Here is a 57671-nt window from a genome sequence, read left to right as displayed (position 1 = left end):
TGCGGTACGGCGGGCCGGAGGGTTCGGTCAACGACATCGGGTAGCGCCTGGCGTCTTCTTCGACCAGCGCGACGGCGGGGTGCTTCTTCAGCGCCGCGATGGCGGCGTTCGGCAGCTCGACGGCGACGCCCTCGCCGCCGATCAGCTCGAGCTTGACGGTGCCGCCGGCGCCGGCGATGGCGGCGCGGGCCGCCTGGGCCGCCTGCACGCCCGGCTTGAAGGACACGATCACGCGGGTGGTCTCGGCGGCCTGGGCGACCCCCGCGCCGATCAAGCCCAGGGTCAGACCCAGGCCCGCACACCAGCGGGCCAGCGGAAATCTCGTCAGGTTCATTGTCGACTCCGGCCAATGGGTAAAGGACAGGGCGTCGATGATCCTGGCCGCACGGCGGGCCGGCAATAGGCAGCTTAGGGAGGGGGCGCGCTTCAGGCCGCGCGGCGCAACGTTTCGTCACCCATTGGTGGGCGAGCGCGCTCCAGCATGCGCCGGGCCAGTTCGCCCACGCGCTGCAGCGCCTGCTGCTCGGCCGGTCCCCAGGCACGGCCCAGGCCCAGGCGCAGGCAGTGTTCGTAGCGCTGGCTGGTGCTGAACATCGGGCCGGGGGCGATGCAGATGTTCTCGCGCAGGGCGGCCTCGAACAGGTCGATCGCGCGCAGGCCGGCGGGCAGCTCCAGCCAGAGGATGAAGCCGCCCTCGGGCGAGGTGACGCGGGTGCCGCTCGGGAAGCTCGCGCCGATCAGGCGCCGTGCCTGCTGGATGCGGCTGCCGATGGTGGCGCGCAGCTGGCGCAGCGCTGGCTCCAGGCCGGGCTGGCCCAGGGCCTCGGTCATCGCGTGCTCGATCAGCTCGGTGTGGCCGCCGCTCAGGGCCGTCTTCAGCCGCCGCACGCTGGCCGACCAGCGCCCGGCCTCGACCCAGCCCAGGCGCAGCCCCGGCGCGATCGTCTTCGAGAACGAGCTGCACAGCATCACCTGGCCGGTGGTGTCGAAGGATTTCAGCGCGCGCCGGCCCTCGGCGCGCTCGTGCAACTCGTTGTAGAGCACGTCTTCGATCACCGGCAGGTTGCGCTCGCGGGCCAGGCGCACCAGCGCGCGGCGGGCCACCAGCGGCATCGTCGCGCCCAGCGGGTTCGACAGCGTCGGCACCGTCAGCAGGGCCTTGACCGGCTGCGTGTCCAGCGCCAGCTCCAGCGCCGGCAGCGACAGGCCGGTGCGCGGGTGGGTCGGGATTTCCAGCGCCCGCAGGTGCAGGCTTTCGAGGATCTGCAGCAGGCCGAAGTAGGTCGGCGATTCGAGCGCCACCACGTCGCCCGGCTGCGTCACCGCGCGCAGGCACAGGCTGATCGATTCGAGGCAGCCGTTGGTGACGAGGATGTTGGCCGGATCCAGGCTGCAGCCCAGGCTCAGCGCGCGCCGGGCGATGGCCTCGCGCAGCGGCGCCACGCCGGGCGTGAAGGGGTAGCGCGCCAGCGAGGCCTGGTGGCGCTGGGTGGCGCGGGCGACGGCGCGGCGCAGGCGGTCGGTGGGAAACAGGTCGCCGCCCGGGCAGGCCGCGCCGAAGGAGATGATGGCCGGGTCGGTTGCCGCACCCATCACCCGCTCGACCAGGGTGCTCACGCCGACCGCCTGCGATTCGGCCGGCGGCCGGGTGATCTCGGGCACCGCCAGGGCCAGCGCCGGGCGGCGGCGCGGCGCGGGCGCGGCCGCCGCGACGAAGTAGCCCGAGCGCGGCCGGGCCTCCGCCAGGCGCCGGTCTTCCAGGTCGCGGTAGGCCTGCAGCACGGTGGACAGCGACACGCCCTGCTGCTGCGCCATGTGGCGCACCGAGGGCAGGCGGTCGCCGCGGTGCAGCGCGCCCGAGGCGATCAGCCCGGCCAGGCGGTCGCTGAGCTGGCGGTACAGCGGGGCTTCGGGGGTGGCGGAGGGCGACGGCTCCATCGCTTCATTGTGCGGTGCGTCAACGCGGCCGAACCGGTACAGATGGGCGCAGTGGCGACCGGTACAGATGCGTTTCCGGCCTGCGCGTTCGACCGTCCGGGCCGGCACTGTGCCTTGGCGTGAGCAGGCTCGCCACCTACCGTGGCAGCCATGAACCACCTGCTGCCGACCCCCTTGGAGCGGCCCCTGCACCTGGCCTTGGGCCGTGTGCTGCCGCTGTGCCCGCTGGCTCCGGGCGCCGACCATCTGCGCTACGACCCGCGCCGCCTGCGCTGGTGGCCCGGCGCGCCGGTCGGCGGCATCACGCTGCAGGTGCTGCGCGGCGCGGTCTGGCTGACCTGGCCGGGCTGCGAAGACGATCTGTTCCTGCACGCCGGCCAGGCGCTGCAGCTGCCGCCGCCGCACTGGGGCAGCGCTTTCGGCGTGGTCGACGGCGTGCTGGTGGAGACCGAGCCCCGCCTGTCGCCGGCCCCGGCCGTGGTGAGGCTGGTGGCGATTCAGACGCTGGCGCCGAACACCACCGCCCGCGCGCGGCCCTGGCGCTTGGCTTCGTAGAGTGCGGCGTCAGCCTGGCGCAGTGCGGAGTCGACGTCGTGGTCGTCGGCGATCACGATCGCGGCGCCGAGGCTGATCGCGCAGCGCAGCTCGCGGCCCTCGAACTGCAGCGGCGTGGCGCTCACGCAGGCCGGCAGGCGCGCGGCCACGGCGCCGGCGTCACCGGCCCCGGGGCCGAGCAGGATCGCGAACTCGTCGCCGCCGATGCGGGCCATCAGGTCGTCGCTGCGCAGCTGCTGGCGGCCGATGCGGGCCAGGTGGCACAGCATCGCGTCGCCGGCGGCGTGGCCGTGCGTGTCGTTGATCTGCTTGAAGTGGTCGATGTCGAACAGCAGCACCGTCAGCGGCGCGTTCAGCGTGCGCGCCTCGTCGAGCGCCGCGCTGGCGCGCTCGATGAAGCTGCGGCGGTTCAGCAGCCCGGTCAGCGGGTCGGTCTGCGCCAGCTCGCGCAGCCCATGCTCGAGCCGCTTGCGGTCGGTGATGTCGAAGATCGCGCCGGCCTGGCCGGCCACCTGGCCCTGCGCGTCGCGGAACACTGCCTTGTGGAAGATCACGTCGCGCAGGCTGCCGTCGGCCCACTTGACCTGGGCCTCGTAGACCTGCCTGCCGCCGCTGGCCAGCAGCTTGCGGTCGGCCTGGTCGTAGACGGCCGCGAGCTGCGGCGGCGCGACGTCGTAGACCGTCTTGCCGACGATCTGTTCGCGCGGCAGGCCGAGGTAGTCGACGAAGGCGCGGTTGCAGCCGGTGTAGATGCCCTCGGCATTCTTCGCGAAGATCGGCGCGGGAATGTTGTCCAGGCTGGCCTGCATGGCGTGCAGCGCGGCCCGCATGGCCCCGGTCTCGTCGGTTGGCGCGCCGGTGCGCTGGCCCTGCGCGGCGGCGCGGCGCAGCGCGCGTTCGAGCGTGGCCGCGTCGTCGTGCGCGATCGCATCGAAGGCGCCGCGCTGCCACCAGGTTTCGGCCTCGGCCTCGGCGCCGCCGGCGGGCAGCAGCGCGATCCACACCGCCCCGTCGAGCCGGCGCGCGGCGGCCTCGGCCAGCACCGCCTCGGTGGCGTCGACCAGCACCAGCACGCCCGGATCGGCCAGCCGGCGGCGCAGCTCGGTGCAGGCCGGGCCATCACCCGCCGCGATCGGGCCGATCGGCAGCCGCTCGCCGCGCGCGGTGAGCCCGGCAGGCAAGGGAGGTGGCGAATCGGCGAGCAGAAGCAGCAAGTCCGTGGGCCCGGGTGTGGGTGAAGCGGCGATTGTGCCGGCCGCCTGCGCCGGCGCTGCCCTGACAAGCCCTAGACTGCCGGCGCGATGAACACGAATACGAAAGCAGGCGCACCCCGGGTCGCCATCGTCGGCGGTGGCCCGGCAGGCCTGATGGCGGCCGAGGTCCTGGCCGCCGGCGGCGCGCAGGTCGACCTGTTCGACGCCATGCCCTCGGTGGGCCGCAAGTTCCTGCTGGCCGGCAAGGGCGGGTTGAACCTGACGCACTCCGAGGAACTGCCTGCCTTCGTCGGCCGCTACGGCGAGCGGGCCAGCGAGGTCGGTCGCTGGCTCGAGGCCTTCGGCCCGCAGGCGCTGCGCGACTGGGCGACAGGGCTAGGCATCGGCACCTTCGTCGGCAGCTCGGGCCGGGTCTTTCCCGATGAAATGAAGGCCGCGCCGCTGCTGCGCGCCTGGCTGCACCGGCTGCGCGCGGCCGGCGTGCGGCTGCACATGCGGCACCGCTGGCAGGCCGGCGCGCCGCAGCCCGACACCCAAGGCGAGTACGTGCTTCGCTTCGTGGCCCCGGCCGGCGAGGTGACGGTGCGTGCCGACGCGGTGCTGCTGGCGCTGGGCGGCGGCAGCTGGCCTCGGCTCGGCTCGGACGGCGCCTGGCTGCCGGCGCTGCAGGCGGCGGGCATCGAGACGGCACCGCTGCGGCCGTCGAACTGCGGCTTCGACATCGGCTGGAGCGAGCACCTGGCGGCCCGGCACGCCGGTGCGCCGCTGAAGGGTGTGGCGCTGGATTTCACCGACCGGCTCGGCCGCCACTTCCACCGCAAGGGCGAGTGCGTGCTCACCGCCACCGGGCTCGAAGGCAGCCTGGTCTACGCCGCCTCGGCGCTGTTGCGCGACGAGATCGAGGCCACCGGCTCGGCCCGCCTCATGCTGGACCTGCTGCCCGACAAGCCGGCCGCCGCGCTGGCCGAGGCGCTGGCCCGCGGCCGCGGCGCCCGCTCGTTCATGAACCACCTGCGCGAGCACACGGGGCTGCATGGCGCCAAGGCCGGCCTGCTGCGCGAGGGGCTTGATGCCGCCGCGTGGAACGCGCTCACGCAAGACCCCGCCGCGCTGGCCGCCCGCATCAAGGCGCTGCCGCTGACACTGCATGCCACCCGGCCGCTGGCCGAGGCGATCAGCAGCGCCGGCGGCGTGCGGCTCGAAGCGCTGGACGAGCACCTGATGCTGCGCAGCCACCCGGGCGTGGCCTTGGCCGGCGAGATGCTCGATTGGGAGGCGCCGACCGGGGGCTACCTGCTCACCGCGTGCTTTGCCAGCGGCGTGGTCGCGGCGCGCGGCCTGCTCGCCTGGTGGGCTGTCCGCGTCGCGTCGTGACGGCGCTGCGCGCGTGCGAGACTGGCCGCATGGACACGACCGACGACGATTTCGCGCAGATGTTCGAGCTGGCCCCGGTGTCGCTGTGGCTGGAGGATTTCAGCGGCCTGGCCGCGCTGTTCGCCCGCTGGCGTGCCGAGGGAGTGAGCGACCTGCGCGCCTTTCTGTGCGCCGACCGCGCGCGCATCGCGCAGTGCACGCGCGAGCTGAAGGTGCTGAAGGTCAACCGCCGCACGCTGGAGCTGTTCGGTGCGGCCGACCAACCCACGCTGGTGGCCAGCCTCGACAAGGTCTTCCGCGACGACATGCTCGACCATCATGTCGAGGAACTGGTGCAGCTGTGGAACGGGGCGCGCAGCTACGCGAGCCAGACCGTCAACTACACGCTCGACGGCCGCCGGCTCGACGTGAGCCTGCAGGTGCGCGTGCTGCCCGGCCACGAGGCCGCCTGGGACCGCGTGCTGCTCTCGCTCGAGGACGTCAGCGCGCGTGAGCAGGCGCGCGCCCGGCTCGAGCGCAGCGAGCGCTACGCGCAAGGCCTGTTCGAGCACTCGCCGGTGTCGCTGTGGGTCGAGGATTTCAGCGCCGTCAAGCGCCTGCTCGACGAGGTGCGCGAGCAGGGCATCGAGGATTTCCGCGTCTTCACCGACGTGCACCCCGAGTTCGTCGACCGCTGCATGGCCGAGATCCGCGTCATCGACGTGAACCGCCAGACGCTGACGATGTTCCGCGCGCCGGACAAGCCGACGCTGCTGCAGCGCCTGCCCGAGATCTTTCGCGACGAGATGCGCCGCCCGTTCACCGAGCAGCTCATCGAGCTGTGGGCCGGCAAGCTCTACCAGCAGCGCGAGACGGTCAACTACGCGCTCGACGGCGAGACGCTGCACGTGCACCTGCAGTTCGCGGTGCTGCCGGGCTGCGAGCGCGATTGGTCGCTGGTGCAGGTCTCGCTGACCGACATCACCGCCCGCAAGCGCGCCGAGGGCTACCTCGAGTTCCTCGGCAAGCACGATGCGCTGACCAAGCTGCGCAACCGCTCGTTCTTCGACGATGAGCTGAACCGGCTCGAACGCAAGCAGGTGCAGCCGGTGGCGCTGCTGGTGATCGACCTCAACGGGCTCAAGCAGATCAACGACGAGCGCGGCCACCGCGCGGGCGACGCGCTGCTGCGCCGCATGGGCGAGGTGCTGAACAAGGGCACGCCGGCGCCGGCGACGGCGGCGCGCATCGGCGGCGACGAGTTCGCGGTGCTGATCCCCTCGGGCGACGAGCATGCCGCCGAGAGCTGGCTGGCCACGCTGCACGAGCTGGTCGAGCTGAACAACCAGTTCCACAGCGGCGACCCGCTGCAGTTCTCGATCGGCATGGCCATCTCGCAGCCGGGCGAGCGGCTGGAAGCGGCGCTGCACCGCGCCGACGCGCAGATGTACCTGCAGAAGAAGGCCTTCCACGCGAGCGCCGAACGAAACCGCCGAAAGGAGTCAGCCGGGCCATGATCGTCGTCCACCATTTGAACAACTCCCGCTCGCAGCGCGTGCTGTGGCTGCTCGAGGAGCTCGGGCTGCCCTACGAGATCAAGCACTACCAGCGCGATCCCCGCACCATGCTCGCGCCGCCGGCGCTCAAGGCCGTGCACCCGCTGGGCAAGTCGCCGGTCATCACCGATGGCGAGCTGACCGTCGCCGAGTCGGGCGCGATCGTCGAGTACCTGCTGGACCGTTACGGCGAAGGCCGGCTGCGCCCGCCGGCCGGCACGCCCGAGCGGCTGCGCTTCACCTACTGGCTGCACTTCGCCGAGGGCACGGCGATGAACCCCCTGCTGATGAAGCTGGTCTTCAACCGCATCCTGAACGCGCCGATGCCCTTCTTTGCCAAGCCGATCGCCCGGGGCATCGCGACCAAGGTGCTGAGCGCCTACGTCGAGCCCAACATCAAGAGCCAGCTCGAGTACATGGAGGCCGAACTGGGCAAGAGCGAGTGGTTCGCCGGCAGCGAGTTCGGCGCCGCCGACATCCAGATGAGCTTCCCGCTCGAAGCCGCCGCGCAGCGCGCCGGCCTGGACGACCGCTACCCGAAGCTGCTGGCCTGGCTCGAGCGCATCCATGCCCGGCCGGCCTACCACCGCGCCCTGCAGCGCGGCGGGCCCTACGCCTACGCGCGCGGATGAATCACAACTTCATGCGCAGCGTGAGGTAGTACTGGCGGCCGTTCTGGTAGATCGAGCGCGGCTGGTCCTGGTTCAGCGCGTAGTACTTCAGCTTCGGGTTGTTCAGGTTGCGGCCGTCCAGCGAGAGCGTGAGGTTCTCGCTGATCTTGTAGCCGAACGAGGCCGCCACGGTGCCGAAGTCGTCCTGGTTGAAGGCGGTCGAGCGATCCAGCCCGCTGTAGAAGTGCGAGCGGAAGCTGTAGGCCAGGCGGGCATTGAACAGGTCGTTCTCGAAGTAGCCCGACAGGTTGTAGGTGTCGCGTGACGCGCCGACGATCGGGCCGCCGTCCTTGTCTTCGGCATCGGTGTAGGTGTAGTTGGCCGCGATGCCGAAGTTGCTGAACAGCGGCTGCTCCCAGGCCAGCTCGATGCCCTTGACCTTGCCGCTGCTGTTGACCGGCACGGTCAGCACATACGGGGCCATGTAGCCGTTCGGGTGGTCGGTGTCGAAGGTCAGGTAGTCGTGCTCCGACTGGCCCAGGCCGACATAGTTCTGCAGGTTCATGTAGAACACGCCGGCCGACAGCAGCGAGCGCGGTGCGAAGTACCACTCCAGGCTGGCATCGACGTTGGTCGAGCGGATCGGCTTCAGGTCGGGGTTGGAGCCGCTGCCGCTGCCGGTGTCGCCTTCCTGCGCGGGGGGCGTCAGGTTCAGCGCGCCGGCCAGCGCCGAGTAGTCGGGCCGGGTCATCGTCTTCGAGACCGAGAAGCGGCCGACCATGTCCTTGGCGAGGTCGAAGCGCAGGTTCAGGCTGGGCAGGATGTCGTTGTAGGTGTGGTCGGTGGTCGCCGGCACGTAGTCGCCGAAGGCCGAGCCGACGATCGCGTTGGCCGGCGGCGTGGCCGGGAAGCCGATGTTGAGGAACTTCAGCACGTGCTCCTTGGTCTGCACCAGGCGCAGGCCCGCATCACCGCGCCATCCCTTGCCTTCGAGGTTGGCCTGCACGTAGACGGCATTGCTCTTCTCGTTCAGGCCGAAATCCCACTCCTTGTAGGCGCGGGTGACCGGGTCGCGCGTGGCGAAGTAGTCGAAGTCCTTGAGCTGGGCCGGCGTGTAGTACCAGACGTCGCGCGGGAAGGTGCCGCCCAGGCCGGCGCCGAAGTTGCCGGGGTAGTTCTTGTAGCCCTGCGGGAAGTTCGCCGGATCGAACGGCGATTGGGTGCCGGCCGGGCAGAAGTAGGGCTGCGACCAGTCGAAGCCGACCGCGTTGCCGCTGGCATCGCGACAGGTCGGGCCCCGGGCGATGACACCGTCCGAGTTGCGCTTGTGCTCGCCGAAGCGGGCGCCGAAGCGCAGGCTGGTCAGCACGCCCTGCTCGAGCGACCACTCGCCGTCCAGCTGGGCCCAGTTGTCGACGTCCTTGATGTTCACGTTCTGCGTGCCCCAGAGCCAGTCCAGCCGCGAGCCGGCGGGGCTGTTGGCGGGCGTGCCGATGGAGAAGTCGGGCGCGCTGTCGATGCCGTTCAGGTGCCACGAGCCGCCGCCGCCGACGTCCCACGAGGCCTGGTACTGGTTCGGCGTGCGGCCGTAGCCGGTCGAGGTGCCGATCTTGGTGGACAGCGTGAGGTCGTCCGTCGCGCGGAACTTGGCATCCCAGTTGAAGAACGAGGTCTCGGCCGACTCGTCGGGGCGCGAGATCTGGTCGTAGGTGCCGTAGGTGCCGCCGGTGTCGCTGAAGTTGGCCGACACGAGGGTGTTGTTGCGCACCACGTAGCCGGCGTCCGGCGATTGCCCAGCGCCCTCGGCGAGGAAGAAGGGCGCGTGCAGGAGGTAGTTGCGGTTGTAGTTGGCCGCCTTCATCTTCGAGTAGAAGCCCGACAGGTCCATCGTCAGGCTGTCCAGCGGCTTGAACTGCACGTCGACCATCCCGCCCTGGCGTTCACGCGTCTGTTCGAACAGCGCGGCGCCGGTGGAGCGGGGGTACCACACGCCGGCCAGGTCCGGGTGGGCGAGGGCGACCGCGCTGCCGGCCGCGATCTGGTTGTAGCCCAGGATCTCGACCCCGTCGCGGCGCAGACTGCGCTTTTCGGAGAAGGCCTGCGCCAACACGCCGAAGGTGTTGGCGTCGTTCTTCCAGTTCAGCAGGGCGCTGAACTGCGGGTCGGTCTTCTCGGGCAGGTCGGCGAAGACGGCGCCGATGCTGGCCTCCAGCGTCAGGGGCTTCTTGAACTCGAGCGGCTTGCGGGTGATGATGTCGACGTTGCCGACCACGCCGCCTTCGACGTCGCTGGCCTGTGCCGACTTGTGCACGACCACGCTGCCGACGATCTCCGACGGCAGCATCGTGAAGCTGACGCTGCGGCCGGCGTTGTCGCTCTGGTTCAGCACGAACCAGTCGCCCGAGGCCACCGGGTGGCCGTTGATCAGGGTCTGCGTCAGGCTGGGGTTGGTGCCGCGCATGCTGACGCGGTCGTTCTCGTCGAAGCCGCCTTCGGTGGCGCCGGCCGAACTGATCGTCACGCCCGGCACCCGCTGCAACGAGTCGGCCACGTTCTTGTCCGGCATCTTGCCGACATCCTCGGCGGTGATGACGTCGACGTGGCCGTCGGCGTCGCGCTTGGTCTGCAGCGATTTCTGCTGCGAGGCACGGATGCCGACGACCTCGATGCGCTCGACCTTGTCCTCAGCGGCCGGGGCGGAGGCCGCTGCGGGGGCCGGCGGGGGCGTCTGCGCCAGCGATGCGGAATGGAGCAGGAACGAGACCGCCGCCGCGGCGATCGGGGTGAGTTGCGCTTTCATGGTTCCCTCGGGCTGTGGGCTGGATTGAATCGTGACAGTACCAATGTACTACCAATTAATGCCACTTAGCTACCACTTTCGATCAGGGAAACACCTAGGCTTGGTGCTTGGTCTGGCGGCCATGGTTGTGCATTGCCCTCGCGTTGGGCAAACCGCGCCAGGTTCTGGCGCGTCTGGTATCTGGTTTGGTACGCTATTGGTATCTAGTCCTTCTTGAAGCCACAATCGGGCCACATGAGCACCCCCGTCCCGACCCTGGTCGAGCGCTTGCTGGCCGCGCTGGACACCAGCGCCAGCCAGCCGCTGTACCAGCAGCTTCAGCGCGCGCTGCGTGATGCCATCGACAGCGGCTTTCTGGCCGCCGACGATGCGCTGCCCTCCGAGCGGCAACTCGCCGCCGACCTGGGTGTGTCGCGCATCACGGTGCGCAAGGCGATCGACGGGCTGGCCGAGGAGGGGCTGCTGGTCAGCCGCCAGGGTTCGGGCAATTTCGTCAGCGCGCGCATCGACAAGAACTTCGCCAAGCTGACCTCGTTCTCAGAAGACATGCGCTCGCGCGGCCGCACGCCGCGCAGCGAGTGGCTCAAGCGCACGGTGGGCACGGTGACGCCGGAAGAGGCGCTGAAGCTCGCGCTGAGCCCCGGCTCGACCGTCTACCGCTTCCACCGGCTTCGCTTCGCCGACAACGCGCCGATGGCGATCGAGTACGCCACCGTGGTCGCCAGCGCCTTGCCCACGATCGATGCGGTGAAGGATTCGCTCTACGACGCGCTCGAAGCCACCGGCCACCGGCCCGTGCGGGCCTTGCAGCGCTTGCGCGCGCTGCTGCTCAACGACGAGCAGGCCGCGCTGCTGCAGGCCCAGCCGGGCGATGCGGGGCTGCTCGTCGAACGCCTGGGCTACCTGCGCGACGGCCGTGCCGTCGAGCTGGCCCAGTCCTTCTACCGCGGCGACACCTACGACTTCATCGCCGAGCTGAGCGCCGGCGGATGAGACTTCATCAGGTCGTGTAAGCCTGTGTTGCGTTAGGTTTCAGCGGCCGCGCCGGCCGCACGGCCCGCCGCGGGCGGCGCCACCCCGTGGGGTGGCCTGCCGGCGCCCCGCGCCGCGTTAGGAAGCGTAAGCCCGCCGAACCGGCTCTCGGCCCCAAACCCGTTTGATTTCAAGCACTTGGCGCATTGCGCCCGGTGGGCGCCGGGGCGGATGTGTCATACGGGGAGGGGTGTTAGCCTGCGGGCCGTTCCTCACCTCGGGCAAGGGCAAGGCAGGCAGATGCAGTTCGGTCGTTTCGTGGGCGCTGCGCTCGTCGCGTGGCTCGCCCTGTCGTGCACGGTGGCGCGGGCCGGCACGCTGGTCATCGAGAGCTGGCGGGTCGACGACAAGGCGCTGTGGGAGACCGTGCTGATCCCGGCCTTCCAGAAGAAGCACCCCGGCATCGAGGTGAAGTTCGCGCCGACCGCGCCGACCGAGTACGACTCCAGCCTGACCGCGCGACTGGCCGGCGGCACGGCCGGCGACCTGATCGCCTGCCGGCCGTTCGATGTCTCGCTGTCGCTGTACCGCAAGGGCCACCTCGACAAGCTCGACGGCAAGCCGGGCATGCAGTACTTCGCACCCGAATCGCTGGTGGCCTGGCAGACCGACGACGGCAAGGACAGCTTCTGCATGCCGGTCGCCTCGGTGATCCACGGCTTTCTCTACAACAAGAAGGTCTTCAAGACGCTGAACCTGCAGCCGCCGAAGACCGAAGCCGAGTTCTTCGCGCTGCTCGATGCGGTCAAGAAGGATGGCCGCTACGCCCCGCTGGCACTCGGCACCGCCGAGCAGTGGGAGTCGAACCAGATCGTCTTCACCAACATCGGGCCGAACTACTGGCACGGCGAGGAGGGCCGCAAGGCGCTGATCGCCGGCAAGGCGAAGTTCACCGACCCGGCCTTCGTCGCTGCGTTCGACTACCTGGCTCGCCTGGGGCCCTACCTGCCCAAGGGCGCCAGCGCGCAGACCTACGGCGACAGCCAGAACCAGTTCTCGCTCGGCCGCGCCGCGGTCTACCCGGGCGGCTCCTGGGACATCGCCTACTTCAACCAGACGCCGGGCCTGGAGTTGGGCGCCTTCGCGCCGCCGCCCGTGCGTGCCGGCGACACCTGCTACATCAGCGACCACATGGACATCGGCCTGGGCGTGAACCGCAAGTCGAAGAACAAGGACGACGCGTACAAGTTCCTCGCCTGGGTCGGCTCGCAGGAGTTCGCCGACACCTACACCAACCGGGTGACGGGCTTCTTCTCGCTGTCGAACCACCTGATCGCGGTGAGGGACCCGCTGGCCAAGCAGATGATCGAGTGGCGTACGCGCTGCCGCTCGACGATCCGCCTGAACGCGCAGGTGCTCAACCGCGGCACGCCGAGCATGGAGAACGAGCTCTGGAACGTCAACGCCCAGGTGCTCAACGGCAAGCTCGCCCCCAAGGACGCGGCGGCCCGCATCCAGGCCGGGTTCGCGAAGTGGTACAGGCCGCAGCCGTGACGAGCAACGCGCCCTCGGTGCGCTGGTGGCAGCTCGCGGTCTTCCTCGGCCCCGCGCTGCTGGTCTACGCGGCGTTCAGCGCGCTGCCGCTGGCCGACACGCTGCGGTTGTCGTTCTACACGGCCGACGATGCCGGCGTGCGCGCATTCGCCGGGCTGGCGAACTTCCGCACCATCCTGCTCGACCCCGAATGGTCGGCCGGCTTCTGGAACGCGATGGCCAACAACGCCGAGTTCTTTGCCGTGCACATGCTGGTGCAGAACCCGATCGGCCTGCTGCTCGCGGCGCTGCTGAGCACCAAGGGCCTGCGCGGCGCGCGCAGCTACCGCACGCTGATCTTCCTGCCCACGCTGCTGTCGGTGGCCATCATCGGCTTCGTCTGGCAGCTCATCCTCTCGCCGCTGTGGGGCGTGGGCGAGAAGCTGCTGACCTTCGTCGGGCTGCAGGAGCACTTTGCGCCGTGGCTGGGGCAGGAGGAGACGGCGCTGGTGACGCTGGCGCTGGTCTCGGTGTGGCAATACGTCGGCATCCCGATGATGCTGATCTACGCGGCGCTGCTCGCGGTGCCGGAGGAGATCGTCGAGGCGGCGCACGTCGAGGGCGCCGGGGCCTGGCGCATCTTCTGGAGCGTCAAGCTGCCGCTGATCTACCCGACGCTGGGGCTGGTGACCATCCTGACCTTCGTCGGCAATTTCAACGCCTTCGACCTGATCTACTCGGTCAAGGGCGCGCTGGCCGGGCCGAACTATTCGACCGACCTCCTCGGCACCTACTTCTACCGCACCTTCTTCGGCTACCAGGCGCAGATCGGCAGCCCGCACATGGGCGCGGCGGTGGCCACGCTGATGTTCCTCGTCATCCTGGCCGGCGTGGGCCTGTACTTCGTGGCCGTGCAGCGGCGGCTGAGGCGTTATGCGCTCTGACGCGATGGCGCTGCCCCGCCAGGCCGCCTGGCTCGACCCGCGCCTGGGCCGGCTCGCGCTGCACGCGGTGCTGCTGGCCTACACCGCGCTCGCGCTGTTCCCGATCGCGCTGATCCTGGTCAACTCGGTGAAGACGCGCGCGGCGATCTTCGACGACCCGATGGCGCTGCCGACGATGGACAGCCTGTCGTGGATCGGGTTCGAGAAGGTCATGGCCTCGACCCACTTCCTCGGCTACTTCGCCAACAGCCTGACGGTCACGCTGGCGTCGCTGGTGCTGATCGTCGGCTTCGGCGCGATGGCTGCGTGGGCCTTGTCGGAGTACGAATTTCCCGGCCGGCGCGTGCTGGCGGTGTTCATCGCCTTCGGCATCATGATCCCGATCCGGCTCGGCACGGTGTCGATCCTCGAGCTGATCGTCGCGCTCGACCTGGTCAACACGCTGACGGCGCTGGTGCTGGTCTACACCGCGCAGGGGCTGCCGCTGGCGGTGATGATCCTGTCGGAGTTCGTGCGCCAGGTGCCCACCGAGCTGAAGGATGCCGCGCGCTGCGACGGCGTCGGCGAGTTCCGCATCTTCTTCCAGGTCGTGCTGCCGCTGCTGCGGCCGGCGATCGCCACGGTGGCGGTGTTCACGATGATCCCGGCGTGGAACGACCTGTGGTTCCCGCTGATCCTCGCGCCGGCCGAGCAGACCCGCACGGTCACGCTCGGGGTGCAGCAGTTCATCGGCCAGTACGTGACCGACTGGAACTCGGTGCTCGCCGCGTTGTCGCTGGCCGTGGTGCCGATGCTCGTGCTGTATGCGCTGTTCTCGCGCCAGCTGATCCGCGGCCTGACCTCGGGGGCCGTCAAGTGATGTTCTGTTCGCTGTGGAAGTATTGAGATGGCCAGTGTCCGTCTGAGCAAGCTGCGCAAGTCCTACGACGGCCGGGCCGACGTGCTGGCCGGCATCGACCTGGAGATCGCCGACGGCGAGTTCGTCGTGCTGGTCGGCCCTTCGGGCTGCGGCAAGTCGACGCTGCTGCGGCTGCTGTGCGGGCTGGAGCAGGCCAGCGACGGCACGATCGAGATCGGCGGCGAGGTCGTGAACCACCTTCCGCCGGCCGCGCGCGGCATCGCGATGGTGTTCCAGAGCTATGCGCTGTACCCGCACATGACGGTGTACCGCAACATGGCCTTCGGGCTGAAGATCGCCGGCGCGCGCAAGGCCGAGATCGAGCAGCGTGTGCTCAAGGCGGCGCGCACGCTGAAGATCGAGCACCTGCTCGAGCGCTACCCGCGCGAGCTCTCGGGCGGCCAGCGCCAGCGCGTGGCGATCGGCCGCGCGATCGTGCGCGAGCCGCGCCTGTTCCTGTTCGACGAGCCGCTGTCCAACCTCGATGCCTCGCTGCGCGTGCAGACCCGGCTCGAGATCGCCAAGCTGCACCACCAGCTCGACGCGACCATCGTCTACGTCACGCACGACCAGGTCGAGGCGATGACGCTGGGCGACAAGATCGTCGTGATGCACGAGGGCCGCGTGCAACAAGCCGGCTCGCCGCTCGAGCTGTACCAGCAGCCGTGCAACCGCTTCGTCGCGAGCTTCATCGGCTCGCCGACGATGAACCTGTTCGCGGGCACGGTCGAGCAGGCAGGCGCGGACGGCGTGGGCGTCCACCTCGACTGCGGCGGCCGCGTGCGCGCGCTGGTCGACGGCAGCGGCGCGGCGGTGGGCGCGCGGGTGCAGGTCGGCCTGCGCGCCGAGCATGCCCAGCAGGGGCTCGAAGCCTCCGAGCACTTCTGCGGCCGCGTCGGCGTGGTCGAGCACCTGGGCGAAGCCAACTACATCTACCTGAGCTTGAGCGACGGCAGCGAGGCGGTCGTTCGTGGCGACGGCAACCGGATCGTGCGCATTGGCGAGGATTTCGCGTTCTCGGCCGACGCGAGCGCACTGCATGTGTTCGATGCCGAGGGCCGCGCGCTGCGGCGGCTGCGCCCGGGCAACATGGTGGCGGCGCAGCGCGCCGGCCAGCCGGCGAGGGCGGCGGCGTGACGGCGCGGCGCGTGGCGGGCGGCTGCCTGCGCGCACTCGTCTTCGTGGCCCTGTCCGCCGCGCTGTGGGCGGCGCTCGTGTCGGCCGTCGGCGCCGCGCCGGCGGCCGATGGCCTCGCGTTGCGCTGGGAGATCGAGCGCAACGTGGCCGACCCGGCGCATGCCGACGGGCGCTCGCGTGCGACGCTGACGCTCACCAACCGGGGCGCCGAGGCCTGGCCCGCCGCGGGCTGGGCGCTGTACTTCAACTGCCAGGCCGGCATCGAGCCCGAAGGCCATGATCCGCGTGTCGCCTTCGAGGCGCTGGCCGGCACGCTGTACCGCATGCGGCCGCGGGCCGGCTTCGGCACGCTGGCGCCCGGGCAGTCGATCGCGCTGCAGGTGCTGCATGCCGAGGTGGTCGCGAAGATGGACAAGGCGCCGAAGGGCCCGTACGTCGTCTTTGACAGCGCCCCGGCCGAAGGCCAGGCCATCAATGCCTTCGAGCGCGTGGTGCCGACCCGGCCCGAGCAGTTGAGCGATGCCGCCATCGCACTGACGCCGGAAGCGATCTACCGCCGCAACGAGGCGACCGCCACGCTCGCCGCCGAGACGCTGCCCCCGGTCTTGCCGAGCCCGCGCGCGTTCGAGCGCCGCGCGGGCCGGGTGCACTGGGCCGTGATGCCGGTGATCGACGCGCCGGGCGCGTTGCAGCGCGAGGCGCAGCAGGCCACCGCGCTGCTGGCGCCGCGCCTGCCGCTGGCCGCGCAGGCCACCGTGCGGGGCCGCCTGCGCCTGCGCATCGGCGCGGTGCCGGGGCCGGCGTCGCCCGAGGCCTACACGCTGGTCGTCGACCCGGCGGGCCATGGCAGCGTCACACTGAGGGGCCGCACGCCTGCCGCCATCGCCCGCGGCCTGCAATCGCTGCGCGAGCTGATGCCGCTGCCCGACGCCGCGGCGAGCGAGGGGGTGACGCTGCCCGCACTGCGCATCGCCGATGCGCCGCGCTTCGCCTACCGCGGGCTGCTGCTCGATGTGGCGCGCAACTTCCAGCCCAAGGCCACGGTGCTGCGCCTGCTGGACCTGATGGCGCGCTACAAGCTCAACACCCTCCACCTGCACCTCGCGGACGACGAGGGCTGGCGCCTGGCGATCGACGGCCTGCCCGAGCTGACGGAGGTCGGCGCGGTGCGTGGCCACACGCTGGACGGCGCCGACCGGCTGCCGCCGGCCTACGGCTCGGGCCCCTCGGTGGACGACCCGCACGGCAGCGGCTTCTACAGCCATGCCGACTACGTCGAGATCCTGCGGCACGCCGCCGCGCTGCACATCGAGGTGATTCCGGAAATCGAGATGCCGGGCCACTCGCGCGCGGCGGTCAAGGCGATGCAGGCGCGCAGCGCGCGCCTGGCGGCGGCCGGGCGCGCTGATGCGGCCGGCTTCCTGCTCAGCGACCCGGAGGACGCTTCCGTCTACCGCTCGCCGCAGTTCTACACCGACCACGTGATGAACCCGGGGCTGGCATCGACCTACGCGTTCATCGAGCAGGTCGTCGCGCAGGTCGCTTCGCTGCACCGCGACGCCGGCGTGCCCTTGCGCACGCTGCACGTCGGCGCCGACGAACTGCCCGCCGGCGCGTGGGAGCGCTCGCCCGCCTGCGCGCGGCTGATGCAGTCGCTCGGCCTGCGCAGCCGCGCCGAGCTATGGGACCACTTCTACCGCCGCGTGATCGCGATCGTGCGCGCCCACGGCGCGCAGCCGGCCGGCTGGGAGGAGCTCGGCGCGCGCCGCCCACCGGGCCGCGACGCCGCGCCGCTCGAGCCGAACCCGGCGTTCATCGCCGAGCGCCCGCCGCTGTTCGTCTGGAACAACCTCGACGACGCGGCCGACCTGGCCTACCGGCTGGCCAATGCCGGCTACCCCATCGTGCTGGCCCCGGCGACCGCGCTGTACTTCGACATGGCGCACAGCGCGCGGCCCGACGAGCCGGGCGTGAACTGGGCGGCCACCATCGACCTCGACACGGTGTTCGACTACCTGCCGCTGGACGCGACCCGGGTCGCGCCCACCGACCCGGCGCGCCGCCCCGGCCTGCAGCCGCTGAGCGCACGCGGCCGCGGCCAGGTGCTCGGCCTCGAGGCGACGCTGTTCAGCGAGACGGTGCGCGAGCCGCAGCGCATCGACTACCTGCTGATGCCGCGCCTGCTCGCACTGGCCGAGTGCGCCTGGGCGGGCGAGCCGGCCTGGGCCCGCGCCAGCGGCCACGCTGTCGCCACGCGCCTGCATGCCCAGGCCTGGTCGGTCTTCGCGAACCAGGTCGGCCAGCGCGTGCTGCCGCGCCTGGCGGCCGAGTGGCCGGACCTGAACTACCGCATCGCGCCGCCGGGCCTGCTGAAGCAGGGCGGCCGCGTGTGGGTCAACCACCAGCTGCCGGGCTTCAGCGCCCGCTACACCACCGACGGCAGCGAGCCGGGGCCCGGCAGCCCGCTCGTCGCCGGCCCGATCGGCGAGCACGGCTGGATCCGCGTCGCCGCGTTCGATCGCAACGGCCGGCGTGGCCTGTCGTCGCTGGTCGACAACCGCTGATGAGAGAAGAAAAGAACCCGTACGGGGAGTGTCTGTTCCATTCAATCCAAGTTGACGGAAGGTCCGCGCACATGAAAAGCACGAGGAGTCAAGAGGGAAGCCAGGGCAGCCGGTGTCGCCGGCCGCGCAGCCGTGTCACGCCGATCGCGGTGGCCTGCGCCACGCTGTGGTGTCCGGCGGGGCTGCTGCTGGCGCAGGAAGCGCAGACACCGCAGACGGTCACCGTGACCGGCATTCGCGGCAGCATCGAGAGCTCGATCGCGGTCAAGCGCAACTCGGACGAGATCGTCGAGGCGGTGACGGCCGAGGACATCGGCAAGCTGCCCGAGACCAGCATCGCCGAGTCGCTGGCCCGCCTGCCGGGCCTGACCGCGCAGCGCGTCAACGGCCGCGACCAGGTCATCTCGATCCGCGGCCTGGCGCCGAAATTCGGCGTCACGCTGCTCAACGGCCGCGAGATCGTCAGCACCGGCGACAACCGCTCGGTCGAGTTCGACCAGTTTCCCGCCGAGCTGATCTACAGCGCCGCGGTCTACAAGACGCCCGATGCGGCGCTGGGGGCGCAGGGCCTGTCGGGCACGGTCAACATGAAGACGGTCAGCCCGCTGTCGCTGGCCGGCCGGCAGCTAACGCTCGGCGTGCGCGGCGAGCGCAACGACAACGGCACGGTCGTGCCCGGCACCAGCGCCGGCGGCAACCGGCTGAGCGTGTCCTACATCGACCAGTTCGCCGACCGCACGGTGGGCCTGGCGCTCGGCTACGCCCACCTGGACAGCCCGAACCAGGAGCGCTACTTCAAGTCGTGGTGGTGGGGCAACTCGGCGATCTGGGGCGGCGGCTTCCGCGGCCTGGAGAACGAGGATCCGTCCAAGGCGCCGTCCACGCTGCAGGGCTTCGAGGCCGGCGTGCGCAGCATCGACAACACCCGCGACGGCCTGATGGCCGTGCTCGAGTACAAGCCGAACAAGGACCTGCACAGCCAGCTCGACCTGTATTACTCGAAGTTCAGCCAGAAGTCCGAAGGCCGCGAGTTCCAGGCCAACCTGATGCCCGACTGGAGCGGCAGCGGCACCTCGGATTCGCCCGTGTCGGGCGGCCCGATCTACAGCAACGTCGGCACCACGACCTTCGGCAACGACCGCGTCGTCACCAGCGGCACGCTCGGCAACGTCGACCCGCTGGTGCTGATGCGGCACACCCAGCGCGACGACAAGATCTTCGCGATCGGCTGGAACAACGAGCTGGCGCTGGGCGACTGGAAGGCCACCGGCGACCTGAGCTACTCGAAGGCCCGGCGCGACGAGGTGGTCGCCGAGGCCTATGCGTCAGCACCGGCGATCACCGGCTTCAGCAGCTTCCACGCCGAGACCGGCGCGGGCTTCTCGCAGTTCACGCCGGTGCTGGATTACGGCGCGGGCGGCGCGCTGCAGCTGCGCAGCTTCTCGGAGTGGGGCAGCCTGAACGGCGTCGGCCAATCCGGCTCGCTCAGCCCGATCAAGGTCGATGACGAGATGAAGGCGCTGCGCCTGTCGGCCAAGCGCTCGCTGGAGTGGGGCCCGCTGAGCCAGTTCGAAGGCGGCGTCAACTACACCGACCGCAGCAAGGACACCCGCCGCACCCAGACGATCTACGCGTTGAAGGACGGCACGCCGTGCGCGAAGGACGGCGACACCTGCGCGCCGATCACCGACGCCTTCGCGGTGTCGGCGGCCGACCTGGGCTTCGTCGGCATCCCCAGCCTGGCCGGCTTCGACATGATGAAGGCCATCGGCAGCGGGGTGTACGACTCGGCTGCGGTCAACGAGGCCTCGGCACCGGGCCGCATCTGGGGCGTCAACGAGAAGGTCACGACCGCCTTCGGCAAGTTCGGGCTGGACTTCGACGTCGGCATCCCCGTGCGCGGCAACCTTGGCCTGCAGGTCGTGCGCACCGAGCAGAACGCCACCGGCGTGGTCTGGGACGCACAGGCCGGCGCCGCATCGCCGACTTCGTACAGCAAGAGCTACACCGACGTGCTGCCGAGCCTGAACCTGGTGGGCGAGGTCACGCCGACCACGCTCGTCCGCTTCGGCCTGGCCAAGACGCTGGCGCGGCCCAACCTCGAGGACATGCGGGCCGGCTTCACCGCGCAGCCGGCGACCTCCGGCGAGAAGCTCGGCCAGTGGTCGGGCAGCGGCGGCAATCCCTTCCTCGAGCCCTGGCGCGCCACCGCGGTCGACCTGTCGGTCGAGAAGTACTTCGGCAAGCGCAGCTACGTGGCGGCCGCGGCCTTCCACAAGCAGCTCGAGTCGTCGATCTACGTCGACGACATGAAGTTCGACTTCACCGGCTTCCCGAACACGACCGGCGTCGAGCCGGTGTGCATGCCGGGCGAGACCAACTGCAACATCGGCATCCTCTCGGCGCCGATCAACGGCAAGGGCGGCTACATCGAGGGCTACGAGCTTTCGGCGGCGCTGGACTTCGGCATGCTCTATAAGCCGCTCGACGGCTTCGGCGCGGTGTTCAGCCTGTCGCACAACCAGAGCAACCTGCCCGGCCATTCGAACGACGGCAAGGCGGACCTGAAGCGCACGATCGAGGGCCTGTCCGGCGATGTCGGCAGCCTGGTCGTCTACTACGAGAAGGACGGCTGGTCGGCCCGCGTCGGCCAGCGCTACCGCTCGAAGTACGTGGCCGAGGTGCGCGGCGTTTGGATCGACAACTCGCTGTCATCGATCAGCGCCGAGCGCATCACCGACCTGCAGCTCGGCTACGCGTTCGAGACGGGCGCGCTCAAGGGCCTGTCGCTGCAGTTCCAGGTCAACAACCTGACCAACACGCCGTACCGTACGACGCTGCAGGACGACTCCAGCACCTCGACACCGCCGCGCATGATGCCCGAGCAATACTACGAGTATGGCCGGCGCTACCTGCTCGGCGTGACGTACAAGCTGTGAGCATGAGACGAATCGCCCTTCACCGAACCACCCGCGCGGCGCTGCTGGCACTGGCCACGGTGGCCACCGTGCTGGTGGCCGGCCACGCGGCCCGCGCCTGGGCGGCCGAGGGCCCGCCGCCCGATTGGGCGGGCCTGGGCCGCTACGCGGCGGCCAACGCCGCGCTGGCGGCTCCGGCGGCCGGTGAACGGCGGATCGTCTTCATGGGCGACTCGATCACCGAGGGCTGGACCCGCGGTGCCCCGGATGGCCCGTTCGCCGACCCGGCGAACGTCAACCGCGGCATCAGCGGCCAGACCACGCCGCAGATGCTGGTGCGCTTTCGCTCGGACGTGATCGCGCTGCGGCCGGCGGCGGTGGTGATCCTGGCCGGCACCAACGACATCGCCGGCAACACCGGCCCGGCCACGCTCGATGTCATCGAGGGCCACATCGCCTCGATGGCCGAGCTGGCACGGGCGCACGGCATCCGCGTGGTGCTGTGTGCGCTGGTGCCGGCCTCGGCCTACTACTGGAACCCGGCCGTGCAGCCGGCGCCCCAGATCGTCGCGCTGAACGCCCGGCTGCGCGCGCTGGCCGAGCGCGAAGGCCACGCCTTCGTCGACCTGCACACGCCGATGGCCGATACCCAGGGGGGATTGCGCCGCGAGCTGGGCGAGGACGGCGTGCACCCGAACGCCACGGGCTATGCGCTGATGAAGCCGCTGGTCGAGCAGGGCATCCGGCGCGCGCTGCAGGCCCGTTGAAGCCTGTGCCGATTCCGGCACGAAACCGGCCGGGGTATCGGGGGAATCGGGGTCTTCCAGGGCCGGCGCGGGGTGCTGCGGGCCGCACAATCCGCCAAGGGCGAAAACGGTTTCTCCTTGCGGGTGGTTTCTCTGTTCAGGTTGTTTCGCAGGCGCTGCATGGCCTGGTTGCTTGCGGCGGCCGGCGCGGCGCTGGGCGCCCATGCCGCCCATGCCCAGCCGTCGACCCCGCCGCGCGCGCCCACGCTGCAGGTTCTGCACTGGTGGACGTCCGACAGCGAGCGCCGCGCCGCCGAGGTGCTGGCGATGCGCCTGGCCGACGAAGGCATCGTCTGGCAGGACGCGGCGATCCCCGGCGGCGCCGGCCTGGGCGCCGGCAAGGTGCTGCGCGGCCGCGTGCTGGCCGGCGATGCACCGGAGGTCACGCAGATCATCGGCGTGTCGATCCGCGAGTGGGCCGCGCTCGGGCTGCTGCTCGAGCTCGACACGGTGGCCGAGCCCGGCCGCTGGGCCAGCGTGCTGTTCCCGACGGTGGACGAGCTGATCCGCTACCGCGGCCACGTGGTGGCGGCGCCGCTGGGCGTCCACCGCATCAACACGCTGTTCTACCACCCGCGCCTGCTGGCGCAGCACCGGCTGGCGCCGCCGGTGAGCTGGGCCGACTGGGTGCAGGTGGCGCAGGCGCTCAAGGCGGCCGGTGTGCAGCCGCTGGCGCAAAGCAGCGAGCCCTGGCAGGTGGCCGCGCTGGCCGAGGCGCTGGTGCTCGGCGTCGGCGGGCCGGCCTTGCACCGCGAGCTGTTCGTGCGCCAGAGCCCGCAGGCCGCAGCCGACCCACGGCTGGCCGAAGCGCTGCTGCGGCTGCGCACCATGAAGGCCTGGATGGGCCCGGCGCCGGTGGCCGAACGGCCGTGGACCGAGGCGTTGCAGCAGCTCGTGCGCGGCGAGGCGGCGATGCTGGTGATGGGCGACTGGGCCAAGGGCGAGTTGCTGGCCCGCGGCGCGCCGGGGCCGGACATCGGCTGCACCGCGGTGCCCGGCACCGGGCGCTACCACCTGTACAGCGTCGACACGCTGACGATGTTCACCGCCGGCTACGCGCATGCCGCGGCGCAGGAGAAGCTCGCGCGGCTGGTCGTCACGCCGGCACTGCAGGCCGAGTACAACGCGGCCAAGGGCTCGGTGCCGGTGCGGCGCGACGCCGACCCGGCGCAGATGGACCGCTGCGCGCGCGCCTCGTGGACGCTGTTCGGGCAGGACGCGGCGATGCGCGCGCCCAGCCTGGTGCACCGCATGGCCGCCGGCGAGGCGAGCAAGGACGCGATCATCGCGGAGCTGCACCGCTTCTTCGTCGACGACACGATCAGCCCGGCCGAGGTGCAGCGCCGGCTGGCCACGATGTTTCGCGCGCTGCAGCCGGGCCGGGGCGACCCGGCGAGGGATTGAAGGACCGAACCGATGGGACGAAAGATCCTGATCGTCGATGACGACCAGAAGACCCGGGTCTTGCTGAAGACCTATCTCGAGAAGAACCAGTACGAGGTCGTGCTGGCGCACAACGGCGAGAGCTTCCTGTCGGAGTTCCAGCGCCACCTCGACGAGCTCTCGCTCGTGATCCTCGACGTGATGCTGCCCGACACCGACGGCTTCGCGCTGTGCAAGGCGGTGCGCGCCCGCTCGAACGTGGCGATCATCATGCTGACCGCCAGCTCCGACGAGACTGACCGCGTGGTCGGCCTGGAGCTCGGTGCCGACGACTACATCGCCAAGCCCTACAGCCCGCGCGAGCTGCTGGCGCGCATCAAGGCCATCCTGCGCCGCAGCGGCGGCGATGCGGCCGGCGCGGCGCGCTACTGGCGGTTCGACGGCTTCACGATGGACCTGGTCGAGCGCACCGTGGTCGACCGCGAGGGCCAGCCGGTGCCGCTGACCGGGCTGGATTTCCAGCTGCTGAAGTACTTCGTCGAGCACCCGGGCGCGATCCTCGACCGCGACATCCTGTGCGAGCAGACGCGCGGGCGCGAATCGGCGCCGCTGGAGCGCTCGCTCGACGTGCAGATCAGCCGGCTGCGCATGCGGCTGAACGACGACGGCAAGCAGCCGCGCCTGATCAAGACCGTGCGCGGTGCGGGTTATGTCTTCTCGGCCGACGTCAGCAGCGCCAACGGCTGAGGCGGGGTGGCGGCGCGGGCTGCAGCGCCTGCTCCCGCAGTCGCTGAACAGGTGGCAGCGCCTGCTCCCGCAGTCGCTGATGGGCCGGCTGTCGCTGGTCATGGTGGCCGGCGTGCTGGTCACGCAGCTCGCCGGCAACATGATCTGGGTCTCGCAGTGGCGCGCAAAGGCGGCCACCGACGTGCGCGCCGCCTCGCAGCACATCGGACGCAGCGCCGCCAGCGCGATCCGCTTCTTCCGCAGCGTGCCGCCCAACTACCGCGCGCTGCTGATCCAGCAGTCGCGCGATCTGGGCGGCATGCGCTTCTTCGTTCAGCTCGGCAAGGCGCCGGTCGCGATCCGGGCGATCGAGCCCGGCTCGCTGTCGCGTGCGGCGCTCGAGGCGGTGGGCCAGACGCTCAAGGCCGAGCTGCCGCCGTTGCCCGGGCTGCAGCTCGCCTTCGCCTGGCCGGACCAGCTCGCGGTCACGCCCGAAGGCGTGACGCTGGCCGAGCTGCCGGCCGACTGGGTGGAGCACACGCTGCTGATCCAGCCCGACCCGGCGCCGGTGCTGGTGATCCAGGCCGAGCTCGAGCCGGGCCACTGGCTCTACCTCGCCACGCTGATGCCCAACCCCTACTTCCTGGCCAGCAACGACCCGCTGTCGACCGACCGGCTGGTGCTGCAGGGGCTGTCGCTGGCCGCGGTGCTGCTGATGTCGATCCTGTTCGCGCTGCGCTGGATCACGCGGCCGCTGAAGCTGCTGTCCGAAGCCGCCGAGGCCTTCGGCCAGGACGAGCGTGCGCCCGAGCTGCCCGAGACCGGCAGCAAGGAGTTCGTCAAGACCGCGCGCGCCTTCGGCGCAATGCGCCAGCGCATCCGGAAGTACCTCGACGACCGCGAGCGGCTGTTCATCTCCATCTCGCACGACCTGCGCACGCCGATCACGCGGCTGAAGCTGCGCGCCGAGCTGCTCGACGACGAGGCGCTGCGCAGCGAGTTCGACGAGGACCTGGACGAGCTCGACATGATGGTCAAGGGGGCGCTGCAGTGCGTGAAGGACAGCGACATCCACGAGAACCCGACCGAGCTCAAGCTCGACGGCCTGCTGCAGCGCCTGGTGCGCGGCGCGCGCCTCGCGGGGCACCCGGTGGCCTGCCGGGAATCGGGCCTGGCGGTCTGGGCCAAGCCGCTCGCGCTGCGCCGTGCGCTCGGCAACCTGGTCGACAACGCGCTGCACTACGGCGAGCGGGTCGAGATCGGCGCCCATGCCGACGGCCCCGGCTGGGTGCGCATCGACGTGCGCGACCACGGCCCCGGCGTGCCCGAGGACGCCCTGGCCACGCTGTTCGAGCCGCGCGTGCGCCTGCTGCACGGGCGCGAGCGCAACGAGGGCGGCCTGGGCCTGGGCCTGGGCATCGCGCGCAGCATCGTCGAAGCCCACGGCGGGCAGCTCACGCTGGCCAACCACCCCGAGGGCGGCCTGGTGGCCAGCGTGCGGCTGCCGACGCCGCAGGTGGCGGCGGGCCTGCCCGAGGCGGCTTTGTAATCTTGCGTGAGCTTCGATTCGGAATCGTCTTCGGGCCGCGCGCATCGCAGGGCGGGTGATAAGGTGAGGGTACCCATACCCCTATGCCATCTTCCCCACCGCGATACCTGGCCATCGATGTGATGCGCGGCGCCACGCTGGCGCTGATGATCATCGTCAACATGTCGATCAGCGAGGCCAAGTCCTATGGCCCGCTGCTGCACGCCACCTGGCACGGCCTCACGCTGACCGACCTGGTCTTTCCCAGCTTCCTGTTCGTGATGGGCGCGGCGATGAGCCTGACGCTGCCGCGCTACGAGGCACAGGGCCGCGGGCCGATGCTGCGCAAGCTGGCCCGCCGCACGCTGCTGATCTTCGCGCTCGGCGTGCTGCTGTACTGGTTCCCCTTCGTGCAGCCGGGCCCGGGCGGCGGCTGGGTGGCCAAGCCGCTGGCCGAGTTGCGCGTGCTCGGCGTGCTGCAGCGCATCGCACTGTGCTATGCGCTCGCCGCGCTGCTGCTTCACGTCGTGGGCGAGGTGGGCACCGCGCTGGTGGCGCTGCTGCTGCTGCTGCTGAACTGGTGGGTGCTGGCGAACCTGGGCGACTACACGCTCGCCGGCAACGCCGCGCTGGCGCTGGACCGCTGGGCCCTGGGCGACGCCCACCTGTACCACGGCGAGGGCATCGCCTTCGACCCCGAGGGCCTGCTCGGCACGCTGCCGGCCACGGTCAACGTGCTGGCGGGTTATGCCGCGGCCGCCTTCCTGCAGCGCCGGGGCCGCGACCTGCAGGCGGTGCGCCTGCTGCTGTGGGCCGGCGCGGTCTGCGTCGTGCTCGGCCTGGCCTGGGACACCGTGCTGCCGATCAACAAGAAGCTGTGGACCAGCTCTTACGTGCTGGTCGGGGTCGGTGTCGACTTCGCGGTGCTGGCACTGCTGGTCGCCGTGATCGACCTCGCCGGGAAGCGGGCCTGGACCGGCTTCTTCGCCGTCTTCGGCAAGAACACGCTGTTCCTCTACCTGCTGGCCGAGCTCGCGATGAGCGTGCTGTGGACCGTGCCGGTGCAGGGCCGGCCGGCCTTCGAGTGGATCCACGCCACCTGGTTCGAGCCCTGGGCCGGCGCCAAGCCCGGCTCGCTGTTGTTCGCGCTCGTCTTCATGCTGGGGTGCTGGTGGGTCGGCCGGGCGATGGACCGGCGTGGCCTGTACGTGAAGCTGTGAGCCGCCCATCGTCGCAGGCCCTGGCCGAGCGCCTGTCGGCGGCGCTGGACAGCCACGCCCACCAGCCGCTGTACCAGCAGCTGCAGCGTGCGCTGCGCGAGGCCATCGAGAGCCGCTGCCTCGGCGCCGAGGACGCGCTGCCTTCCGAGCGGCAGCTTGCCGCCGAGCTCGGCGTGTCGCGCATCACGGTGCGCAAGGCGATCGACGGCCTGACCGCCGAGGGGCTGCTCGTCAGCCGCCAGGGTTCGGGCACCTTCGTCGGCGGCCGCATCGACAAGAACTTCGCCAAGCTGAGCTCCTTCTCCGAGGACATGCGCTCGCGCGGCCGCACGCCGAGGAGCGAGTGGCTCGGCCGTGCCGCCGGCCAGGTCACGCCGGAAGAGGCGCTCAAGCTGGCGCTGAGCCCGGGCACCACGGTGTTCCGCTTCCGGCGCCTGCGCTACGCCGACGGCGCGCCGATGGCGCTCGAGCACGCGACCGTGCTGGCCAGCGTGCTGGGCTCGCTCGACGCGGTCGACGAGTCGCTCTACGACGCGCTCGAGCGCAGCGGGCACCGCCCGGTGCGGGCGCTGCAGCGGCTGCGTGCGCTGCTGCTCGACGACGAGCAGGCGGCCCTGCTGCAGGCGCGCCCGGGTGATGCGGGGCTGCTGGTCGAGCGGCTGGGCTACCTGCCCGACGGTCGCGCGGTGGAGCTGTCGCGCTCGTACTTCCGCGGCGACACCTACGACTTCATCGCCGAGCTGGCGGCGTCCTGACGCGCCGGCGCCGCGGCGCCACGGGCGGCCAGCGTCCGCGCGACCACCGCGCCGAGTTGCTCGACCATCTGCTCCTTGTGCACGATGCCGCCCACGTTGCCCACACCGACGACATGGCGCAGCTCCTCGGGCACCCGGCCCGAGCCGATGACCACCGGCAGCCCGGGCTGCGCCTCGGCCACGGCGCGCGCCACGTCCAGGCCCGACATGGCCGGCATGTTGTAGTCGGTCACGACGAGGTCGAACTCGCCGCCGCGTTCGCGCACGGCGGCGACGGCCTCGCGCGGATCGTGGAAGCCGCTGACGCGGTAGCCCAGGTGCCGCAGCAACTGCTCGGCCAGCAGCACCATGACTTCGTCGTCGTCGACGTACAGCACGTGCTGGCCCTGGCCGGGTGGGGCCGCCGACAGGGCCTGGGGCTCGGCCGGGCTCGCGGCATCGTCCGGGTGCACCAGGGGCAGGTAGACGTGGAAGGTGCTGCCGTGGCCGAGCGCGGTGTCGACCGTGACGACGCCCGAGTGCGCCGCGACGATGCCGTGCACCATGGCCAGGCCCAGCCCGGTTCCCTGGCCCTCGGGCTTGGTGGTGAAGAAGGGCTCGAAGATGTGTGCGCGCGTCGCCGCGTCCATGCCCGAGCCCGTGTCGGCGACCCACAGGTGCGCGTACTCGCCCGGCGCGAGGCCGGCGGGACGGTCGGCGGCCCCGGCGTGGCCGTCGACCGTCAGCGCCAGCAGCCCGACCTCGATGCGGCCGGGTCGGCCGTCGAGCGACTGCCAGGCATTGGTGCACAGGTTCATCACCACCTGCTGCAACTGCGTGGCGTCGGCGTGCACGAACAGCGGCGGCTCGCCCAGGCGCGCCTGCAGGCTCACCGAAGCCGGCAGCGTCGCGCGCAACATGGCAAGCGTCTCGTCGAGCAGCGGGTGCAGCGGCTGGTCGCGCCGTTCGCCGCTGCCGCGCCGGCTGAACGACAGGATCTGTCGCACCAGGCTGCGCGCGCGTACGCCGGACTTGCCGATCTGCTCGAGGTGGCCGAGCACCGGGTGGCCGGTGGGCAACTCGTGGCGGGCGAGCGTGACGTGGCCGAGGATCGCGCCGAGGATGTTGTTGAAGTCGTGCGCGATGCCCCCGGCCAGCGTGCCGACGGCTTCCATCTTCTGCGCCTCGCGCAACTGGGCTTCGAGCGCCTGCTGCGCGGCGTCGCTCCGCCTGCGCTCGGTGATGTCGCGCCCGACGCCGCGGTAACCGAGGAAGCGGCCCTGCGCATCGAACCGCGGCCGACCGTTGATCAGGAACCATCGCTGCTCGCCGGTCTCGTTGAGCATCGGGTAGCAGAAGTCGACGATGGGTTCGTGCCGCCCGAGCGTCGCGCGGTGCTCGGCCCAGAAGGCCTCGTCGCCGCCGACGAAGCGCATCTCCCAGCGCCGCTGGCCCAGCGCGGTGCTGCGGTCGATGCCCGACTTGGCCGAGACGCCCGAGGACATCACGGTGAAGCGGAATTCGGCGTCCTGCTCCCAGAACCAGTCGGCCGACAGGAGGGTCAGGTCGCGAAAGCGTTCTTCGCTTTCCTGCAGCGCCTGCATGGCTCGCTGGCGCTCGGTCTCGCTGCCCTCGAGCGATTCGAGCATGCCGTCGAAGGCCTGGCCGAGCACGCCGATCTCGTCGCGCCGGGCCAGGCCGACGCGCAGGCCGCGCCTGCCTGCGCGCACCTCGGCGATCGCCGAGACCAGGCGGTCCAGCCCCTGGATCAGGCCGCGCGCCAGCAGCGCGGCGAACAGGGCGCCGATGCCGACGGCGGCGAGCGCGAGCACGATGCCGTCGCGCCGCATCCGGGCCAGCTCGGCGGCGATGCGCTCCTGGCCATTGCCCACGCGCGCCCAGGCAATCAGCCGCCGGTCGGCCAGCACCGGAACCGCGACATCGATCAGGTCATCGTTGTCGATCAGGGTCTGGGCCTGCGGCGGCCGCGCCAGCAGGCCCAGGCTGGTCGCATCCTGCAGGTACAGCCCGACCCGCTGCTGCTCGCTGTGGGCGAGGACGCGCCCCACGGGGTCGACGACCATCACGAAACGCACGTCCGGGCTGCGGGCCACCGACTCGACCACCTCCTGCAGCCCGACGACGTCGTTGGCCATCACCCACGAGGCGCCACTGACCGCCACGGCCTGCGCCAGGCTGCGCGCCTGGGCGCGGCTCTGCTCGACCAGGAAGCCGGCCTGCCCGCGCATCAGCTCGACGATGAGCAGCGCCATCAGCACCGCGTGCACCAGCATCACGCCGGCCATCAGCCGGTGGCGTATCGACAGCAGGCGGCGGTGGGGCAACTCAGCCATCCTGCAACGGCCGCACGGCCTGGGCGAAGCGGGCGACGAAGTCGCGCACCGGCCGGTAGGTCGCGTCGCCGGCCGGCTCGAAGCGGGACAGCGGCAGGCTGGCGAGCAGCGCGCGGCCTTCGTCCGTGGCGTCCAGGTCGAACAGCAGCGCCGACACCTGCTGCAGCAGCGCGGGCGGCATGTCGTCGCGCGCCATCAGGCTGTTGCTCGGCAAGGTCGCCGTCTGCCACTGCACCTTGAGCTGCGCGGCCTCGGCCGGGTGGTGGCTCTGGAACTGGTGCCAGGGTTGCGGCCAGGTCGAGCCGGCGGCCGAATCGCCCAGGACCACGTTCATCATCGAGGACTCCTGCGAACCGACATAGCGAGCCGTGTACGCGGCATAGGGCAGGCCATGGTCGTGCAGGAACTGCTGCGGCAGCATCGTGGCGGCCAGCGCGCTGGGTGCCGGGAAGCTGATCACGCGGTTGCGCAGGTCGATCACGCGGCGCACCGGGCTGTCGCGACGCAGCAGGATGATGCCGCGGAACTCCTCGTCGTTGCCCATCTTGCCGAACACCCGGTAGCCGTGTCGCATGGCCATCAGGGTCTCGTACGGATTGGGCAGCGCGAGGTCGAAGTGGCGCGCGTAGAGCTTGCGCTCGAACTCTTCGTAGTTGCGCGAGGCTTCGAGCACGAAGCGCGCACCGGGCAGGCCGGCGTTCAGCCGGTCGACCAGCGGGCCATAGGTGGTGAACAGGTGACGCGGGTTGTGCAGCGGATGCACGCCGAACACGATGGGCCGCGACGGTGGCGATTCGGCGCTGCGCTCACCATATCGCGGCGTGTAGGCGGGGCTGGCCAGGGGGTCGCCGCAACCCGCGGCCAACCCGCCCGCGGCTGCCGCCAGCCAGCGGCGCCGGGACCACATCGCCACACCCTCGACCCCCATGCCGCTCGTCCCCTCCGCTCCTGCCAGGCTCGCGTGACTCCTCCCCGTATTGAACTGCGGGCGCCGCGCCGATGCTTGGCCAAATGCACGGTTCGACGGGTCGTGGGCGGCGCGTTCAATCCCTCTGTGGCGGGAGCTTGCGCTGGATCAATGTCGGGGCAGGCCGGCAAGCCAGGTCTCGGCCAGGGCTCAGCGCACGTGCACCGGGGCGGGGGCGGCCTGGGCGACCAGCGCGTCGCCAGCCCCGGGCGGCAGCCCGAGCAGCGCGACCGATTGCACCAGCACGAAGGTGACGGCCAAGGCGGCGGCGAAGGCGGTGGCACGGATGTGAAGCGGGGTGTTCATGAGCGGCTCCTGCATGGCGGGTTGATCGGTGCTGGTAAGAGTAAAGGCGTAGACGCCGCCATGGAATCGACTTCTTCTGGCCTTCGTGGTCAGCTATGCTTACCAGCATGGCCCGCTTGCCGCTGCAGACCCTGCCCGCCTTCCGCGCCGTGGCGCGCACGCTGAACCTGCGCGCCGCGGCCGACGAGCTGCACCTGACGCACAGCGCGATCAGCCAGCAGATCAAGCTGCTGGAGGAGCAGATCGGCTTCACCCTCTTCGACCGGCGCGGCCGCCGCGTCGTGCTCAATGCCGCCGGCGCGGCGCTGCTGCGCGCGGTCGAGCCTGCGCTCGACGGGCTGGACGATGGCCTGCGCGCCGCGGCCGCCACCTCGTGCACCGCCGAGACACGGCTGCGCATCACGCTGCTGTCGTCGTTCGCGCAGCGCTGGCTGCTGCCGCGCATGGCGCGCTGGCGCGAGCGTCATCCGCAGATCGGGCTGGAGCTGCACACCTCGCAGCACCTGGTCGACCTGCAGCGCGAGGGCTTCCACGCCGCGCTGCGCCAGGGGCTGGGCCACTGGCGCGGGCTGGATGCCGTGTGCCTGACCGATTCGCCGCTGATCGTGATCGGCTCGCCGCAGGCCGCGCAGCGCCTGCGAGCGGCCATCGCCAGCCGTGGCGCGGCCGCGCTGGCCGACGAGCCGCTGCTCGGCAGCACGCCGATGTGGCAGCGCTGGTTCGAGATCAACGGCGTGCGCACGCGGGTCAACCCGGTGGCCTCGTTCAGCGATGCGGGGCTGATGCTGCAGGCCACCGAGCAGAACCTGGGCCTGGGGCTGGCACGCGAGATCCTCGCCGCCGACGCGTTGCGCGAGGGCCGCCTGGTGCGCCTGTCACCGGTGGCGATGCGCAACGAAGAGGCCGATGCCTACTGGTTGGCGTTTCCGAGCAACCTGGCCGACTGGCCGCCGTTGCAGGCCCTGCGCGCGTGGCTGTTCGATGAACTGGCGATCTCGCAGCGCGAGCTGGAAGCGGCGGCTCAGCCCGCCGGCACCACCGGCGCTGCGTCGGCCACCTCCACGCGATTGCGCCCGGCCCGCTTGGCGCGGTAGAGCGCCTGGTCGGCTTCGGCCAGCAACTCGCCGAGCGTCGCCTCGGCGGGCACCGGCCCGAGCGCCGCCACGCCGATGCTCGCGCTGACGCGCAGGCCCGGCGCACCCGGGCCCCAGCCGGCCTCGGCCACCGCCTGGCGAACACGCTCGGCGATCTCCCCCGCCCGCGCCAGGCCGATGCCCGGCCAGGCGATCAGGAACTCCTCGCCACCCAGCCGGCCGACCAGATCCTGCGGCCGGCCCTGCTCGCGCAGCAGGCGCGCCAGGCGGGCCAGCACCGCATCGCCGGCGGCGTGGCCGTGGGTGTCGTTGATGGCCTTGAAGTGGTCGACGTCGATCATCGCGACGACGATCGGCGGCTCGCCGGCGCTGCCCTGCCGGCGCAGCATCAGCGCGCGCAGCTCGCGTTCGCTGCCGCGGCGATTCAGCAGCCCGGTCAGCGGGTCGCGCATCGCGGCCACCTCGAGCGCGTTCGCACGCTCGGCCAGGGCGCTCGCTTCGCGGCGCGACTGCTCGATCTCCAGCCGCGTGACCAGGTGCTCCGCCTGGGCCTGCAGCTGTGCGACGCTGCGCTGGCGCTCGAGGCGGTGGAAGCGCTCGAAGGCATCGAGCGCGCCGGCCGCATCGCCGAGCGCGCGGCGGGCGCGGTACAGCGCTCGCTGCGCACGCATCAGCGTGACTTGCGGGGCCGATGGGCCCATGGCGCCGACCAGCGGCTGCAGCCGCTCGCAGGCCCGGCCCATCTGCCGGCGCTCGACGGCGAGTTCGCCCAGCGAGACCAGCACGCGCCAGCGCAGCGCTTCGAAGCGATGCATCTCGGTGCGGTGCAGCGCCGAGGCCAGCCAGGATTCGGCCTCGGCGTGCTCGCCGAGGAAGTTCAGCGCATCGCCGAGGTTGGCCTCGACATAGGCGCAGTAGAACGGGTCGCCGAGCCCATGGGCCAGCACCAGCCCCTGGCGGCCGAAGTCGCGCGCTTGCCGCAACGTGGCGCGCGCCGCGCCGGCATCGGGGCCGTCGCGCAGCAGCTCATGCCGGGTCAGCGCGACCGCACACAGGTTGTTCAGGCAGACGAAGCGCTCTTCGTCGCCACAGCGTTCGGTGGCCAGCACCAGCGCATCGCACAGCAGCCGCTCGGCCTGCCACGGGTCGCCGATGCGCTCGAAGCAGGCGGCCATGGCGCAGCCCAGCAGCACGCGCATCGGCAGCAACCCGGCCTCTTCGGCCAGCTTCAGGCCCTGGCGGGCGGCCTGCAGGCCCGTATCGAACAGGCCGATCTCGGGCACGCCCAGCGCGACCCAGCGCAGCACCTGGCAGGCCGATTCGGCCTGGCCGCTGGCGGTGAGTGCCGCGACGACGGCCCCGCACTCGGCCACGAGTTCGGCGAAACGGCCCATCCGGTACAGGCTCAGCGCGAGCAGAAAGCCGGCGCGGGCCCGCGCGGACGGTGGCAGCGCATGGCCGGCCGCGTGCCAGGCGCCCTCGGCGGCTTCGCGGCAGGACGGCAGATCGCCCCGGGCCTGCGCGGCCTCGGCCTCGGCCAGCGCACGCGCCGCCGCGTCGGCCGCCGTGAAGGCAGCCGGGCGTTCGGCGGGGTCGGCGAGCATGGGCTGGCAGAGTCGAAGGGCGGGGTGGACGTCCCATTTTCGGCCGCGGCCGCCGAAACCTTCGTGAACGAATCGGCAACGCGGCAGCACATGCACGACGTCTTTCGCGGGCGGCCGCTTTCCTTCCGGTGTGGGCGTTGACGGCGATCAAGCGAACAACGGCCGACCCCCCAATGACTCCGACGTTGTCGGGGTTATTCATCGCCGCCGGGCAAGACGCGTCGCACTATTGGCCCACTACAACCTCGTCAGGGAGACGCGGGGCAACGGCCGGACGGGCCGTGGCCTTCGCATGATCGTGGAGCCCCACGCCGCCGAAGCTCCTTTCGTCGCCACCCAGCCCGCCACCCCGGCAGCCCGCCGGCGGGCGCTGGCCGTGCTGGGACTTTCGCTCGCCCTGTTCGTCGTGCTGCTGCCCTTCGCGCAGCAGCCGCTGACGCCAGTGCCGGCCTTCATCCCGGCCTACCAGTCGGCGCTGGTGATGGGCGACCTGATCACCGCGGCGCTGCTGTTCGGCCAGTACCGGCTGCTGCGCCGGGCGGCGCTGGGCGTGCTCGCGGCGGGCTACCTGTTCACCGCGCTGATGGCGCTGCTGCATGCGCTCAGCTTCCCGGGCCTGATCGCGCCCGGCGGCGGCCTCGGCGCCGGCCCGCAGACCACGGCCTGGCTGTACATGTTCTGGCACCTCGGCTTTCCGCTCGCGGTGCTGGCTTACGTGCAACTGGCCGACCGGCCGCCCGCGGCCACGGTGCGGCCGGCGGCGGTGGCGTCCGGCGTCGCGGCGGTCAGCCTGCTGGTGGCGGCGCTGGCGGCGTGGGCCACTGCCGGCGCGCGCTGGCTCCCGGCCATCATGGCCGGTGACCAGTACAGCCCGGCGATGGCGGTGGTGGTCGGCACCGTCTGGGGCTGCAGCGTGGTGGCCGTCGTGCTGCTGTGGCGCCGCCGCGACCGCTCGGTGCTGGACCACTGGCTGCTCGTCGTGATGGCGGCCTGGGTCTGCGACGTGGCGCTGTCGGCCGTGTTCAATGCCGGCCGCTTCGACCTGGGCTTCTACGCCGGCCGGCTGTTCGGCCTGCTGGCGGCGACCTACGTGCTGATCGAGCTGCTGGGCGAGCACGGCCGCTTGTACGGCAGCCTGGCCCAGATGCACCGCAGGGCGGTCGAGCAGGGCGAGGCGCTGGCCCGCGCGCGCGACGAGGCGCAGGCGGCCGACCGCGCCAAGGGTCACTTCCTGGCCAGCATGAGCCACGAGATCCGCACGCCGATGAACGCCATCATCGGGCTTACCCATCTGGCCCTGGACACCGAGCTGGACGAGCGCCAGCGCGACTACCTGAGCAAGGCGCACGGCGCGTCGAAATCGCTGATGCGGCTGCTCGACGACATCCTCGACTACTCGAAGATCGAGGCCGGCAAGCTGACGCTCGAGCACGAGCCCTTCAGCCCCGAGGACGTGGTCGACATGGTCGGCAACCTGTTCGCGGTACGCGCCCAGGAAGCGGGCATCGAGCTGTGCATCGAGGTCGCGCCCGAGGTGCCGGGCCGCCTGCGCGGCGATGCGCTGCGCCTGGGCCAGGTGCTGACCAACCTGGTCGGCAATGCCGTCAAGTTCACGCGCCAGGGCGAGGTGCTGCTGCGTGTCGAGCCGGAGGCCCCGGCCGGCCCCGGCGACACCTCGATCACGCTGCGCTTCGAGGTGCGCGACACCGGCATCGGCGTCTCGCCCGAGCAGGCGGCGCGGCTGTTCCAGCCCTTCGAGCAGGCCGATACCTCGACCAACCGGCGCTATGGCGGCACTGGCCTGGGCCTGGCGATCAGCCGTCGGCTGGTCGAGCTCATGGGTGGCCGGATATGGCTGGACAGCGTGCCCGGCCGCGGCAGCGTGTTCTCCTTCACTGCGCGCTTCGACACGCTGCCAGGTGCGCTGGCCCGGCGCGATCTGCACCGCCTGCGCGGCATGCGCACGCTGGTGGTGGACCCGCTGGCGACGACCTCGGCCATCGTGCACCAGACCTTCGTCGCCTGGGGGTTCGCGGCCCGCAGCGTGGCCAGCAGCGACGCGGCGCTGGCCGAGCTGCGCGCGGCCGAGGCGGCCGGCACGCCATTCGAGCTGGTGCTGCTGGACGAACGCACGCCGGGGCTCTCGACGGCCGAGGGGCTCACGGCTTACCTGCGCCGGCACGCCCACCCGCAGGCCGCCCACCCGCTGTCGGTGGTCGTGATGGTGGCGCTGTCCTCGCGCGAGCGTGTGCTCGAGCTGGCCGGGGCGCTGCCGGCCGACCTGGTGCTGACGCGGCCGTTCACGCCATCGCGCCTGTTCGATGCGATCGTGATGTTGCAGAACCGCGCCGGCTGGCCAGCCCCCGCGCCGGTGGTGCGGCGCATCGACCCTGGCGAGGCGACGCGCGTGATCCACGGGGCCCGCGTGCTGCTGGTCGAGGACAACCCGCTGAACCAGCAGGTGGCCGCCGAGTTCCTGGCCCGCGCCGGCATGGCGGTGACGATCGCCAGCGACGGCATCGAAGCGGTCGACCGCGTCCAGGCCGGCCACTTCGACCTGGTGCTGATGGACGTCCAGATGCCCGGCATGGACGGGCTGCAGGCAACCCGGCTGATCCGCGGCCTGCCGCATGGCCAGGGCCTGCCGATCATCGCGATGACCGCGTCGGCGCTGGCGCAGGACCGGCTGGATTGCCTGGCCGCCGGCATGGACGGCCACGTGGCCAAGCCGATCGATCCGGGGGAGCTGTCGCGCACGCTGCTGGCCTGGATCCGCCCCGGTGCGCGCCCGGCCGCGGCGGCCACCCTGGCGTCGGGCGGCGACGATGCGGTCGTGCTCGCCCGTGCGCTGCCCGGTGTGGCGGTGGGCGCGGCGCTCGAGCGGGTGGCGGGCGACAGCCGCATGTACCGCCGCCTGCTGCAGGGGTTCGTCGAGCACCACGGCGGCGATGCCGAGCGCATCGTGCAGCTCGCGGCCGCCGGCGACCGCGCCGGGCTGGCCCGCCTCGCGCACTCGCTGGCCGGCTCGGCCGGCATGCTCGGCCTGACCGAGGTGGCCAGCCCGGCCGCCGCGCTGGCCCGCCGGCTCGCCGAGCCGGGCGTGGGCATCGCCGAGCCGCTGCCTGCAGCGCTGCGCGATGCCCTGCTGGGCACGGTCCAGTTGCTCGACCGCCTGCTTGCGCAGCAGCCGAGCCGGCGAGCCGCGCTGGCCTGATCGTCCGGGCGGGTGCTGTCGGGCCGCTCAGGGCTCGTCGACGCCGATCAGCCCTTCGCGGATCGCCCAGCGCACCAGCGCCGGCACGTCTTCGAGCCCGAGCTTGGCCATCAAGCGGCTGCGGTAGGTGTCGACCGTCTTCGGCGACAGGTGCAGCTCGTGGCCGATCTGGTTGCTCGACGCGCCGCGCGCCACCAGTACCAGCACCTGGCGTTCGCGCGCCGACAACTCGGCCATGTTGCGGCCCTGGTCGGCCAGCCCGCGTGCGGCCAGCTCGGCCACGCTGGTCCCCAGGTGGCGGCGGCCCTGCGAGACGGCGTCGAGCGCCGCCAGCAACTCGGCTGCGCTCGAGTCCTTCAGCACGTAGCCCAGGGCGCCCAGGCGCAGTGCCTCGGCCACGTGCTGCGGCCGCACCGACATGCTCAGCACGATGACGCGCGTGGCCAGGCGGCGGCGCTGCATCTCGGCCAGCAGCTCGAGCCCCGAGCGCTGGCCCAGGTTCAGGTCGATCAGCGCGATCTCGGGCTCGAGCCGCACCAGCTCGGCCAGCGCGGGCGTGGCCTCGCCCGCCTCGCCGACCACCTGGTGGCCGGCGGCCTCGAGCATCGCGCGCAGCCCTTCGCGCACCAACGCATGGTCATCGACCAGAAAAAGTTCGCTCATGGCCCCCTGAATGGTCGGCCCGGTCGGATCGCCCCGCCGGGCCGTTTGGGGCTCAGTGTCGCGCGGAACCGGCCGGTGCAACAAGGGCCGCAGGCGTACCCCCAAGATGAACCTGGGTGCCATAGCCGCGATAGCGCTCGTTCAGCGCCGCCACCCGTTGCATCAGCGCGGCGGCATCCTCGATCTGCGCGGCGTGCTGCTGCAGCGTGTGGGCGGCGAGGTCGATCAACTTGGCATTCAAGCTGCGTTCGGCGCGCTCGAGCAGCATCAGCACCGCGCGCCGCGGCTCGCCGGCCACGGTCTGCGAGACGGCGTCCTCGGCCAGCGTGCAGATCGCCGCGTACCGCGCCCGGATCAGCGGCTCGAACTCGGCCATGCCCTGGGCGGCACGGCACAACAACTCGGCGGTCGAGCGCGAGACGGCGAAGCGGTCGGCCAGCACCGTCAGCTCGTCGGCCAGGCCGGTCAGCCGCACTTCGCGTGCCGATACCCGGGCCAGCATCGCCAGCAGGTTGCAGGCGGCCTCGAACTCGAAGTCCGGCGCCATGATCTCGGCCAGCAGGTCGCGCGTGGCCTGCACCGCCTCGGACAGCTGCCGCTGCTGCAGCGCCGAGAAGATCGTCAGGATGGCCTCGAAGCGGCGCAGCCGCGCGCTCTGCGGCTGGGTCGCGCGCACCGCGGCCACGCTGCGCAGCGCGTGGCCCAGGCCGCGCGGGTCGCCGTGGTCGAAGTGCAGCGTGCCCAGCAGCACCATGCCCTGCAGGTCGAAGGTCTTGGAGTTGATGCCCAGCGCGGTCGCGCGCTTGAGCGCGTCCAGCGCCTCGGCCGGGTCACCGTGATAGAAGGCCAGCAGGCCGAACTTCTGCAGCCGGGCCACGCTGCCCGGGGTCAGCGAGCAGGCGCGGCGCAGCGAATTCAGCGCCTGCTGCGGCTCGCCCTGGTCGAGCAGCACGCGGCCCATCACGTCGTAGGCGTCGGCGTAGCCCGGCCGGTCGTTCAGCAGGCTCTCGAGCGTGCGCCTGGCCTGCTTGATGCCGCCGGCCTGGTACTCGGTGCGCGCAAAGCCCAGCCGCGCCCAGGGCAGCGCGTGGGTGGCCAGGATCAGCTCGAACATCTTCTGCGCCTCCTGGGCCCGGCCGAGCCGCAGGTAGATCTCGGCGCCGATGCGTGCGGCGTTGAGCCAGTAGGGCCCGCGCGTGTCGCAGCGGGCCTGGCACAGCGCGGCGGCTTCCTCGTAGCCACCCCGCTCCAGCGGCTCGATGATCGATTTCAGCGCCTGCTTGCGCGCCATCGCCTGCTGAATGCGTTCGGCCAGCGCCTGCTGCGTGTGCGGCTTGATCAGGTAGGCATCGAGCGCGGCCTCGGCGGCCTCGGCCACGCGCGCATAGGCGGCCTCGCTCGACACCATCACGACGATGGTCGACATCGGCAGCAGCTGCGCCAGGCGCAGATCGTCGATCATGTCCTGCCCGGTCATCGCCTGGTTCTCGAAGTGGTACTCGCAGACGACGAGGTCGAAGCGGCGGTGCTCGAGCAGGCGCCGGGCATCGGGCGCGCGGATGGCCTGCTGCACGTTGCCGACCCCGAAGTCGCGCAGCATCATCGACAGCGCGGTGCGTGAGGCCGGGTTGCCGTCGATGACCAGGGCCTGGGCGTTGCTCAACATCCTGCACCTCCTGCCAGCGCCAGTGCCAGCGGCGTGATGCCCCAGCCCGCGCTGCGCTCGGCGGCCTCGCGCCAGAGCGCGCTGCCGTCGCGCATCGCGACGTAGAGCCGGCGCGCGGCGCGCAGGTCGTCTTGGCGGGGGCGGGCGTGGGCGATCACGTAGCCGACCTGCCGGTGCAGCTCGGCCACCGGGGCCGCCGCGGTGCGCACCCAGTAGGCCTGGCCGTCCTTGCGCCGGTGGCGGACCACGGCCGACCAGATCTGGCCCGCCTCCAGCGTGGCGTGCAGGTCGCGCTGCACCTCGCGCGGCATGTCGGGGTGCTGCAGCAGCGTGTGGGGCTGGCCGAGCAGCTCGGCCTCGGCATAACCGCTGGCCTCGATCAGCGCGGCATTGCAGTAGGTCATCAGGCCCCGCAAGTCGGTGTTGGACACCAGCAGCACGCCGGCTGGCAGCGACACCTCGGGGCAATCAGCGGAGCAGGGCGACGGCAGCATGGCAGCACCTCCTGGAGCGGAACGTCCCCGGGTTGTCGGCCTGCGACCGGCCCGATCGGATGGCGCGGGTGTAGGGAGTTCTCGATTCCCGATGTGGGGGGTTCTAGCCGGGCCGCCCCTCATTTGACTTGGCGCTGCCGACAGCGCGGCGTATCCTCGATTCCAGCCAAGACGCGGCGCGAGGTTGTCATGCGGCAGTTCATCCGGCACCCGATCGATGTTCCGGTCGAAATCGGCATCGGCGGGGCCGACCCGCCGGCGCGCTACCACACCCGTGACGTCAGCCTGGGCGGGCTGGCGTTTCGCTCAGGCTGCCCGGTGACGCCCGGCCAGTCGATCGAGATCGGCATCGGCCTCGTGCAGCCGCCGTTTCGCGCCCGCGCGCGGGTGGCCTGGTGCCGGCCGCACCCGCTCAGCGGCTACGAGCTCGGCGTGACCTTCCTCGATGCGGAGGATGCCTTCCGCGCCCGCATGGTCGAGCAGCTGTGCCACATCGAGGATTACCGCCGCTCGGTGCAGCGCACCGAGGGCCGCGATCTCGATGCCGACGAAGCCGCCGCCGAGTGGATCGACAAGTACGCGGCGAATTTTCCCGAGATCGGCTCGGGGTCGATGCACTGACGCTGTCAGGCCGGCTCCGTGCCCCGCTGGGCATCGATGCTGAAGCCGCCCGGGCCGTGGGCCAGGAACGCCAGCAGCCCGCCGACGGCGGCCAGGTTCTTGAAGAAGGCCTGCTGCTGCATCATCTGCTGCGCCTCGGGCAGCGCCCAGAAGTTGTGGAAGATCGGGGTGATCACCGCCACGAACACGGCCAGCCCCAGCGCGGCCCAGCGTGTCTGCCAGCCCACGAGCAGCAGCAGCCCCAGGCCCAACTCGGCGGCGATGGCGATGGCCGCGCAGACCTCGGGCATCGGCACGCCCTTGGCGGCGATGTAGGCGACCACGCCGGAGAAGCCGGCCACCTTGGAAAAGCCCGACGGGATGAACAGCAGCGCGATGAGCGCGCGGCCCAGCAGAGACAGCACGTTCTTGGTGGAAGCGGACGGTGTCATGGCTTGCTCCTGGTGGGGATGGAAGGACGCGGGCGGATTCTGCGCTTCAGCCGGCGCGGTGCCATCCAATCGGGATGGAATGGAGCCAGATTGGTACCAGTTGTTCCAGGCGTGCCTCAGATTTCTCCCGAATTGGTACTATTGTGGTATTAATCATTTTCGACCTGCCATGCCGCCATTTCCTGTCGCCCCCTTGTCCTTGCCGCGGCGTCTGGCCGGCGCCGCGCTGCTGGCCTTCAGCGCCATGGCGAACGCGGCCGATGCGCCAGCCGCCGAGGCCGCTCGGCCCGCGGTCGGTGTCTTGTTGAACGAGGCCCAGGCCCTGATCGCGCGCAGCGAGGGCGCGGGCGCGGTCGCCCGGCTGCAGGCCGCCGAGGCGCTGGCGCCGCTGAACGCCTACGAGGCCTTCATGCTGCAGCGGTTGCGCGGCGCGGCGGCACTGCAGACCGGCGACCTGGCCGGCGCGCAGTCGGCGTTCGAGCAGGTGCTGGCCGCGCAGCGCCTGACGCCCGACGAACAACGCCAGACCCTGGCCGCGCTGGGCCAGACCCTGTACCGCGCGAAGGACTATGCGGCCGCCGCGCGCTGGCTGCAGCGCTACGCCGAGGCCGGCGGCAGCGAGGCCGAGGTGCTGGCGCTGCGGGCCCCGGCGCTGTATTTCGCGAAAGACACCGCCGGCGCCCGAGCGCTGCTGCTGCAGGCCACCGAGGCCGACGCTGCGGCGGGCCGCACCACGCCGCTGCCCACCTGGCGCCTGCTGGCCGGCATCCAGCGCCAGCTCGCCGACGAGCCCGGCTACCGCCGCAGCCTGCGCGCGATGGCCATGCAGCACCCGCAACCGGCGCTGTGGGCCGAGCGCGTCCAACGTGAGTTGGGCGACCCGGCGGCGTGGCCCGAGCGCCAGTGGCTCGACGTGCAGCGCCTGCTGCATGCCGCCGGCGCGATCGACCGCACCGAGGCCGTGCTTGCGCTGGCCGCCGAGGCCCAGCAGGCCGGGTTCCCGGGGGAGGCCTTGCGCGTGCTCGACCAGGCGCTGGCGCGGCCCGGCCTGGCCGATGCTGAACGCGCCGCGCTCTCGGCCCGCCGCGCCAGCACGCAACGCCCGGCCGAGGCCGACCGGCGCCAGCGCCCGCGCGACGAGGCCGCCGCCCTGAAGGCGCGCGACGGCCAGGCCCTCGTCGCGCTGGGCTGGGCCTGGGCCACCGAGGGCGAGCCGGTCACCGGCCTGCCGCTGATCGCGCAAGGCCTGCAGCGCGGCGGGTTGGCGCGTGCCGGCGAAGCGCGGCTGCACCAGGGCATGGCGCTGGCGCTCGCCGGCCGGCCGGCCGAAGCGCAGGCCGCCCTGCAACAAGTGCAGGGCGAGCCGGCGCTGGTCGCCCTGGCGGGGCTGTGGGCCGATTTCGCGGCCCGGCGCGGCGCGCCCTGACCCGGCGGGTCAGATGCTGAGCCGGATGCGCCGCTTGTCCATCCACCAGACCACGCCCCACCAGAACAGCAGCTGCAGCGCGGCATAGAGGTGCGACACCGGCTTGGCGCCGAGCAGCGGGATCAGCGGGTCGAAGGCATGGTCGTACAGCCAGCGGTGCAGCGGCGTGCCGTCGAGCAGGCAGACCATCAGGATCGAGCCGGCGTAGGCGGTGATCGCGTTGACACCGAAGCGCCGGCCGTACGGCGGCACGTGCCAGCGCTCGACGAGCGTGTGCACCAGCACCAGCGCCAGCGCCGAAAAGCCGCCGCTGAACAGCGCGAAGGGCGGCGTCCACAAGGCCTTGTTCATCGGCATCCAGACGCGGTTCAGCAGCAGCCCGGCCGCGACCAGCACCGCGCCGGCGATCACGATGGGCCGCAGCGCACGCCGGCGCAGCCAGTCGCCGCACAGCGCACCGAGCACCGTGTTGCTCAAGGCCCCCAGCGTCGACAGCAGGCCCTCGGGGTCGTAGCCCAGGCCGGTGGCCGGGTTGTAGTGGTAAGCGAAGGCGCCCAGCACCCGCGCGTCGACGCGCGAGGGCAGGCTGTGGTCGCGCGTCAGGTCGCCCCACCACGACAGGAGCGCGCCATAACTCGCCAACAGCATGGCATAGACGAGCCATCGGGTGCGCGCCGCCGAATGCAGGTACAGCCAGCCGACGAGGCCGAAGCAGATGCCGATGCGCGGCAGCACGCCCAGCGGCCGCCACGGCACCGGATCCACCGACGAGTTGGGCAGGGACAGGACGGCGACCGCCGCCAGCGCCCAGCCGAGCAAGACGATGCGCAGCGAGCGCCACCACCAGGCGCGCTGCAACGCAGCGACATCGCCACCGGTCTCGAGCCGCGGCCCGCCGGCCAGCGCCAGCGACACGCCGACGATGAACAGGAAGGTGGGAAAGATCAGGTCGGTCGGCGTGCAGCCGTGCCAGCTCGCGTGGCCGAAGGGGCCGAAGACGTGCGACCAGTCGCCCGGGTCGTTGACGAAGATCATGGCCCCGACGGTGATGCCCCGCATCGCGTCGACCGAGACAAAGCGCTGCGCGCCAGGCGGCCGCTGGTCCATGGCGTGATCCCTCTGATCGTTGTATGAAGAGCTCAGAAATCGCAGGGGCTGGCCAGTGGGGGCTGGGCAGCCGGAACGCGATCTTCGCGCGTCACCCCGGCATGCCGCCATCCCACGACCGCAGCCTCGACCTCGGCGGGCGAGAGCAGCTCGCCGCGGGCGTGGAAGACCCAGTCCACGTCCTGGCGGTAGACCCGCGGCGTGGTGCTGGGCGGCAGCAGTGCGCCGGGCGAGAACCAGAGGTTGAAGCTGATCGCCATCGGCCGGACCGGCTGGTTGCGCCCGCCGTGCTCGGCGACCGGCCGGCCGTCGACGTACCAGCGCGTGCGGCCGGCAGCCGCATCGACCTGCATCGTCAGCACGTGCCAGCCGCCGAAGGCGCCGAACTCCTCGTGCGGCTGGTTCCAGGCCTGCCAGGGCTCGAGCCGCACGGTCTGCCAGTTGATCGCGTACAGCCGTGTCTTGTCGCTGCCCCAGCCGCCGTTGGCGAGGTACTCCCAATCGAGCTCGCTGAACTCGGGGTCGTGGTCGAAGCGCAGCGGGCTGACGGCGTAGAAGGTCTGGATCACCGGGTCGCCATCGGCGCCGGACACCGGCTCGTCGGCGAAGCGCACGCGCGCCGCGTAGGTGCCGGCGAGGAACTTGCGGGCGTGGCACAGCTGCGCCTGCACCGTCCCGGCCCCCGTGCCGTCGGTGCGCGCCGTCAGGCGCAGCAGCCGGTTGCCGGGCTGCGCGTCGTCGTCGACGAGGCTGATCGCCTCGGCGCGCCAGGCGGCGCCGTCCACGCCGGGGTGGCCGCGCCCGTCACGCAGCGTCCAGCCGCCGGCGCGTTGCAGCTGGGCGGTGGAGGCGTCGCCGAAGTCGTCGAAGAAGCGCTCGGCCGCGGCGGCCGGCGGCAGAGGGGCCACCGTGGCGATCCAGGCCGCCAGCAGGAGCGGCCTCACGCGGCCGGCTCCGCGGCCCCGGCGGGTGTGGCGGGTGCCGCTTCGCCCTCGCGGCCCGGCAGGCGAACGAAGAACATCAGCACCAGCGCCGGCGCGCCGCAGGCGATGGTCCACAGGAAGAAGCGTTCATAGCCCAGCGCGAGCTGGATGTCGCCGCTGATCGTCTTCGAGAAGATGAAGCCCAGCTGCATCACGCCGGTGCCGAGCGCGTAGTGGGCCGTCTGGTAGCGCCCGGGTGCCACGGCCTGCATGATGTACAGGATCATCCCGACGAAGCCGAAGCCGTAGCCGAACATCTCGATGCTGACCGCGATGCCGATGGTTCCCATGTCGGCCGGCCGGGTCGCGGCGAGCACGGCGAAGACGATGTTGGGCACGGCCATCGCGACGATCAGCACCGCCATCGCGCGCTTCAGGCCCAGCCACGAGGTGAAGTAGCCGCCTGCCACGCTGCCGACGAGGAAGGCCAGCGTGCCGGCGCTGCCGTAGACGTAGCCGACCTGCTCGGTGCTCAGGCCCAGGCCGCCCTGGTCGCGCGGCTCGATCAGGAACAGCGGGCCGATCGTCTGCACCTGGCCCTCGGCGAAGCGGAACAGCACGATGAACAGGATCGCGAGCCCGATGCCGGGCTTGCGCAGGAAATCGGCCACCACCTCGGCGAGCGTCCTGATCACGCTGCGGGCGGAAAGCTCGGTGGGGGCGGAGTTGAGCGTGCCGGGCAGGGCCCACGCGTTGTAGGCAGCCAAGGCGCCGAGCACGAGCGCCAGCATCGCGAAGATCGCCGACCAGGCCGATGCCACGCCGATGCGCTTCTCGAGGTGGCCGGCGAGCACCAGCAGGCCGCCGAGCGTGAGGAACTTCGAGGCGTTGAAGAACGCACCCTGCCAGCCGGCGTAGGCCGCCTGCAGCGTGGGGCTCAGGCTGGCCATGTACAACCCGTCGCAGGCGATGTCGTGCGTGGCCGAGGCGTAGGCGAGCAGGAACAGCACGCCGATGCAGGCGGCAAAGTACACCGGCAACTGCAGCGCCAGCGCCATCAGCGCGAGGCCCGCCGCGCCGGTGAACTGCATCGCGACGACGATCAGCTTCTTGCTGCGCGCGAGCTCCAGGAAGGGGCTCCACAGCGGCTTGAAGGCCCAGGCCAGGCCGAGCACGCCGGTCCAGCGCGCGATGCGGTCGTTCGGCTCGCCCATGTTCTTGAGCATCAGGCCAGCGATCAGCATCACGACGAAGAACTGCAGGCCCTGCACGAAGTACAGGCTGGGCACCCAGCGGATCGGCGAGCCTTTCCGGGGGGCGGGGGCAGGTGGGGTCACGGCAGGCTCCGGGTGGTCAGTGCAGTCTGGGTGTCAGGCGTGCGGTGCCAGCGCGACGGGGGACACGCCGGGGGCGGCGGCAGCGCCCTCGAGCCACGCGCGCAGCGCGGCCAGCGCGCCCTCGGCATAACCCCAGGTCACGACCGCCGGCGCGCCGATGTCGGCGACCTGGAACGGGTTCCACAGCGCCAGGTGCAGGTCGGGCCGCCAGCCGGCCATGGGCGCGGCATAACGCCTGCGGTGGTTCGACGCGAGCACGGTCAGGCGGCCGTCGCGCGGCAGCGTGGCAGGGTCGAAGCGGGGCAGGTCGGGCACGCGCACGAACGCCACGTCGGCATGGCCGGCGAACAGCGCCGCGACCTCGTCGGCCCCGAGGCCGGCTTCGCTGACGCCGTCGGTGTCGACGCGGTCCTGCGTAACCACGCGCAGCGGGGTGGCCACACCAGGCGGCGTGGCGCCGCCGAACGCGGTCAGGGCGCGTGCCCAGTGGGCGCGCATCAAGGCCTCGTCGTTCGCGCGTTGCGGTGGGGCATACGGCGCGGCGGCGGCGGGGTAGCCGGTGGCCAGCGCATCGAGGCGCTCGCGTGCGGCCTGCATCGCGCCCGCGTCGAGCCGGCCATCCTGCAAGGCATCGCCGACCGCGCGGATCGCGGCCAGCTGGTCCTCGGGCCGCCCCTGGGCCAGGGCCATGTCGGCGCCGGCGGCGAGCGTCAGCACCGCGCCGCGCGCATGGCCGTAGCGGTCGAAGATGGCCTTCATCATCAGCGCATCGCTGATCACGACGCCGCGGTAGCCGAGGCTGTCGCGCAGCAACCCGGTCAGGATGCGGCGCGACAGGGTGGCCGGGTGGTCGGCGTCGAGCTGCGGGTAGACGATGTGGGCCGTCATCAGCGCGGGCGCTTCGGCCGCCAGGGCGCGGAAGGGAATCAATTCCAGCGCTTCGAGCTCGGCCAGGCTCTTGTCGACGGTCGGCAGCGCATGGTGCGAATCGACATGCGTGTCGCCGTGCCCGGGAAAGTGCTTGACGCAGCAGGCCACGCCCTCGCGCAGCGAGCCGCGCATCCAGGCACCGGCGAGGCGGGCCACGCGCTGCGGGTCGGCCCCGAAGCTGCGTTCGGCAATCACCGGATTGGCCGGGTTGCTGTTCACGTCGAGCACCGGCGCGAAGTTCCAGTTGATCCCGAGGCCGCGCAGGCCGCGCGCGACGGCCGCGCCGGTGGCCTCGGCAGCTTCTTCGGCCGCGGCCGTGTCCGCGATCGCTCCCAGCGCCATCGCCGCGGGCGCTTGCGGCAGGAAGGTGGCGCGCGCGACCGAGCCGCCTTCCTGGTCGATGCCGATGAGCGCCTTCGGGCCGAGCACTTCGCGCAGGTCGGCGACAAGCTGCTTCACCTCGGCTTCGGTGCCGAGGTTCTTGCGGAACAGGCAGACGGCGCGGATGTGGTTGTCGCGCAGGAAGGCGGCCGTGACTGATGACAGCGCTTTGCCTTCGATGTCGACCATCACGAGGTGGCCAGGGTGGAGTGGTGTCATTTGTTGCTCATGCGAAGGTGTGGCGGCGGGCTGGGAGCCGAGCACTGGAGGGCACCCTCGGCGCAGGCGAGGGCGCGGACCAATGAGCCCCGCCGCCTGCCGGCCCCCGGCCGCCGCGCCAACCCACGCAAGGCACTGCCCATCATGTTCAGTGCGTCCGCGTCACCTTGGCCAGATGCCGAGGCTGATCCGGATCCAGCCCCCGCGCACGCGCCAAGGCTTCGACCATCGGATAGAAGCTTTGCACCGCCGCGATCGGGTCCAGGTCCTCATGCGTTGCCTGCACCAGCGGCAGCTCGGCACCTGGCGTGCCCGATGGCGCTGCGAGCAGCACCCGCGCCCCGCGCTCGCGCATCTCGGAGGCGAGCGTGATCAGGCCGGCCTGCGCGGGCCCGCGCGGGGCGAAGACCAGCAGCGGGTAGCCTTCTTCGACCAACGCCATCGGCCCGTGCTTGACCTCGGCGCCGGAGAAGGCCTCGGCCTGGATGCCGCAGGTTTCCTTGAACTTGAGCGCCGCTTCCATCGCGATCGCGAGGCCGGTGCCGCGGCCGATCACGAACAGGCGGTCGGCACCGTGCAGCACATCGACCGCGCGGCGCCAGTCGCCATCCAGCGCCCGGGCCAGCGTGAGCGGCAGCGCCTGCAGCGCGGCGTGCAGCGCGGGGTCGTCGCGCCAGCCGGCCACCAGGCGTGCGCCGGCCACCAGCTGGGCGATGTAGCTCTTGGTCGCGGCCACGCTGCGCTCGGGGCCCGCATGCAAAGGCAGCACCCATTCGGCGGCCTGGGCCAAGGGCGAATCGGGCTGGTTGACCACGGCGACCGTGCGTGCGCCGCCGGCGCGGAAGAAGCGGGTCGGCGAGACCAGGTCGGGGCTCTGGCCGGATTGCGAGAAGGCGATCGAGACGAGGCCCTCGCACTGGAGCTGCGACTGGTACAGCGTGACCAGCGACATCGGCAGCGAGGTGACCAGCCGGCCGAGCCGCGCCATCACGAGGTAGGCCATGTAGTGGGCCGCGTGGTCCGAGCTGCCGCGCGCGACGGTCAGCACGCTTTGCGGCGGCATGGTGCGCAACTCGTTCGTCAGCGCGGCATAGGTGTCGGCATCCGCGGCCAGCTGGCGCGCCACCGCCTGGGGCGCCTCGCGGCTTTCCTCAAGCATTCGGGAAGTCAATCGTTTCTCCTTCGATGACGACGCGCTGCAGTTCCAGCGCGGGGTCGAACACGACGACGTCGGCGTGGGCGCCGGGGGCCAGGCGGCCGTGCTCGGCCAGGCCCAGGTAGTCGGCCGCGTGGGTGGCCGTGCGGGCCGAGGCTTCGGCCACGCTCAGGCCCAGGCCGACGAAGTTGCGCAAGGCCTGGTCCATCGTCAGCGCGCTGCCGGCGAGGGTGCCGTCTTCCAGCCGCACGCCGCCCAGGCACTTGAACACCTTGTGCCGGCCCAGGCGGTATTCGCCATCGGGCATGCCGGTGGCGGCGGTCGAATCGGTCACGCCGTAGAGCTTGGGGATCGCGCGCAGCGCGGCCTTGAGCGCGCCGGGGTGCACGTGCAGCAGGTCCGGGATGATCTCGGCGTATTCGGCGTGCGCCAGTGCGGCGCCGGCCATGCCGGGCTCGCGGTGGTGGAAGCCGGTCATCGCGTTGAACAGGTGCGTGAAGCCGGCGGCACCGGCGCCGAGCGCGGCCACGCCGTCTTCATAACAGCCGGCGCTGTGGCCCAGTTGGACGCGCCAGCCTTCGCGGACCAGCTGCGCGATCAGCTCGATGTGGCCGGGCAGCTCGGGCGCCACGGTGATCAGCCGGATCGGCGCCAGCGCGTGCAGCCGGCGGATCTCGTCCAGCGAGGCTTCGCGCGCGAAATCGGGCTGCGCACCGAGCTTGCCGGGGTTGATGTACGGGCCCTCGAGGTGCACGCCGAGCACGCGCGCCCCGTTCGCGGGGCGGCTGCGGCAGATGGGGCCCAGCCCCTCGAAGGCATGCAGGATGTCATCGGCCGGCGCGGTCATCGTGGTCGCCAGCATCGTCGTCGTGCCGTGGCGCGCATGGGTGCGGGCGATGTGCGCGGCAGCCTCGCCGGCGTCCATCGTGTCGTGGCCACCGCCGCCGTGCACGTGCAGGTCGATGAAGCCGGGCAGCACCAGCGGCTGCCCGCTCGCGCGCGCCTCGGCCTCGTCGACCACCCGGCCGGTGATCGCGACGACGCGGCCTCCCTCGTGCTGCAACTCGCCCAGGCGCCAGCCGAAGGGTGTGAGGATGGCGCCTTGCAGTGAATGTTTCATGGGGTTCCTTGCGGCGCGGGAGACCTCACCATCTCCGCCACGAAGCCGTAGTACTCGCTGCGGCAATAGGACTGGGTCAGCTCGACGGCCTGGCCGGTTTCGAGATAGCCCACGCGGCTGATGTGAAGCACGGCCTGGCCGGTGGGCACGTTCATGCGCTGGGCCAACATGGCGTCGGCGTTGAGGGCACGCAGATGCTGCAAGGCTCGCACCGGCGCCTTGCCACTGTGTTCGAGGTGGGCATAGAGCGAGGTTTCGACGCTGCCCGGGTCGGGCAGCACCTGTTCCGGCAGCACGCTGACCTCGTAGGCCATCACCACCTCGTCGGCCAGGCGCAAGCGCTCCAGCCGCGCGACGCGCGCGCCCGTCGACAGCCCGAGGGACAGCTGCTCTTCGGGCGTCACCGCCGTCAGCGCGCGCTTGAGCCAGCGCGACGACGGGTGGAAGCCGCGCTGCTGCAGTTCCTCGGAAAAGCTCGTCAGCCGGGTCAACGGCTGTTCGAGCTTGGGCGCGATGTAGTTGCCCGAGCCGCGCTTGCGCACGACCAGGCCCTGCGCGACGAGCTGGTCGATCGCCTTGCGCGCGGTCACGCGCGACAGGCCCAGCGCATCGCTGAGCATGCGTTCGGAAGGCAGCGCCTCGTCGGGCTGGTAGTGGCCGCCGCGAATCGCCTGGCCGATCTTCTGCGCCAGCTGCACATACAAGGGGACGGTGGTCCGCTCGTCGGGCTTGAGTTCGAACGGCAGGGGGCTCGTCATCCGGCGCTCCGGGCCACGGCAGCGCGCAGCAGGTGCAGCGCGCCGTCGGCCGCGTCGCCCGCGGGCTCGACGCAGCGCGCGCCCAGGGCTGCCGGCAGGCGCGTCTGCAGGCGGCGCGCGATGCTGCCGCTGCAGACCACCGGCAACGCGGCCGACGGGTCCAGCGCCTGCACGAGCGCGGCCAGCTCGTCGACCGCGGCCTGCAGCAAGGCGGCGGCGCGCGGGTCGTCGGCTTCGTGCTGGAACACCAGCGGCGCGAGGCTGGCATAGGCCGTCTGCCGGGCCTGGGCACACCAGGCGAGCATCGAATCGGCATCGCGCCCGGTGGCGGTGCAGACGGCCTCGGCCAGCGGGCCGGTGGCCGCACGTCCGTCGAGCACCTGCTGGGCCAGGCGCACTGCCTGCAGGCCGAGCCAGGCGCCACTGCCTTCGTCACCGACCGGGAAGCCCCAGCCGCCGGCGATCCGGCGCGAGCCGTCGGGACGCCAGACCTCGGCCACGCTGCCGGTGCCGGCGATCAGCACCAGCCCCGGCCGGCCGGCATGGGCGCCGACCAGGGCGGTGAAGCTGTCGGTGTCGAGCACGAGCGGTGTGAAGCCGGGGTTCGAGGCGCGGAAGTCGGCGGCCTGGGCCGGGTCGTTGGCGCCGGCCAGGCCGGCGCCGAGGGCGCAGTCCGACCAGGCTGGCACGCCGAGCCCGGCCTGCTCGAACGCCAGGCCGATGGCCTCGAGGATCTGCCGCCAGGCGCCGGCCACGCCGTGCGACAGGCTGGACGGCCCCGCCGCGCCCTGGGCCAGCGGCCGGCCGTCGGCGGCGCAAAGCCTGGCGCGGGTGCCGGTGCCGCCGCCGTCGATGGCGATGAGGAAACGCAGGGTCACGGGAGTCGTTGAATTGGTCTGATACCACTATAGTACCAGATGCGGGCGCAGTCAATGCGCCGCCCTGTCGGGCATTGATTCCCGGTCTGTAATACCAATCAAAGACCATCGCCTGGCGGCGTGCTCAGGTGCGCCAGATGCGCGGCGCCTCGCCGGCCAGGCCCCAGCCCAGGCTGCGCCAGCGTTCGCGCAGCGCGCGCCAGAGCAGGAACGCCGGCTCGACGCGGTCGGCCAGCACGCGCGCGACGACGAGGCGCGCATCCAGCGCCGTCGCGCCGCAGCGCGCTGCGAGCGCGGGGTGCTCGGTGAACGTGGCGCGTGCGCTGTCGAGCAGGGCCTCGCGGCGCGCCGTGTCCATCGGCGTGCCGCTGGCCCACCAGAGCGTGGCGAGCACGCATTGCCCGTCCAGCCCGAGCGGCGATCGGCGCAGCGTGGTGTCGCTGGCGGCGATGCGGCCGCGTTCGAGCCAGACGCCGGGCCACTCCAGCTGCTGTTCGATGAAGCCGTGGCCATCGAAATCCTGGTCGGCGGCGGGCAGGCCGAGCGCCAGCAGGTCCCAGCCCAGCATCTCGGCGCCGGGCGCGAGCTCGAAGCGCAGGCGGTTGTGCGCCAGGCAGCCGCGGTAGGCGATGGTCTCGAGCGGCAGCCATTCGAGGCGGGCCCCTTCGGCGACGCGCGCCGAGACCTGCTGGGTGGCCGCGGCGCCGCTGCTGCGGTAGAAGCGGGTGGCGCCGGGCGTGGTCAGCACCGCGTGGCTGCCGGCGCCGAGCTCGAGCGCCAGCTCCAGCGTGTCGCCGCCGACCAGGCCGCCGGGCGGGTGCACCAGCACGTGCTGGCAGATGCCCGGGCCCTCGGGGTAGAGCGGCTGCAGCACGCGCAGCGGGCCCTCGTGGCGGTCGTGCGCGATCGTGCGTTCGCCGTCGCGCCGATAACCGATGTGCAGACGGCCGCGCCAGCCTGCCCCGTTCGGTGTCCCGGTCATTCCAGCGGCATCGGCAGCGTGTCGACGGCCTGCCGCACCCACTGGCCGCGCGCCATCGTCGTGGCCAGGCCTTCGAGCCGCATGCGGCCGAGCACGCGCCGGCTCGCGCAGAAGGCCAGGCCGCTGGAGTTGCCGAAGGCGAAGTAGGTGCCGTTGTCGCTGCGCCAGTTCAGCCGCAGCGTGTCCCACTGGCCTTGGCGCTGGATGCGGCAGACATCGCCGACCGCCAGGCCGTCGAGCCAGGCCTCACAGTCGCGCAGCGAGCGCTCGTCCGGGTTGTGCGCGTCGAGCGCAATCGGCACGGTGGCCAGCTCGTGGTGGCTCGGCCAGTCGGGCAGCTCGGCGCCGGCGAGCTCTTCCTCGTCGGGCAGCAAGCCCTCCTCGGGCGAGATGGCGGTATCGGGTTGCGGGCGCGGCCACACGGCCAGCGCGGCGGCCAGGTCCTGCACATGCTGGCGGATGCGCGGCGCAGCCAGGCCCGCCGCGGCCAGGCCATCTTCCGCCTCCATGCGAAGGCAATCGAGCTCGGCGCGCGTGAGCGGGCCGCGGCGCTGGTAGCCGCCCGCCTCGATCAGCGACTCCACCGCGCGCAGCACGCGCTGGGCCCCGGGCGACTCCTCGCCGTGCGTGACCACCTCGTGCAGCACCGCGACCAGCCACGGGCCGAGCAGGAACTGCTTGACCTCGGGCAGCACCTCGCTGTCGCGCAGCCGCGCCACCATCTGCTGGCGCACCAGCGGCTCGAGCGTGCGGTGGCGCTCGGCGGCGGCGAGTGCCGATTCGTTGAAGGGCGACGGCCCGGGCGGTGGTGCCCCGGGTGCCCCCGCCGCGGCCGCCAGCGGCAGCGGCGCCGTCGGCTCGGCCGGCGCGGGGCGGGTGGTGTCGGCGGCGATGCCGGCCTCGGATTCGGCGTCGGCCAGCGCCTGCGCGTAGCGCTCGGCCGGCATTGGCTGCGCGGCCGATTCGAGGCGGGCGATGATGGGTTCGAGGCGCAGGTGCAGCGGCAGCTGGAAGTCGCCCGGCGCGCCTTCGGTGTCGAGCTGGCCCAGCGCGGCCAGCCGGTCGATCAGGCGCCACAGCGGGTTGTCGACCGAGTCGAGCAGCCGCGGGTTGGCTGCCACGCTGCGCGCGACCGGGCCGGCCAGGCGGCCCATCAGCGACTGCATGGCCGGGCTCAGGCCGGCCTCGCCAGCCACCTGCGACAGCAGCGCCGGGATCTGCCGCGCGGCGATGCCCACGGCGCCGCCGGCGGCGACCGGTGCCGGGCTGCCGGCCACTGCAGCCGCAGCCGCCGGGGCGCGGGCGGCCGCCCGTGTCTCGGGCTCGCGGCGGATCGTGTACCGCGCGGGCTGCAGGCCCCACTCGGCGAGCAGCTCGGCGTGCTGCTGGTACAGGTTGGCCAGCGCCCGCGCCAGCGGCTCGGCCACGATGCGCAGCGCGGCCAGTCGAACGGGCGCATCGAGCGGCTCGTCGTGCAGCGCCGCGCACAGCGCGCGCACGATCTTGGCCGGCGCCAGCGGCAGCGCCTCGTCGCGCGCGCCGCCGGGGGCCGGCGGTGCGCTGGCCAGCCGGCTGCGCAGGTCGCGCAAGGGCCATTCGGCCGCTGATTCGATGGCCTGCACGACGCGGGTCGATTCGATGTCCTCGTCGACGTCGTCGTCCGACATCAGGCCCAGGCCGCTGGGCACCCCGAAGCCGGCGCCGGCAAAGGGCTGCGGCGCGCTCGCGTTGGGGGCGGCGGGCGCCGCCGACGGCCGGGCGAGGTGGTCGGCCCAGCGGCTGGCCAGCGTGGGCAGCACCTGCCGCGCCTGCCGCTGCGCCGGCGCGACCCACAGGCCGCTGCCGGGCGGCGCCACGCCGGCAGCGCCACAGGCGAGCGACAGCGCAGCGGCCGCATCGGTGTGGCAGCGCGCCAGGTAGCGCTGGTACAGGGTGGCGGCAGAGTGGGCGGTCATCGTGCGGCAAGGCAGGTGCGCGGCCGGCGACGCCGCGCTCACCTCCATTGTCTCCGAGCCCTGTTTCCGCCGCCTGTGCGTAGTTCGCTCGGCGGGTGCTCAGTCGGCCAGCACGTCGTGCAGCGTGCGCGCCACCACCTTGGTCGCCCGGCGCAGGTCCTCGAGCACCAGGTGCTCGTCGGCGCGCTTGGCGTTCGACTCCAGCACCGTGCGCGGGCCGGCGCCGTAGATGACCGCCGGCACGCCGGCGGCGCCGTACAGCCGCACGTCGGTGTACAGCGGCGTGCCGACCTGCGGGATCGGCTCGCCGAACAGCGCCTGGGCATGGCGCTGCACGTTGGCGGCCAGGCGCTCGTGGCCGGGCAGCGGCTGCAGCGCATGGGCCAGCAGCAGCCGGCGCAGCTCCACCCGCACGCCGGGGCTGGTGGTGGCCACGGTGCCGGTGATCAGCGCGCGCAACTCGGCCTCGACCGTGGCGGCGTCTTCTTCCGGGATCATGCGGCGGTCCAGCTTCAGCACGACCTTGCCGGGCACGACGTTGGTGTTGCTGCCGCCCTCGATGCGGCCGACGTTGAGGTAAGGGTGGGTGATGCCCGGCACCTGCGAGTGCCCGGCGCGCAGCACGGTGTTGTGGGCGTACAGCACGGTCAAGACGTGGTTTGCGGCCTGCAGCGCGTCGATGCCGGTATCGGGGTAGGCGGCGTGCGAGGCCAGGCCGTGCAGCGTGACCTCGAACTGGAGACAGCCGTTGTGCGCGGTGACGACCTGGTAGCTGAAGCCCGCGGCGATCAGCAGATCGGGCTTCGTCAGGCCCTGCTTCAGCAGCCAGCCGGGGCCGAGCTCGCCGCCGAACTCCTCGTCGTAGGTGAAGTGCAGCTCGACGGCACCGCGTGCCGGCGGCGCGGCGGCGGCGAGCGCGCGCAGGGCGAAGGTGTAGGTCGCGAAGTCGCTCTTGCTCACCGCGGCGGCGCGGCCGTAGAGCTTGCCGTCGACGATGTCGCCGCCATAGGGGTCGTGCGTCCAGCCCTCGCCGGGCGGGACGACATCGCCGTGGGCGTTCAGCGCGATCGTTCGTCCATCCGGCCCGAAGCGGTGGCGCACGATCAGGTTGGTGATCGAGGTCATGCCTTGCGCCTGCACCTCGGCCGCGGGCACCGGGTGGTGCTCGGCCGGCAGGCCCATGGCAGCGAGCAGGGCCGCCGTGGCCTCGGCGTGCGGCGCGTTGTCGCCCGGTGGCGTGTCGGTCGGCACCCGCACCAGCGCCTGCAGGAAGCGGATCTCGTCGTCGAAGTGCGCGTCGATCCACGCGTCGAGCGCGTCGTAGGCGCTTGTCATGCCAGTTCTCCACGCTGCTGGGGCGGTATTCGCGATGCATCGAATCCTCGGAGCCAAGCGGCCACCGCGGAACCGGCTTTGCCGGGCCGCTGGTGGGCCTTGCAGGCCGCGCCGGGCCTGGCGCCCCGGCCCTTCGCCAGGCACGAAAGATCCACTGGACCTTTCGTGTCCGGGCTCAGCCCCCTCGAGGGGGAGGCGCCGAAGGCGCTTCGGGGGTGGGCTTTCATCGCAGTTGCTCCAGCAGGTGGCGGAAGGCATCGACCGCGAGTTGGGCGTCGTCGTCGGTCACGCTCTCCAGCGGGTTGTGGCTGATGCCGGAATTGCCGCCGCGCACGAACAGCATCGCCTGCGGCAGCCGCTGATGCAGCTTCATCGCATCGTGCCCGGCGCCGCTGGGCAGGCGGTGCAGCGGCAGGCCGAGCGATTGCACGGCAGACTCCCAGCGCGCCTGCCAGGCGGGTGCGCTGGGCGCCGCCGAGGCGCGCATCGTTTCGTGCAAGGTGTAGCGCAGGCCGCGGCGTTCGGCGATGCGGGCGAGTTCGCCCGTCACCTCGTCGGCCAGCGCGTCGCGCTCGGCATCGGTCGGCGCGCGCAGATCCAGGCTGAAGCGGCAGCGCCCGGGCACGACGTTGATCGAGCCGTTCGGCACGTCGAGCAGGCCGACGGTGCCGACGCGGTCCGGCACGCGCCGCGCGGCGCGCTCGACCGCCAGCGCGAGCTCGGCCACGCCCAGCGCGGCGTCGTGACGGCTGCCCATCGGCGTGGTGCCGGCATGGCTGGCGGTGCCGTGCATCTCGCCGAGGAAGCGCCGGCTGCCGTTGATCGAGGTGACGATGCCCAGCGGCAGATCCAGTTCGTGGAGGACCGGGCCCTGCTCGATGTGGACCTCGACAAAGCCGAGATAAGCGGCCGGGTCGCGCTGCTCGGCGGCGATGGCTTCCATCGTGCCGGGCAAGCCCGCGGCGCGCATCGCGTCGCGCAGGGCGATGCCGTCGGCATCGCCCTGATCGAGCCAGGCGGGGTCGAAGTGGCCCGTCAGCGCGCTGGAGCCGAGGAAGGTGGCGGCATAGCGCTGGCCCTCTTCTTCCGCGAAACCGATGAGCTCGATGCCGAAGGGCAGCCGGCGGCCGGCGGCGTGCAGTTCGCGCACGGCGATCAGCGGCACGAAGATGCCCAGCCGCCCGTCGTAGCGGCCGGCGTTGCGCACGGTGTCGAAGTGCGACCCGGTGAGCAGGCGCCGGGCGCCTGGGTCGCTGCCGCGGTAGACGCCGACGACATTGCCGACGGCGTCGATGCGCGTCTCGTCGAAGCCGCATTCGCGCATCCAGCGCAGCAGCTGGGCCTGGCAGGCGCGGTGCGCACCGGTCAGGTAGGTGACGGTCAAGGGGCCCGATTCGGTGTCGGCGCCATCGGCGTTGCTGGCGTCGCTGTGGCGCGCGAGCAGCTCGGCGCAATCCCAGGCCTGGCGGCCCTGCAGCGGCACCACGCCGAAGCGCTCGTCGAGCCGGATCTCGGCGATGCGGTGGATCTGGCGCAGGCACTCGGCGCGCTCGAAGGCGATCGGGTTGTCGAGCCGGCGGGTGAAGGTCTCGATGATCTCGCGCCGCGTCAGCCCGGTGCTGCGCGGCCCGCGCACGGCCAGGATGAACGGGAAGCCGAACTTCGCGTTGTAGGCGGCGTTCAGGCGTTGCAGGGTCTCGAACTCGCCCGGCGTGCAGTGCGTGAGGCCGGCGCGGCCTTGCTCGCCGGTCGATTCGGCGGTCAGTGCATTCGCGACCATGGCCTTGCCGGCCAGTTCCGGGTGGGCGCGGATCAATGCGAGCTGCGCTTCGGGCGGTGCCTCGCGCACGACGCGCGCCAGCGCGTGCTTGAGCGCGGCGAGCGTCGCGAACGGGCGCGCCGGCCAGGCGGCCTCGGCCACCCAGGGCGAGTGCTCGTAGATGCCTTCCAGCTGCGCGGCGAAATCACCGCGGGTGGTGGTGGCGTTCAGGCGCTTGAGCTGGTCGCTCATCTCGGTGGTTTCCTGTGTGGCCAGCGGGCGTGATGCCGGACTGCGCTGGTGGTGGCGAGCAGGGCGGCGGCGGCGCCCCCGTTCTCCGGCCCACCACGCGGGGCACCGTCGCGGCGAGGCGAGGACAGCCGCATCAACACGGTGGTGCCCGGGATGCATGGGAGGCTACCGCGAATGGGGCCTGCGCCCGGGGGCACCGCCACCGCCCTGCAGGCACCGTGGGCGGCATGCCTCGCCGTGGCATGCCACCCGGGCGCCCAGGGTCGGTGGCTTGGGGCACGATCGCAGGCCCCATTCGCGGTAGCCTCCCATGGCTGCAAGAGAAAACCGTGTTGATGGAGAGCCGCCT

The 57671-nt window shown here is 71.9% G+C and carries 45 protein-coding genes (1 of these 45 running past the window's edge); 21 read left to right on the top strand and 24 right to left on the bottom strand.

Features of this window, described 5'->3' with window-relative positions; translation table 11 throughout:
- A protein-coding gene (locus VJ693_RS19825; RefSeq protein WP_324157005.1) for a S8 family serine peptidase crosses the window boundary here: on the bottom strand, positions 1-334 show its 5' end (the start). The gene continues 1238 nt to the left of window position 1, outside the view; 334 of the gene's 1572 nt are visible here — the first part of the coding sequence; the start codon lies at positions 332-334; its stop codon lies off the left edge, out of view.
- 92 nt (positions 335-426) lie between these two features.
- Positions 427-1938 (bottom strand): PLP-dependent aminotransferase family protein, encoded by a 1512-nt coding sequence (locus tag VJ693_RS19820; protein WP_324157004.1) that lies wholly within the window; start codon positions 1936-1938, stop codon positions 427-429.
- A gap of 150 nt (positions 1939-2088) precedes the next feature.
- On the opposite strand from VJ693_RS19820, the gene VJ693_RS19815 reads away from it, so the two are divergent.
- Positions 2089-2493 carry a DUF2917 domain-containing protein gene (locus tag VJ693_RS19815; RefSeq protein ID WP_324157002.1) on the top strand — a complete coding sequence of 135 codons (405 nt, stop codon included), beginning with the start codon at positions 2089-2091 and terminating at the stop codon, positions 2491-2493.
- Here the strand turns inward: VJ693_RS19815 and VJ693_RS19810 are convergent.
- Positions 2436-3707, bottom strand: coding sequence for a diguanylate cyclase (locus VJ693_RS19810; protein WP_324157001.1), 1272 nt, complete (start codon positions 3705-3707; stop codon positions 2436-2438). The two genes, VJ693_RS19815 and VJ693_RS19810, sit on opposite strands and share 58 nt — an antisense overlap.
- Before the next feature lie 87 nt (positions 3708-3794).
- Between VJ693_RS19810 and VJ693_RS19805 the strand changes: the two genes are divergently transcribed.
- From VJ693_RS19805 to VJ693_RS19795, 3 genes are read left to right on the top strand one after another with little or no spacing between them, the layout of a single operon-like run.
- Complete coding sequence (locus tag VJ693_RS19805) at positions 3795-5081, top strand: TIGR03862 family flavoprotein (RefSeq protein ID WP_324156999.1); 1287 nt, start codon at positions 3795-3797, stop codon at positions 5079-5081.
- 29 nt (positions 5082-5110) lie between these two features.
- Positions 5111-6577: a sensor domain-containing diguanylate cyclase gene (locus VJ693_RS19800; protein ID WP_324156997.1), complete on the top strand. Its 1467-nt coding sequence runs from the start codon at positions 5111-5113 to the stop codon at positions 6575-6577.
- A complete protein-coding gene (locus VJ693_RS19795) occupies positions 6574-7248 on the top strand; it encodes a glutathione S-transferase (protein WP_324156996.1) in 675 nt (224 codons plus the stop codon). Before VJ693_RS19800 ends, VJ693_RS19795 begins: the two co-directional genes overlap by 4 nt.
- Before the next feature lies 1 nt (position 7249).
- Here the strand turns inward: VJ693_RS19795 and VJ693_RS19790 are convergent, their stop codons facing one another.
- Complete coding sequence (locus VJ693_RS19790; protein WP_324156994.1) at positions 7250-10027, bottom strand: TonB-dependent receptor; 2778 nt, start codon at positions 10025-10027, stop codon at positions 7250-7252.
- A gap of 234 nt (positions 10028-10261) precedes the next feature.
- On the opposite strand from VJ693_RS19790, the gene VJ693_RS19785 reads away from it, so the two are divergent.
- The 13 genes from VJ693_RS19785 to VJ693_RS19725 all read left to right on the top strand — a co-directional run bounded on the left by VJ693_RS19785 (position 10262) and on the right by VJ693_RS19725 (position 27411).
- Positions 10262-11020, top strand: coding sequence for a GntR family transcriptional regulator (locus VJ693_RS19785; RefSeq protein WP_324156992.1), 759 nt, complete (start codon positions 10262-10264; stop codon positions 11018-11020).
- 279 nt (positions 11021-11299) lie between these two features.
- A complete protein-coding gene (locus VJ693_RS19780; protein WP_324156990.1) occupies positions 11300-12553 on the top strand; it encodes an ABC transporter substrate-binding protein in 1254 nt (417 codons plus the stop codon).
- On the top strand, positions 12550-13476 hold the full coding sequence (locus tag VJ693_RS19775) for a sugar ABC transporter permease (protein ID WP_324156989.1): 927 nt from the start codon (positions 12550-12552) through the stop codon (positions 13474-13476). Before VJ693_RS19780 ends, VJ693_RS19775 begins: the two co-directional genes overlap by 4 nt.
- Positions 13477-13480: 4 nt before the next feature.
- Positions 13481-14335, top strand: coding sequence for a carbohydrate ABC transporter permease (locus VJ693_RS19770; RefSeq protein ID WP_324156987.1), 855 nt, complete (start codon positions 13481-13483; stop codon positions 14333-14335).
- Between the two features lie 27 nt (positions 14336-14362).
- Positions 14363-15511 carry a sn-glycerol-3-phosphate ABC transporter ATP-binding protein UgpC gene (locus VJ693_RS19765; protein WP_324156986.1) on the top strand — a complete coding sequence of 383 codons (1149 nt, stop codon included), beginning with the start codon at positions 14363-14365 and terminating at the stop codon, positions 15509-15511.
- Entirely contained in the window at positions 15508-18075 is a 2568-nt protein-coding gene (locus VJ693_RS19760) for a family 20 glycosylhydrolase (RefSeq protein ID WP_324156985.1), read from the top strand. The genes VJ693_RS19765 and VJ693_RS19760 overlap by 4 nt, the downstream gene beginning before the upstream one ends.
- 71 nt (positions 18076-18146) lie before the next feature.
- Complete coding sequence (locus VJ693_RS19755) at positions 18147-21014, top strand: TonB-dependent receptor (protein WP_324156983.1); 2868 nt, start codon at positions 18147-18149, stop codon at positions 21012-21014.
- A 2-nt stretch (positions 21015-21016) separates the two neighbouring features.
- Positions 21017-21760 carry an SGNH/GDSL hydrolase family protein gene (locus tag VJ693_RS19750; RefSeq protein WP_324156982.1) on the top strand — a complete coding sequence of 248 codons (744 nt, stop codon included), beginning with the start codon at positions 21017-21019 and terminating at the stop codon, positions 21758-21760.
- A gap of 159 nt (positions 21761-21919) precedes the next feature.
- Complete coding sequence (locus tag VJ693_RS19745) at positions 21920-23203, top strand: ABC transporter substrate-binding protein (RefSeq protein ID WP_324156980.1); 1284 nt, start codon at positions 21920-21922, stop codon at positions 23201-23203.
- A 12-nt stretch (positions 23204-23215) separates the two neighbouring features.
- Positions 23216-23929: a response regulator transcription factor gene (locus VJ693_RS19740; protein ID WP_324156978.1), complete on the top strand. Its 714-nt coding sequence runs from the start codon at positions 23216-23218 to the stop codon at positions 23927-23929.
- Between the two features lie 79 nt (positions 23930-24008).
- Complete coding sequence (locus VJ693_RS19735) at positions 24009-25457, top strand: ATP-binding protein (RefSeq protein ID WP_324156977.1); 1449 nt, start codon at positions 24009-24011, stop codon at positions 25455-25457.
- A gap of 83 nt (positions 25458-25540) precedes the next feature.
- Positions 25541-26656, top strand: a complete 1116-nt coding sequence (locus VJ693_RS19730) for an acyltransferase family protein (RefSeq protein ID WP_324156975.1) — start codon at positions 25541-25543, stop codon at positions 26654-26656.
- 20 nt (positions 26657-26676) lie between these two features.
- Complete coding sequence (locus tag VJ693_RS19725; RefSeq protein WP_324157094.1) at positions 26677-27411, top strand: GntR family transcriptional regulator; 735 nt, start codon at positions 26677-26679, stop codon at positions 27409-27411.
- On the opposite strand, the gene VJ693_RS19720 is transcribed toward VJ693_RS19725, so the two are convergent.
- The 3 genes from VJ693_RS19720 to VJ693_RS19710 form a co-directional block, all read right to left on the bottom strand.
- A complete protein-coding gene (locus VJ693_RS19720) occupies positions 27378-29735 on the bottom strand; it encodes an ATP-binding protein (protein ID WP_324156974.1) in 2358 nt (785 codons plus the stop codon). The two genes, VJ693_RS19725 and VJ693_RS19720, sit on opposite strands and share 34 nt — an antisense overlap.
- A gap of 1 nt (position 29736) precedes the next feature.
- Positions 29737-30651, bottom strand: a complete 915-nt coding sequence (locus VJ693_RS19715) for a phosphate/phosphite/phosphonate ABC transporter substrate-binding protein (protein ID WP_324156973.1) — start codon at positions 30649-30651, stop codon at positions 29737-29739.
- A 210-nt stretch (positions 30652-30861) separates the two neighbouring features.
- Positions 30862-31017 (bottom strand): hypothetical protein, encoded by a 156-nt coding sequence (locus VJ693_RS19710; protein WP_324156972.1) that lies wholly within the window; start codon positions 31015-31017, stop codon positions 30862-30864.
- A 95-nt stretch (positions 31018-31112) separates the two neighbouring features.
- Here VJ693_RS19710 and VJ693_RS19705 point away from each other — a divergent pair, with 95 nt between their 5' ends.
- Positions 31113-32111 (top strand): LysR substrate-binding domain-containing protein, encoded by a 999-nt coding sequence (locus VJ693_RS19705; RefSeq protein ID WP_324156971.1) that lies wholly within the window; start codon positions 31113-31115, stop codon positions 32109-32111.
- Here the strand turns inward: VJ693_RS19705 and VJ693_RS19700 are convergent.
- Positions 32039-33715 carry a GGDEF domain-containing protein gene (locus tag VJ693_RS19700; protein ID WP_324156969.1) on the bottom strand — a complete coding sequence of 559 codons (1677 nt, stop codon included), beginning with the start codon at positions 33713-33715 and terminating at the stop codon, positions 32039-32041. The genes VJ693_RS19705 and VJ693_RS19700 overlap by 73 nt on opposite strands.
- A gap of 298 nt (positions 33716-34013) precedes the next feature.
- Between VJ693_RS19700 and VJ693_RS19695 the strand changes: the two genes are divergently transcribed.
- Positions 34014-36929, top strand: coding sequence for a response regulator (locus VJ693_RS19695; protein WP_324156968.1), 2916 nt, complete (start codon positions 34014-34016; stop codon positions 36927-36929).
- 27 nt (positions 36930-36956) lie between these two features.
- Here VJ693_RS19695 and VJ693_RS19690 read toward each other — a convergent pair whose 3' ends face one another.
- The 3 genes from VJ693_RS19690 to VJ693_RS19680 are packed head-to-tail and all read right to left on the bottom strand — an operon-like array spanning position 36957 to position 39752.
- Positions 36957-37592, bottom strand: coding sequence for a response regulator transcription factor (locus VJ693_RS19690; RefSeq protein WP_324156966.1), 636 nt, complete (start codon positions 37590-37592; stop codon positions 36957-36959).
- Positions 37593-37644: 52 nt separating this feature from the next.
- Complete coding sequence (locus tag VJ693_RS19685; RefSeq protein ID WP_324156964.1) at positions 37645-39258, bottom strand: response regulator; 1614 nt, start codon at positions 39256-39258, stop codon at positions 37645-37647.
- On the bottom strand, positions 39252-39752 hold the full coding sequence (locus VJ693_RS19680) for a PAS domain-containing protein (RefSeq protein ID WP_324156962.1): 501 nt from the start codon (positions 39750-39752) through the stop codon (positions 39252-39254). The genes VJ693_RS19685 and VJ693_RS19680 overlap by 7 nt, the downstream gene beginning before the upstream one ends.
- Positions 39753-39941: 189 nt before the next feature.
- Here VJ693_RS19680 and VJ693_RS19675 point away from each other — a divergent pair, with 189 nt between their 5' ends.
- A complete protein-coding gene (locus VJ693_RS19675) occupies positions 39942-40373 on the top strand; it encodes a PilZ domain-containing protein (RefSeq protein ID WP_324156961.1) in 432 nt (143 codons plus the stop codon).
- Positions 40374-40378: 5 nt separating this feature from the next.
- Here the strand turns inward: VJ693_RS19675 and VJ693_RS19670 are convergent, their stop codons facing one another.
- On the bottom strand, positions 40379-40804 hold the full coding sequence (locus tag VJ693_RS19670; protein ID WP_324156959.1) for a DoxX family protein: 426 nt from the start codon (positions 40802-40804) through the stop codon (positions 40379-40381).
- Positions 40805-40973: 169 nt separating this feature from the next.
- On the opposite strand from VJ693_RS19670, the gene VJ693_RS19665 reads away from it, so the two are divergent.
- Entirely contained in the window at positions 40974-42230 is a 1257-nt protein-coding gene (locus VJ693_RS19665; protein WP_324156958.1) for a hypothetical protein, read from the top strand.
- Between the two features lie 9 nt (positions 42231-42239).
- On the opposite strand, the gene VJ693_RS19660 is transcribed toward VJ693_RS19665, so the two are convergent.
- The 12 genes from VJ693_RS19660 to uraD all read right to left on the bottom strand — a co-directional run bounded on the left by VJ693_RS19660 (position 42240) and on the right by uraD (position 57322).
- On the bottom strand, positions 42240-43337 hold the full coding sequence (locus tag VJ693_RS19660) for an acyltransferase family protein (RefSeq protein ID WP_324156957.1): 1098 nt from the start codon (positions 43335-43337) through the stop codon (positions 42240-42242).
- A 32-nt stretch (positions 43338-43369) separates the two neighbouring features.
- Complete coding sequence (locus VJ693_RS19655) at positions 43370-44281, bottom strand: glycoside hydrolase family 16 protein (RefSeq protein WP_324156955.1); 912 nt, start codon at positions 44279-44281, stop codon at positions 43370-43372.
- Complete coding sequence (locus tag VJ693_RS19650) at positions 44278-45597, bottom strand: MFS transporter (protein ID WP_324156954.1); 1320 nt, start codon at positions 45595-45597, stop codon at positions 44278-44280. Before VJ693_RS19650 ends, VJ693_RS19655 begins: the two co-directional genes overlap by 4 nt.
- Positions 45598-45630: 33 nt before the next feature.
- Positions 45631-47127: a beta-N-acetylhexosaminidase gene (nagZ, locus tag VJ693_RS19645; protein WP_324156952.1), complete on the bottom strand. Its 1497-nt coding sequence runs from the start codon at positions 47125-47127 to the stop codon at positions 45631-45633.
- Positions 47128-47275: 148 nt separating this feature from the next.
- A complete protein-coding gene (locus VJ693_RS19640) occupies positions 47276-48286 on the bottom strand; it encodes an SIS domain-containing protein (RefSeq protein WP_324156951.1) in 1011 nt (336 codons plus the stop codon).
- On the bottom strand, positions 48279-49403 hold the full coding sequence (gene nagA, locus VJ693_RS19635) for an N-acetylglucosamine-6-phosphate deacetylase (protein ID WP_324156949.1): 1125 nt from the start codon (positions 49401-49403) through the stop codon (positions 48279-48281). Before nagA ends, VJ693_RS19640 begins: the two co-directional genes overlap by 8 nt.
- A complete protein-coding gene (locus VJ693_RS19630) occupies positions 49400-50161 on the bottom strand; it encodes a GntR family transcriptional regulator (RefSeq protein ID WP_324156947.1) in 762 nt (253 codons plus the stop codon). The genes nagA and VJ693_RS19630 overlap by 4 nt, the downstream gene beginning before the upstream one ends.
- Positions 50158-51039 carry a BadF/BadG/BcrA/BcrD ATPase family protein gene (locus tag VJ693_RS19625; RefSeq protein ID WP_324156945.1) on the bottom strand — a complete coding sequence of 294 codons (882 nt, stop codon included), beginning with the start codon at positions 51037-51039 and terminating at the stop codon, positions 50158-50160. The genes VJ693_RS19630 and VJ693_RS19625 overlap by 4 nt, the downstream gene beginning before the upstream one ends.
- 124 nt (positions 51040-51163) lie before the next feature.
- On the bottom strand, positions 51164-52021 hold the full coding sequence (locus VJ693_RS19620; protein ID WP_324156943.1) for an urease accessory protein UreD: 858 nt from the start codon (positions 52019-52021) through the stop codon (positions 51164-51166).
- Positions 52018-53976, bottom strand: coding sequence for a DUF1631 family protein (locus VJ693_RS19615; RefSeq protein ID WP_324156941.1), 1959 nt, complete (start codon positions 53974-53976; stop codon positions 52018-52020). Before VJ693_RS19615 ends, VJ693_RS19620 begins: the two co-directional genes overlap by 4 nt.
- Before the next feature lie 99 nt (positions 53977-54075).
- Positions 54076-55311 (bottom strand): M20/M25/M40 family metallo-hydrolase, encoded by a 1236-nt coding sequence (locus VJ693_RS19610; protein ID WP_324156939.1) that lies wholly within the window; start codon positions 55309-55311, stop codon positions 54076-54078.
- Between the two features lie 223 nt (positions 55312-55534).
- Positions 55535-57322, bottom strand: a complete 1788-nt coding sequence (gene uraD, locus VJ693_RS19605) for a 2-oxo-4-hydroxy-4-carboxy-5-ureidoimidazoline decarboxylase (RefSeq protein WP_324156937.1) — start codon at positions 57320-57322, stop codon at positions 55535-55537.
- Positions 57323-57671 lie beyond the last annotated feature (349 nt).

The sequence above is a fragment of the Ideonella sp. genome, assembly GCF_035254525.1.
Taxonomy (GTDB): Bacteria; Pseudomonadota; Gammaproteobacteria; order Burkholderiales; family Burkholderiaceae_C; genus Ideonella.
Note: the sequence above shows the minus strand (reverse complement) of the source record. Positions and strands in the feature narration are given on the sequence as shown.

Excerpts from the sequence above, each read along its gene's own strand:
- VJ693_RS19820 (WP_324157004.1), bottom strand. The coding sequence starts at position 1,938 with ATGGAGCCGTCGCCCTCCGCCACCCCCGAAGCCCCGCTGTACCGCCAG.
- VJ693_RS19815 (WP_324157002.1), top strand. The coding sequence starts at position 2,089 with ATGAACCACCTGCTGCCGACCCCCTTGGAGCGGCCCCTGCACCTGGCC.
- VJ693_RS19805 (WP_324156999.1), top strand. The coding sequence starts at position 3,795 with ATGAACACGAATACGAAAGCAGGCGCACCCCGGGTCGCCATCGTCGGC.
- VJ693_RS19800 (WP_324156997.1), top strand. The coding sequence starts at position 5,111 with ATGGACACGACCGACGACGATTTCGCGCAGATGTTCGAGCTGGCCCCG.
- VJ693_RS19795 (WP_324156996.1), top strand. The coding sequence starts at position 6,574 with ATGATCGTCGTCCACCATTTGAACAACTCCCGCTCGCAGCGCGTGCTG.
- VJ693_RS19790 (WP_324156994.1), bottom strand. The coding sequence starts at position 10,027 with ATGAAAGCGCAACTCACCCCGATCGCCGCGGCGGCGGTCTCGTTCCTG.
- VJ693_RS19785 (WP_324156992.1), top strand. The coding sequence starts at position 10,262 with ATGAGCACCCCCGTCCCGACCCTGGTCGAGCGCTTGCTGGCCGCGCTG.
- VJ693_RS19780 (WP_324156990.1), top strand. The coding sequence starts at position 11,300 with ATGCAGTTCGGTCGTTTCGTGGGCGCTGCGCTCGTCGCGTGGCTCGCC.
- VJ693_RS19770 (WP_324156987.1), top strand. The coding sequence starts at position 13,481 with ATGGCGCTGCCCCGCCAGGCCGCCTGGCTCGACCCGCGCCTGGGCCGG.
- VJ693_RS19765 (WP_324156986.1), top strand. The coding sequence starts at position 14,363 with ATGGCCAGTGTCCGTCTGAGCAAGCTGCGCAAGTCCTACGACGGCCGG.
- VJ693_RS19755 (WP_324156983.1), top strand. The coding sequence starts at position 18,147 with ATGAAAAGCACGAGGAGTCAAGAGGGAAGCCAGGGCAGCCGGTGTCGC.
- VJ693_RS19750 (WP_324156982.1), top strand. The coding sequence starts at position 21,017 with ATGAGACGAATCGCCCTTCACCGAACCACCCGCGCGGCGCTGCTGGCA.
- VJ693_RS19745 (WP_324156980.1), top strand. The coding sequence starts at position 21,920 with ATGGCCTGGTTGCTTGCGGCGGCCGGCGCGGCGCTGGGCGCCCATGCC.
- VJ693_RS19740 (WP_324156978.1), top strand. The coding sequence starts at position 23,216 with ATGGGACGAAAGATCCTGATCGTCGATGACGACCAGAAGACCCGGGTC.
- VJ693_RS19735 (WP_324156977.1), top strand. The coding sequence starts at position 24,009 with ATGGGCCGGCTGTCGCTGGTCATGGTGGCCGGCGTGCTGGTCACGCAG.
- VJ693_RS19730 (WP_324156975.1), top strand. The coding sequence starts at position 25,541 with ATGCCATCTTCCCCACCGCGATACCTGGCCATCGATGTGATGCGCGGC.
- VJ693_RS19715 (WP_324156973.1), bottom strand. The coding sequence starts at position 30,651 with ATGTGGTCCCGGCGCCGCTGGCTGGCGGCAGCCGCGGGCGGGTTGGCC.
- VJ693_RS19710 (WP_324156972.1), bottom strand. The coding sequence starts at position 31,017 with ATGAACACCCCGCTTCACATCCGTGCCACCGCCTTCGCCGCCGCCTTG.
- VJ693_RS19705 (WP_324156971.1), top strand. The coding sequence starts at position 31,113 with ATGCTTACCAGCATGGCCCGCTTGCCGCTGCAGACCCTGCCCGCCTTC.
- VJ693_RS19700 (WP_324156969.1), bottom strand. The coding sequence starts at position 33,715 with ATGCTCGCCGACCCCGCCGAACGCCCGGCTGCCTTCACGGCGGCCGAC.
- VJ693_RS19690 (WP_324156966.1), bottom strand. The coding sequence starts at position 37,592 with ATGAGCGAACTTTTTCTGGTCGATGACCATGCGTTGGTGCGCGAAGGG.
- VJ693_RS19685 (WP_324156964.1), bottom strand. The coding sequence starts at position 39,258 with ATGTTGAGCAACGCCCAGGCCCTGGTCATCGACGGCAACCCGGCCTCA.
- VJ693_RS19680 (WP_324156962.1), bottom strand. The coding sequence starts at position 39,752 with ATGCTGCCGTCGCCCTGCTCCGCTGATTGCCCCGAGGTGTCGCTGCCA.
- VJ693_RS19675 (WP_324156961.1), top strand. The coding sequence starts at position 39,942 with ATGCGGCAGTTCATCCGGCACCCGATCGATGTTCCGGTCGAAATCGGC.
- VJ693_RS19670 (WP_324156959.1), bottom strand. The coding sequence starts at position 40,804 with ATGACACCGTCCGCTTCCACCAAGAACGTGCTGTCTCTGCTGGGCCGC.
- VJ693_RS19665 (WP_324156958.1), top strand. The coding sequence starts at position 40,974 with ATGCCGCCATTTCCTGTCGCCCCCTTGTCCTTGCCGCGGCGTCTGGCC.
- VJ693_RS19660 (WP_324156957.1), bottom strand. The coding sequence starts at position 43,337 with ATGGACCAGCGGCCGCCTGGCGCGCAGCGCTTTGTCTCGGTCGACGCG.
- nagZ (WP_324156952.1), bottom strand. The coding sequence starts at position 47,127 with ATGACACCACTCCACCCTGGCCACCTCGTGATGGTCGACATCGAAGGC.
- VJ693_RS19640 (WP_324156951.1), bottom strand. The coding sequence starts at position 48,286 with ATGCTTGAGGAAAGCCGCGAGGCGCCCCAGGCGGTGGCGCGCCAGCTG.
- nagA (WP_324156949.1), bottom strand. The coding sequence starts at position 49,403 with ATGAAACATTCACTGCAAGGCGCCATCCTCACACCCTTCGGCTGGCGC.
- VJ693_RS19630 (WP_324156947.1), bottom strand. The coding sequence starts at position 50,161 with ATGACGAGCCCCCTGCCGTTCGAACTCAAGCCCGACGAGCGGACCACC.
- VJ693_RS19620 (WP_324156943.1), bottom strand. The coding sequence starts at position 52,021 with ATGACCGGGACACCGAACGGGGCAGGCTGGCGCGGCCGTCTGCACATC.
- VJ693_RS19615 (WP_324156941.1), bottom strand. The coding sequence starts at position 53,976 with ATGACCGCCCACTCTGCCGCCACCCTGTACCAGCGCTACCTGGCGCGC.
- VJ693_RS19610 (WP_324156939.1), bottom strand. The coding sequence starts at position 55,311 with ATGACAAGCGCCTACGACGCGCTCGACGCGTGGATCGACGCGCACTTC.
- uraD (WP_324156937.1), bottom strand. The coding sequence starts at position 57,322 with ATGAGCGACCAGCTCAAGCGCCTGAACGCCACCACCACCCGCGGTGAT.